This window comes from Arthrobacter sp. CAN_A214 (genome assembly GCF_015751955.1).
Taxonomy (GTDB): Bacteria; Actinomycetota; Actinomycetes; order Actinomycetales; family Micrococcaceae; genus Arthrobacter_D.
The window spans coordinates 1-57,671 of the sequence record NZ_JADOUU010000011.1; the positions used below are offsets into that span (position 1 = coordinate 1).

Annotated in this window: 49 protein-coding genes and 1 tRNA gene (1 of these 50 running past the window's edge); 22 read left to right on the forward strand and 28 right to left on the reverse strand. The window is 66.7% G+C overall.

Annotated elements, in window-relative coordinates:
* Positions 1-196 precede the first annotated feature (196 nt).
* Positions 197-490, forward strand: a complete 294-nt coding sequence (locus tag IWX65_RS10730) for a DUF503 domain-containing protein (protein ID WP_196882760.1) — start codon at positions 197-199, stop codon at positions 488-490.
* A 77-nt stretch (positions 491-567) separates the two neighbouring features.
* On the opposite strand, the gene IWX65_RS10735 is transcribed toward IWX65_RS10730, so the two are convergent.
* The 7 genes from IWX65_RS10735 to ssd all read right to left on the reverse strand — a co-directional run bounded on the left by IWX65_RS10735 (position 568) and on the right by ssd (position 5,597).
* A complete protein-coding gene (locus IWX65_RS10735) occupies positions 568-1,041 on the reverse strand; it encodes an Rv3654c family TadE-like protein (protein ID WP_196882761.1) in 474 nt (157 codons plus the stop codon).
* Positions 1,034-1,336, reverse strand: coding sequence for a TadE family type IV pilus minor pilin (locus IWX65_RS10740; RefSeq protein WP_334683810.1), 303 nt, complete (start codon positions 1,334-1,336; stop codon positions 1,034-1,036). Before IWX65_RS10740 ends, IWX65_RS10735 begins: the two co-directional genes overlap by 8 nt.
* A 71-nt stretch (positions 1,337-1,407) precedes the next feature.
* Positions 1,408-1,542 (reverse strand): DUF4244 domain-containing protein, encoded by a 135-nt coding sequence (locus IWX65_RS10745; RefSeq protein ID WP_081737729.1) that lies wholly within the window; start codon positions 1,540-1,542, stop codon positions 1,408-1,410.
* 303 nt (positions 1,543-1,845) lie between these two features.
* Positions 1,846-2,412: a type II secretion system F family protein gene (locus IWX65_RS10750; protein WP_196882763.1), complete on the reverse strand. Its 567-nt coding sequence runs from the start codon at positions 2,410-2,412 to the stop codon at positions 1,846-1,848.
* On the reverse strand, positions 2,412-3,206 hold the full coding sequence (locus tag IWX65_RS10755) for a type II secretion system F family protein (RefSeq protein WP_196882764.1): 795 nt from the start codon (positions 3,204-3,206) through the stop codon (positions 2,412-2,414). Before IWX65_RS10755 ends, IWX65_RS10750 begins: the two co-directional genes overlap by 1 nt.
* On the reverse strand, positions 3,203-4,360 hold the full coding sequence (locus IWX65_RS10760; protein ID WP_442859190.1) for a TadA family conjugal transfer-associated ATPase: 1,158 nt from the start codon (positions 4,358-4,360) through the stop codon (positions 3,203-3,205). The genes IWX65_RS10755 and IWX65_RS10760 overlap by 4 nt, the downstream gene beginning before the upstream one ends.
* Positions 4,361-4,505: 145 nt before the next feature.
* Positions 4,506-5,597: a septum site-determining protein Ssd gene (gene ssd, locus IWX65_RS10765; protein ID WP_196882765.1), complete on the reverse strand. Its 1,092-nt coding sequence runs from the start codon at positions 5,595-5,597 to the stop codon at positions 4,506-4,508.
* A gap of 108 nt (positions 5,598-5,705) precedes the next feature.
* Between ssd and IWX65_RS10770 the strand changes: the two genes are divergently transcribed.
* Complete coding sequence (locus tag IWX65_RS10770; RefSeq protein WP_196882766.1) at positions 5,706-7,409, forward strand: bifunctional 3'-5' exonuclease/DNA polymerase; 1,704 nt, start codon at positions 5,706-5,708, stop codon at positions 7,407-7,409.
* A gap of 13 nt (positions 7,410-7,422) precedes the next feature.
* Here the strand turns inward: IWX65_RS10770 and IWX65_RS10775 are convergent, their stop codons facing one another.
* The 3 genes from IWX65_RS10775 to IWX65_RS10785 are packed head-to-tail and all read right to left on the reverse strand — an operon-like array spanning position 7,423 to position 10,406.
* Positions 7,423-8,103 (reverse strand): NUDIX hydrolase, encoded by a 681-nt coding sequence (locus IWX65_RS10775; protein ID WP_442859191.1) that lies wholly within the window; start codon positions 8,101-8,103, stop codon positions 7,423-7,425.
* Positions 8,100-8,897: an endonuclease III gene (nth, locus tag IWX65_RS10780; protein WP_196882768.1), complete on the reverse strand. Its 798-nt coding sequence runs from the start codon at positions 8,895-8,897 to the stop codon at positions 8,100-8,102. Before nth ends, IWX65_RS10775 begins: the two co-directional genes overlap by 4 nt.
* 24 nt (positions 8,898-8,921) lie before the next feature.
* Positions 8,922-10,406 (reverse strand): hypothetical protein, encoded by a 1,485-nt coding sequence (locus IWX65_RS10785; protein ID WP_196882769.1) that lies wholly within the window; start codon positions 10,404-10,406, stop codon positions 8,922-8,924.
* A 305-nt stretch (positions 10,407-10,711) separates the two neighbouring features.
* On the opposite strand from IWX65_RS10785, the gene acs reads away from it, so the two are divergent.
* From acs to IWX65_RS10800, 3 genes are all read left to right on the forward strand, one after another.
* Positions 10,712-12,676, forward strand: a complete 1,965-nt coding sequence (gene acs / locus IWX65_RS10790; RefSeq protein ID WP_196882770.1) for an acetate--CoA ligase — start codon at positions 10,712-10,714, stop codon at positions 12,674-12,676.
* A 130-nt stretch (positions 12,677-12,806) separates the two neighbouring features.
* A complete protein-coding gene (gene aroQ, locus IWX65_RS10795) occupies positions 12,807-13,253 on the forward strand; it encodes a type II 3-dehydroquinate dehydratase (protein WP_196882771.1) in 447 nt (148 codons plus the stop codon).
* A 79-nt stretch (positions 13,254-13,332) separates the two neighbouring features.
* Positions 13,333-15,084 carry an ABC transporter ATP-binding protein gene (locus tag IWX65_RS10800; RefSeq protein ID WP_196882772.1) on the forward strand — a complete coding sequence of 584 codons (1,752 nt, stop codon included), beginning with the start codon at positions 13,333-13,335 and terminating at the stop codon, positions 15,082-15,084.
* 440 nt (positions 15,085-15,524) lie between these two features.
* Here the strand turns inward: IWX65_RS10800 and IWX65_RS10805 are convergent, their stop codons facing one another.
* The 4 genes from IWX65_RS10805 to IWX65_RS10820 all read right to left on the reverse strand — a co-directional run bounded on the left by IWX65_RS10805 (position 15,525) and on the right by IWX65_RS10820 (position 20,642).
* Complete coding sequence (locus IWX65_RS10805; RefSeq protein WP_196882773.1) at positions 15,525-16,466, reverse strand: ABC transporter permease; 942 nt, start codon at positions 16,464-16,466, stop codon at positions 15,525-15,527.
* On the reverse strand, positions 16,463-17,467 hold the full coding sequence (locus IWX65_RS10810; RefSeq protein ID WP_196882774.1) for an ABC transporter permease: 1,005 nt from the start codon (positions 17,465-17,467) through the stop codon (positions 16,463-16,465). Before IWX65_RS10810 ends, IWX65_RS10805 begins: the two co-directional genes overlap by 4 nt.
* A gap of 102 nt (positions 17,468-17,569) precedes the next feature.
* Positions 17,570-19,261, reverse strand: coding sequence for an ABC transporter substrate-binding protein (locus tag IWX65_RS10815; protein ID WP_196882775.1), 1,692 nt, complete (start codon positions 19,259-19,261; stop codon positions 17,570-17,572).
* 196 nt (positions 19,262-19,457) lie between these two features.
* Entirely contained in the window at positions 19,458-20,642 is a 1,185-nt protein-coding gene (locus IWX65_RS10820) for a MarP family serine protease (RefSeq protein ID WP_196882777.1), read from the reverse strand.
* A gap of 234 nt (positions 20,643-20,876) precedes the next feature.
* On the opposite strand from IWX65_RS10820, the gene IWX65_RS10825 reads away from it, so the two are divergent.
* Positions 20,877-21,554: a Crp/Fnr family transcriptional regulator gene (locus IWX65_RS10825; RefSeq protein ID WP_026532340.1), complete on the forward strand. Its 678-nt coding sequence runs from the start codon at positions 20,877-20,879 to the stop codon at positions 21,552-21,554.
* 115 nt (positions 21,555-21,669) lie between these two features.
* Here IWX65_RS10825 and IWX65_RS10830 read toward each other — a convergent pair whose 3' ends face one another.
* From IWX65_RS10830 to IWX65_RS10840, 3 genes are read right to left on the reverse strand one after another with little or no spacing between them, the layout of a single operon-like run.
* Complete coding sequence (locus IWX65_RS10830) at positions 21,670-22,584, reverse strand: NUDIX hydrolase (RefSeq protein WP_196882780.1); 915 nt, start codon at positions 22,582-22,584, stop codon at positions 21,670-21,672.
* 4 nt (positions 22,585-22,588) lie between these two features.
* Positions 22,589-23,071, reverse strand: coding sequence for a RidA family protein (locus tag IWX65_RS10835; RefSeq protein ID WP_196882782.1), 483 nt, complete (start codon positions 23,069-23,071; stop codon positions 22,589-22,591).
* A 2-nt stretch (positions 23,072-23,073) separates the two neighbouring features.
* Entirely contained in the window at positions 23,074-23,229 is a 156-nt protein-coding gene (locus IWX65_RS10840; RefSeq protein ID WP_148599555.1) for a DUF4177 domain-containing protein, read from the reverse strand.
* A gap of 37 nt (positions 23,230-23,266) precedes the next feature.
* On the opposite strand from IWX65_RS10840, the gene IWX65_RS10845 reads away from it, so the two are divergent.
* From IWX65_RS10845 to IWX65_RS10870, 6 genes are all read left to right on the forward strand, one after another.
* Positions 23,267-25,501 carry a transglycosylase domain-containing protein gene (locus IWX65_RS10845; RefSeq protein WP_196882784.1) on the forward strand — a complete coding sequence of 745 codons (2,235 nt, stop codon included), beginning with the start codon at positions 23,267-23,269 and terminating at the stop codon, positions 25,499-25,501.
* A gap of 2 nt (positions 25,502-25,503) precedes the next feature.
* Positions 25,504-26,445, forward strand: coding sequence for a metallophosphoesterase (locus IWX65_RS10850; RefSeq protein ID WP_196882786.1), 942 nt, complete (start codon positions 25,504-25,506; stop codon positions 26,443-26,445).
* Positions 26,446-26,558: 113 nt separating this feature from the next.
* The gene (locus IWX65_RS10855) at positions 26,559-28,430 is read left to right on the forward strand and encodes an ABC transporter ATP-binding protein (protein WP_196882788.1); all 1,872 of its coding nucleotides are present in this window, start codon (positions 26,559-26,561) and stop codon (positions 28,428-28,430) included.
* Positions 28,427-30,304, forward strand: coding sequence for an ABC transporter ATP-binding protein (locus IWX65_RS10860; protein ID WP_196882790.1), 1,878 nt, complete (start codon positions 28,427-28,429; stop codon positions 30,302-30,304). Before IWX65_RS10855 ends, IWX65_RS10860 begins: the two co-directional genes overlap by 4 nt.
* Before the next feature lie 104 nt (positions 30,305-30,408).
* A tRNA-Pro gene (locus tag IWX65_RS10865) sits at positions 30,409-30,485 on the forward strand.
* Between the two features lie 149 nt (positions 30,486-30,634).
* A complete protein-coding gene (locus IWX65_RS10870; protein ID WP_196882792.1) occupies positions 30,635-31,195 on the forward strand; it encodes a dihydrofolate reductase family protein in 561 nt (186 codons plus the stop codon).
* A 99-nt stretch (positions 31,196-31,294) separates the two neighbouring features.
* Here IWX65_RS10870 and IWX65_RS10875 read toward each other — a convergent pair whose 3' ends face one another.
* From IWX65_RS10875 to purD, 4 genes are all read right to left on the reverse strand, one after another.
* Complete coding sequence (locus IWX65_RS10875) at positions 31,295-31,471, reverse strand: YegP family protein (protein ID WP_196882794.1); 177 nt, start codon at positions 31,469-31,471, stop codon at positions 31,295-31,297.
* 347 nt (positions 31,472-31,818) lie between these two features.
* Complete coding sequence (locus tag IWX65_RS10880; RefSeq protein ID WP_196882796.1) at positions 31,819-32,193, reverse strand: hypothetical protein; 375 nt, start codon at positions 32,191-32,193, stop codon at positions 31,819-31,821.
* Positions 32,194-32,357: 164 nt separating this feature from the next.
* Positions 32,358-33,269: a phosphoribosylaminoimidazolesuccinocarboxamide synthase gene (locus tag IWX65_RS10885; protein ID WP_196882797.1), complete on the reverse strand. Its 912-nt coding sequence runs from the start codon at positions 33,267-33,269 to the stop codon at positions 32,358-32,360.
* Positions 33,266-34,585, reverse strand: coding sequence for a phosphoribosylamine--glycine ligase (purD, locus tag IWX65_RS10890; RefSeq protein WP_196882799.1), 1,320 nt, complete (start codon positions 34,583-34,585; stop codon positions 33,266-33,268). Before purD ends, IWX65_RS10885 begins: the two co-directional genes overlap by 4 nt.
* Positions 34,586-34,699: 114 nt before the next feature.
* Here purD and IWX65_RS10895 point away from each other — a divergent pair, with 114 nt between their 5' ends.
* The 5 genes from IWX65_RS10895 (at position 34,700) to IWX65_RS10915 (ending at position 39,754) form a co-directional block, all read left to right on the forward strand.
* Positions 34,700-36,382, forward strand: a complete 1,683-nt coding sequence (locus IWX65_RS10895) for a molybdopterin-dependent oxidoreductase (protein WP_196882801.1) — start codon at positions 34,700-34,702, stop codon at positions 36,380-36,382.
* A 130-nt stretch (positions 36,383-36,512) separates the two neighbouring features.
* Positions 36,513-37,514 carry an asparaginase gene (locus IWX65_RS10900; RefSeq protein ID WP_196882803.1) on the forward strand — a complete coding sequence of 334 codons (1,002 nt, stop codon included), beginning with the start codon at positions 36,513-36,515 and terminating at the stop codon, positions 37,512-37,514.
* A 25-nt stretch (positions 37,515-37,539) separates the two neighbouring features.
* Entirely contained in the window at positions 37,540-37,929 is a 390-nt protein-coding gene (locus IWX65_RS10905) for a sterol carrier family protein (protein ID WP_196882804.1), read from the forward strand.
* Positions 37,926-39,341 (forward strand): DUF2079 domain-containing protein, encoded by a 1,416-nt coding sequence (locus IWX65_RS10910; RefSeq protein WP_196882805.1) that lies wholly within the window; start codon positions 37,926-37,928, stop codon positions 39,339-39,341. Before IWX65_RS10905 ends, IWX65_RS10910 begins: the two co-directional genes overlap by 4 nt.
* Before the next feature lie 20 nt (positions 39,342-39,361).
* On the forward strand, positions 39,362-39,754 hold the full coding sequence (locus tag IWX65_RS10915) for a hypothetical protein (protein ID WP_334683811.1): 393 nt from the start codon (positions 39,362-39,364) through the stop codon (positions 39,752-39,754).
* A 42-nt stretch (positions 39,755-39,796) separates the two neighbouring features.
* Here the strand turns inward: IWX65_RS10915 and IWX65_RS10920 are convergent, their stop codons facing one another.
* On the reverse strand, positions 39,797-41,011 hold the full coding sequence (locus IWX65_RS10920; protein ID WP_196882806.1) for an FUSC family protein: 1,215 nt from the start codon (positions 41,009-41,011) through the stop codon (positions 39,797-39,799).
* A 90-nt stretch (positions 41,012-41,101) separates the two neighbouring features.
* Between IWX65_RS10920 and purF the strand changes: the two genes are divergently transcribed.
* On the forward strand, positions 41,102-42,661 hold the full coding sequence (gene purF / locus IWX65_RS10925) for an amidophosphoribosyltransferase (protein WP_196882807.1): 1,560 nt from the start codon (positions 41,102-41,104) through the stop codon (positions 42,659-42,661).
* Positions 42,658-43,773, forward strand: coding sequence for a phosphoribosylformylglycinamidine cyclo-ligase (purM, locus tag IWX65_RS10930; protein ID WP_196882808.1), 1,116 nt, complete (start codon positions 42,658-42,660; stop codon positions 43,771-43,773). The genes purF and purM overlap by 4 nt, the downstream gene beginning before the upstream one ends.
* A 144-nt stretch (positions 43,774-43,917) precedes the next feature.
* Here the strand turns inward: purM and IWX65_RS10935 are convergent, their stop codons facing one another.
* Together IWX65_RS10935 and IWX65_RS10940 are read right to left on the reverse strand one after the other, a co-directional pair.
* The gene (locus IWX65_RS10935) at positions 43,918-46,959 is read right to left on the reverse strand and encodes an endo-1,4-beta-xylanase (protein ID WP_196882809.1); all 3,042 of its coding nucleotides are present in this window, start codon (positions 46,957-46,959) and stop codon (positions 43,918-43,920) included.
* Positions 46,960-47,085: 126 nt separating this feature from the next.
* Positions 47,086-48,222: an endo-1,4-beta-xylanase gene (locus IWX65_RS10940; protein ID WP_196882811.1), complete on the reverse strand. Its 1,137-nt coding sequence runs from the start codon at positions 48,220-48,222 to the stop codon at positions 47,086-47,088.
* 193 nt (positions 48,223-48,415) lie between these two features.
* Here IWX65_RS10940 and IWX65_RS10945 point away from each other — a divergent pair, with 193 nt between their 5' ends.
* The 3 genes from IWX65_RS10945 to IWX65_RS10955 all read left to right on the forward strand — a co-directional run bounded on the left by IWX65_RS10945 (position 48,416) and on the right by IWX65_RS10955 (position 52,257).
* Positions 48,416-49,447 (forward strand): LacI family DNA-binding transcriptional regulator, encoded by a 1,032-nt coding sequence (locus tag IWX65_RS10945; RefSeq protein ID WP_196882813.1) that lies wholly within the window; start codon positions 48,416-48,418, stop codon positions 49,445-49,447.
* Between the two features lie 122 nt (positions 49,448-49,569).
* On the forward strand, positions 49,570-50,760 hold the full coding sequence (gene xylA / locus IWX65_RS10950) for a xylose isomerase (RefSeq protein ID WP_196882815.1): 1,191 nt from the start codon (positions 49,570-49,572) through the stop codon (positions 50,758-50,760).
* A gap of 3 nt (positions 50,761-50,763) precedes the next feature.
* Positions 50,764-52,257, forward strand: coding sequence for a xylulokinase (locus IWX65_RS10955; RefSeq protein ID WP_196882817.1), 1,494 nt, complete (start codon positions 50,764-50,766; stop codon positions 52,255-52,257).
* Positions 52,258-52,332: 75 nt separating this feature from the next.
* On the opposite strand, the gene IWX65_RS10960 is transcribed toward IWX65_RS10955, so the two are convergent.
* The 4 genes in view from IWX65_RS10960 to IWX65_RS10975 are tightly spaced (at most 10 nt apart) and all read right to left on the reverse strand, a layout consistent with a single transcriptional unit that may run on beyond the window.
* Positions 52,333-54,684: a glycoside hydrolase family 3 N-terminal domain-containing protein gene (locus IWX65_RS10960; RefSeq protein WP_196882819.1), complete on the reverse strand. Its 2,352-nt coding sequence runs from the start codon at positions 54,682-54,684 to the stop codon at positions 52,333-52,335.
* 2 nt (positions 54,685-54,686) lie between these two features.
* Positions 54,687-55,505, reverse strand: a complete 819-nt coding sequence (locus tag IWX65_RS10965; RefSeq protein WP_334683812.1) for a carbohydrate ABC transporter permease — start codon at positions 55,503-55,505, stop codon at positions 54,687-54,689.
* Positions 55,505-56,455 (reverse strand): carbohydrate ABC transporter permease, encoded by a 951-nt coding sequence (locus IWX65_RS10970; RefSeq protein WP_334683813.1) that lies wholly within the window; start codon positions 56,453-56,455, stop codon positions 55,505-55,507. Before IWX65_RS10970 ends, IWX65_RS10965 begins: the two co-directional genes overlap by 1 nt.
* Positions 56,456-56,465: 10 nt before the next feature.
* Positions 56,466-57,671 carry the 3' portion of an extracellular solute-binding protein gene (locus IWX65_RS10975; protein WP_196882820.1) on the reverse strand. Its footprint extends 99 nt past the window's final position, so only the last 1,206 of its 1,305 coding nucleotides appear in the window; the start codon falls outside the window, past its right edge; the stop codon is at positions 56,466-56,468.

The following is a 57,671-nucleotide window of genomic DNA, read 5'->3' on the forward strand; positions in this document are numbered from 1 at the left end:
GAGAACTTCCATCATCGGAAGGCCTCGACCTCTATCTCGTCACCGACGCGCCCGCCCCGGCTACACCCCGCCTGCACTCTCGTTTGCGATGAGCCGGTTTCGACTTCGAGGACGTCCTACTCGGCCCTCGCCGATGGACGGAAAATCGGCCGAAGTCCGGGCATCAGGAGGCTCCGAAGCGAAAAGGAGAACAGTCATGTGGATCGGCTTTATTGAGTTCGACATATTGCTCGGTGACGTTCATTCGTTGAAGGCTAAGCGGTCGGTGATACGTCCGCTGGTGTCGGATCTGCGCCGGAGATTCGAGGTCTCCGCAGCCGAAGTCGATAATCAGGATCTGCACCGTCGAGCCGTTGTTGGTGCAGGTTTGGTGGCAGCGGACCGGCAACACGTGGTGGATGTACTGGACCGCGTGGAGCGGTATGTTGCCGCGCGACCCGAGGTGGAACTGCTCAGTGCCCGGCCACGGATCCTCAGTAGCGAGGATTAGCTGGCAGTAGGTTTCGTCCCCCGGCATTCCGACCAGTTTCGATGTCCGGCGTAGCTGCTTGCAGTGCATCCCGAATCTCATGGTGGGGGACCCGCCCGCGCCGCTCCGGTGGCGGGCGGCAACAATCCTCCCGCCGTCACTGTCGTCGTGACCACATAGATGTCACCGGTGGAGCCCTCGGCCGCGCAGGTTTCTAGCCGCGCACCCTGCTTTTCCGCCACCTCAAGGGCCAGCACGCAAGGTTCTCCCTCGCGTAACCCCCGAGCGGCGTCAGCGGCGGCCAGAACGGACAGGTCCGCGGCAGTAGCGGCCCGAGAAGCGGACACGGCTCCCTGCATCAGAAGTACCACCCCGGCAACCAGGATCAGCAGGGCAAGCGCGAAGCCCACCATCAGTACGGTTCCTGCGCCACGTTCCTTGTCCTCCGGATGCCGCCCGGATACTCGAAGCGGTACACCCCGACGCTTGACACGCTGCGGGTTCACCCCTGATCGCTTCGCCGGAAGACCTTGGACCTCCAGGGGCCAGGCGAGGCCGCCGCCATCAGCCATGCTCTGATCTCCCGGAGGCGGTGGCCGAGAGTGTGAGTTCGAGGAAACCGATGACCGGCCCGCGGACAGGAGCGGTGACTTCGATCGACGTCCACCCCGCCTCCGAGCCCAGCCCCACGGTGGCGTCGGCACCGGCAAGTCGACGCACCGTTCCCTCAATGGACTGTTGCGTCTCGCCCCGCATGACTTCCCGCGCGCCGGCCCTCGCCGCTTCCTCGAGGCGCAGTTGGGTCATACCCGCGCCCGTTGCACCCACGAACAACCCGAAGACGAGCACCAGGGCGGGAAGTGCCACGGCGATTTCCGCGGTGACTGCGCCGCCTTCACCCGATCCGCAACGGTGGCCCCCACCCTGGCGCATCGAAATCAGCCGAAGCTCAGGGCGGACTGGATGAGGGACATCAGTAGTCCCCGCACCTCCCCGCTCGACAGCACCGCGACCAGAAGGGCCGCGAACCCGACGGCAGCAAGAGTGGCGATCGCGTATTCAGCCGTTGCCATTCCTGCCTCCTTCAACAAAGGGCCCCGGGCAGGTCGCGGCCTGGCGGGGTCGGGACGAAGCTCGATCACCCGCGCACGCGGTGAATCGACGCTGCAGGGCATGGCTCCTTCGGGGATGCTCGATTCGAAGACCCTGCTGGGAATCCTCACGCTGTGTGGCATGGCTTTCCTTCCTCTCGGTGATTCCGCCGACCTACCGGCGGACCAGTGATGATGCGACCGGCTTTCCGGTGCTGTCTCCACTCTTCCGCGGTGGGAGAACCACGAACCGGGGACGCATCCCTAAGTGGATAAGACTGTGAATCACAGGTACGGCACGAGTGCCCACACCACGGGAATCACCCCGAGGCACACGAATGCAGGAAGGGCGCAGACGCCGAGCGGAACCACGAGCCTCACCCCGAGCGCGGCTGCCCGCCTCTCGACTTCCCTATTGCGGCGTCGTCGCAATTGGGCTGCGCAAGCGTAAATGATGGAGGCTGAGGGTGCGCCGGTCCCTGCCGCGAACCGGAGGGTTTCCCGCAGTTCATCGACGCAATCGGTGCGCCCCCGCGCTGCTGGTCGGCCCGCAGTTCCCCAGGCGCTTTCCCACTCCGCACCGAGGTCAAGGGCGTCCTTCACCCTCCTGAGCCGGGCAGCCACCGAAGGATCGCAGGATGCCGCAAGGACGGCGAGCGCCCATCCAACCGGAGCACCTGCCGTCAGAATGGCACCGACGAGGTCGAGCATCAATGGAGCATCGGCGATCCCCGGCCGCGGATTGTCCCTTGGCGTCCGCTGCGGCAGGAGCGTTTCCGGTCCGCGCTGCGGGACTGCATAAAGCAGGCACGCGCCGGCGAGGGTAACCGTGACAAGGAGTCCGGCGCCCATCAGCGAGGATCCTCTGCCGCTGCGAGGAGACGCTGCGACCAGACCCTGGCGATGATCATCAGAAGAATGCCGAGAACCAGGACGCACATCCCGAGGGGTGAACCGAGGAGCGTTCCCAGAGGATCGACGCCAAGAAGATAACCAAGCCCAAGACCGAGAACCGGGAGCCAGGTCAGGAGGACTACGGTAGCCTTCGGACCCGCCAGCGCGGTTTCCCGCGCAGCTTCGGCATCGAGTTCGGAATCAAGCTGTATCGCGTACCGATCAAGGACGTGAGCGAGTGGTGCGCCGCTGCTGTCCGCCACGTCGAAACAGGCCGCGAGATCGATCCACAGTTTGCCGGCGGAGGGCCTATGCGGGTCGGTGGGGCGTCCTGCAGCGGTCGCACCGGTCCGTAGCGCGTCAGGCACGCTCAACCCCAGCTCCGCGCTCCTACGCGCCGTCTGAATGACGGGCATCGCACGCGCAGCGAAGCGTGATCCCGACCTTGCGGCCTCCTGGTACACCCGTTCGATGTCCTCCCACAGGTGCAGCGGTGATCTTCCCGCTCTGAGCAACCCCGTCAGTTGATGGACGAACAGCGGCAGCTCGTGCAGCTCGATGTTCCGCGTCCTGACCGGAAGCCGCTGAATAACCCACTGGAAGGGTGGGTTCGCCCCGCCTCCCCGGCCCACATGCCCCGCAGGAGGTGTTGTGCGGAGGGCGCCTCGTGCTCCAAGGCGATTGGCGCCCGGTGTATGGGCGAGCACTGCGACGGCGGCGGCCAGGAGAAGCGTCACCACAGCCCCGGTCATGGACGATTCCCGGGACCGGCGAGCCGCTGTTGCAGGGCTTCCCACGCCTCACCCTCGACACACCCGTCGGCGGTGCCACTCAAGGCCGGCCTCACCGTCAATCGCCCCTCGCTGTCCAGCCCCACCAGCGCGATCTGGTCGATCCGGCGTCCCGCCGGCACCCGGACGAGGTGGATGACGACGTCGAGCGCGGTCCCCGCCTGCAGTGCCAGCGACGCAGGGCTCAGCCCGGCCAGCGCTCCGAGGGCGGTGAGCCGCGCCGGAACAGCGGCCGCGGAATTCGCGTGGACCGTACCACCGGCGCCGTCATGCCCGGTATTCATTGCCATCAGCAGGTCACGGACCTCTCCGCCACGGCACTCGCCCACGATCAGGCGATCGGGCCGCATCCTCAGTGCATTCCTCACCAGTTCGGCGAGATCCACCCCTCCCGCTCCCTCAAGGTTCCCGTGGCGTGATTGCAGGCCGACGGTATGGGGATGCTGCGGGTTCAGCTCGGCGGCGTCCTCCACGAGAACGAGCCGCTCAGTGGAACCCGCCATGCCGAGCAGTGCCGAAAGGAGCGTGGTCTTCCCTGTTCCGGTGGCGCCGCTGATGAGGAAGTTCAGGCGCCCCTTCATGACGGCAGCCAGCGTCGCCGCCATACCCTGCGGGACGGTACCTGAGGCCACCAGCTCAGCGAGGGAGAACACCTTCGTGCGCCGGATGCGGATGGACAGCAGGGTGCCTCCGGTCGACAGGGGCGGGAGCACAGCGTGGATGCGGTACTCACCCAGCCGGACGTCCACACAGGGGCTGCTGTCGTCGAGTCGCCTCCCACCCGCGGCAATGAGCCGCACGGCGAGCGCGCGAATCTCGCTTTCACGCTCGAAAAGCCGTGGAACGCGCCTCAAGCCTCCGTCACCGTCGATCCAGGTGTCACCGGGTCCGTTCACCAGAATGTCGGTGATATCTTCATTCCCCAGCAGATGGTGCAATGGACCGAGTCCCTGAAGTTCGGCGCGGATGCGGTCGACTGCGTTGAGGGTGCCCTCCGAGCCGAGGAGGCGCCCGGAGGTCCGGACGGCGTCAGCGAGACCTGCTGCGGTGACTGCGGCGGTTCCGGCGAGGACCGAGGGACGGACCTCGCTGACCATCCTGAGTCCGGCGTTCACCACTGGCGCTTCCGTCGGCCTGGACGTGGATCCGGAGTGCAGGCCTTTACGGAGGCCATCGCGTGAACCGGCGTCTGAACCGGTGTCTGATGTCGCCTCAGGTCTCGGAATAATGCTGTCGCGCCGCCGCGGGCGCTGGAAGGGATCACTGGCCACGGATGCCGTCGATCCCCGGAATGGCGTCGAGGAGAGATCTGCACACGGCCCGCGGACGTCTCCGTCGTCCGATCTCCAGCACGCGCCCGGCTGCCTCGGCGGCGCCGACCCCGCGCATCCGCGGCAGCAGGTCCAGGTCACCACCTGCCCCCAGTGCGTCGGCGATGCTTTGGGTATCGAAGCCATAGGCCAGTGGTCCTCCCACCACCGGATGGACAGGGAGCGGCTCCAGCCGGCTCTGCGCAGCAAGCGCAGCCGACACGGCTCTCAGTCGAGCAGGAACCACGAGCACCACCCGATCGCAGAATCCCAGTAGCGAGTCATAGCCTGCGGCCCCGAGATCGATGAACACCACATTGAATATCTGGCGCGCTGCGTCGAGAACGGCGACTGTGGAGGAAGGGCTGGGAGTTCGAGCCGGCTCCGGGTGCGGTGGGCCGTGGGACAGGAATGGGAAGTGGCCGGCCGACGGCAGGGCAGATCCGAGTTGAGCCGGGTTGAGGCTGCCCTGGACCTCGGCCAGATCGGCCCATCGCACGCCGGGCGTGCGCTCTCCGCCGAAAGCCAGATCAAGGCCTCCTCCGGAAGGGTCCCCATCGACGAGGACCGCGGCGAGTCCGTCGGCACCCGCACAATCCGCCAGCCAGCAGCTGAGGGTGCTGGCACCGGCTCCGCCGACACTGCCCATTATCCCGACGATCGATCCGAGCCCGGCCGGATTCTGGAGCCGTCCGAGGTACTCTGCGAGCCAGCCTGCGCCCTGCGGCAGGATGGCGACCCTCCCCGCGTGGGACCGGGCGGCAGCAGACCACACGAGGTCCTCCTCGCCGGCTGCCCCGATGAGGATGACGCTGGTACCGGCAGGTACCCGCTCGTGCGCACTACCGGGCGTCACGAGAAGAACCGACGGTTGATGTTTCAGGGCCAACTGGACCGAATCGGTAGTGGTCATCGGAACCCCCGCGGCAGCGCAGACGCGGGCCGTCTCGTCGTGCAGCTCCTGGGACCCGCCGACGAGCACCACCACACCTCGACCAGTCCCATCCTCCGCACCCGGTGTCCAGAATCGTTCGTCCGCCATGCGTCAATGCTGGTGGTCGCCGGCACCCTGCGCCGTCGTCGTCGAGCATAAGTGGACAACCGTCCACGGAAAACCGACCCTCCCCGCGCCACAGGAGAGAATGGAGCCATGTATGTTGCTGTGGCCGCACCGGCCAGCGCCGGCGCGTCCCAGCACCGAGCCGCCGCGGTCTTCCAGCCGGTCGATGCAGCGGGCGCCCCCACCGGCCCCGCGGTCAGTGCAACCACGCAGGAGCTGACGGATGTCTTTGCGCGCTTCGAGGTGGACCGCCCACGCTGGGTATGGGACTCGACGCGGACCTGGTATCCCCTCCTGCTGGCCGGCGGGCTGCGGGTGGAGCGGTGCCATGACCTTGCCCTGGTGCGTGCCATCCTCACCCACTCGGGCTACTGCACCGATTCACCCTATGTGCAGGAACTGCGCCGTTCCTCCAGCGACGGTGACGAGCCGGTGCTTCCCCGCCAGGTTCCGGCCCAGCAGGTCGCACCCAACCAGGCGAGTCTTTTCGAGGAACCGCCGGCGGCCCAGGGGCCGGGCCTTGACGAAGTACTCGGAGAATTCCAGCGGCAGCAGCGGGCGGTTGCGGCTTCCAGCCAGGCTCGCCGCCTGGCGCTGCTGTTGGCGGCGGAATCGGCCGGGGCCCTGCTCGCCGCCGAGATGGAGTCCACGGGTCTCCCCTGGCGGCGGGACATCCATGAGCAGTTGCTTGAAACACACCTCGGTCCCAGGCCGCCCGAAGGCCGCCGGCCGGTCCGGCTTGAACAGTTCGCAGCAGAGTTGCGAACCGCTCTCGGCAGCCCCTCGCTCAACCCGGATTCGCCGCAGGAGCTCATGCGGGCCCTGCACCGGGCCGGCATCGAGGTATCCACGACGAGATCCTGGGAACTCGAGCGCCAGAATCATCCCGCCATCGGGCCGCTGCTGGCCTACAGAAAACTTTCGCGGTTGCTCACAGCCAACGGCTGGTCCTGGCTCGACACCTGGGTGCGGGACGGGCGGTTCCGGCCCGAATACGTGGTGGGCGGAGTGGTGTCAGGGCGCTGGGCTTCCCGCGGCGGTGGGGCGCTGCAGATTCCGAAGCAGGTGCGCGACGCCGTCAGGCCCGACCCCGGGCATCTCTTCGTCATCGCCGATGCGGCCCAGCTCGAGCCACGCGTCCTTGCGGCCCTCGGGCGGGATTCGGCGCTCGCGGCAGCCGCCCGGGGACGCGACCTGTACCAGGGCATTGCAGAGCAGGGGTTCGGCGGCGACAGGGCGAAGGCGAAGCTGGCCATGCTGGGAGCCATGTACGGAGCGACCAGCGGCGAATCGGGCCGCCTGATGCCGCAGCTGACGCGCGCCTATCCGCAGGCGATCGCCGTCGTCGAAGCCGCCGCCCGTACCGGGGAAACCGGCGGAGCCGTCACCAGCTACCTCGGGCGCGGGTGCCCTCCCGCGTCGGAACGTTGGCGCGCAGCACAGCAGAGCACGACGGCGGAGGAGCAGCGCCGGGCGGACAGCGCCGCCCGGGCTCGGGGCCGCTTCACGAGGAATTTCGTGGTGCAGTCCACCGCGGCGGAATGGGCGCTGTGCTGGCTCGCCGAGATCCGGCGGAGGCTGCGCACGGAGGCCGGTCCGGGATCCGGACGGAGCGAGGTGGTGTTTTTCCTCCATGATGAGGTGATGCTCCACGTGCCCGAGGAAGACGCCTCCGGGATGAGCCGGCTGGTCGAGGATGCTGCTGCCGCAGCAACCACGCTGATGTTCGGCAGGATCCCCATCGACTTCGCCGTCAGCACCGTAGTGGTGGCGTCCTACGCGGACGCCAAGTGACGCGGACGGCGGTTTACAGGGGCGCGGGAATCTCCAGGGAGGGATCCCACGGCTGGGTCCATTGCAGCCCCTCGAACAGGGAGTCCAACAGTATCGCGGTGAATCCCCACACTGTGGCGTTCGGGAGGACGAAGGCCGGGCTTCGGCTGGTCATTCCTCTTCTCCGCACGACGGCCGTCCGCCGGTTCGACGGATTCAGGAGGTCATCTACCGGAACCCGGAAAACCTGCGTCGATTCGGCTTCCGAAACCACGGCGACCGGTGTTTGACGGGCCCACCAGGCAAGGACCGGCGTCACGAGGAAATTGCTGACGGGCAGCCCGACCTCCGGCAGCACCCCCAGCACTTCCACTCCGAGCGGATCGAGTCCGGTCTCCTCCTCCGCTTCCCGGAGTGCCGCGGCACGCTCGTCGACGTCGCTGGGGTCGATGGCACCACCTGGAAACGAGACCTGCCCCGGATGATTATTGAGGGACCCCGCACGCTCCATCAGCAGGACGTCGAGATCAGCGGGTTGAAGCGCCGACGGGTCCGGGTGGGGTCCCGGCCGGAGCGCACCGAACAGCATGAGGACGGCCGCGCGGCGGGCGCTCTCGAGTCCCCTGGTACTCAAGTGCCAATTCGCTCGGGTGACGGGAGCGGCCGCATCCTCCAGCGAGGATGCGTAGACGCTCAGGGAGTCGTAGGCGTTCACGCTCCCAGCGCGTGTCCGGCTCGGCGGAGCTCCGCGCGTGTCTCGCCGTTCCGCATTCGTTCCAGGAGCTCCTCCCGTCCCGGCGCCAGTTCGTATTTCAGCAGCTTTGCCGCTTTTACGGGATCGACCTCACCCTCCCCGTAGGACGGGCACAGCGCGGCTACGGGACAGGCACCGCAGGCCGGTTTCTTTGCGTGGCACACCCGCCGGCCGTGGAAGATCACGTGGTGGGAGAGCAGAGTCCAGTCCTTCGGCTCGAACAGGGCACCGACCTCGGCCTCCACCCTGACGGGATCGTCGGCAGAGGTCCATCCGAAGCGGCGGGACAACCGCCCGAAGTGCGTGTCGACAGTGATTCCCGGCGTTCCAAAAGCGTTGCCGAGCACCACGTTGGCCGTTTTCCGCCCCACTCCCGGAAGCGTTACCAGGTCTTCGAGCCTCCCGGGCACCTCGCCGTCGTACTCATCGACGAGCCGGTTGGACAGCGCGAGGAGGCTGTTGGCTTTCGCGCGGAAGAATCCGGTGGGGCGGATGATCTCCTGGAGTTCCTCCACGCCGGCGTCCGCCAGGCTTCGCGCATCGGGAAACCGCGCGAACAGATCGGGGGTGGTCATGTTCACCCGCACGTCCGTTGTCTGCGCGGACAGCACGGTGGCAACCAGGAGCTCGAAGGAATTCCGGAAGTCGAGTTCTGCAACCGCGTAGGGGTATGCCTCCCCGAGGATTCGATTGATTTTTCGTGCCCTACGCTTGAGGGCGACGGGCGATTCTGCCTCTTTTGCCGACGCCTTCATCGCCTGTCTCCAGAATGCAGCATGCTAGTCCCTCGGAGCGCGTTCGATATTGCTGAGGTCACGCATGACTCCGACGTGTCCGGTGCGTTTGTCCTGCACCAGGAACTCGCTCCCGCGGTCCTCGATGCCTACTTCCCAATCGCCCGGCTCAAGTGTGAAGATCGCGCGGCCGGTGTGCTCGTCCACGACGACCTTCGGGGTGCCGACGGCGAACCAGAAGGCCTCGACCACCTGCTCCTCCTCGGGGTCGCGGGTAGCTGAGATGGGATCCTGCCGAACCGCGGGGCTGCTCTCCGCGATGACCGTGTGCGCCCGGGTCTCGGCGAGGGGCGTCCTGGTTTCGGTTACTGCCGCGTCGGGCAATGAATCGGCGCCGCCTGTTTCCTGCTCGGCGCTCCCGGGTTCGGTGCGGACGGGTTCTGACTCGGCGGCCTCCGGTGTAACTGTCCCGGAAACAGCGGTGTCCGACACCGGAGTGCCGGACTCGACAGGATCGGAGGACTCGGTACTGCGGGTGCTGGTGTCCGGCTTCGAACGAGCCGGCGTCGAGGATTTGGCACCAGCGGCAGGAACCGACGACCCATCAGTGGCAGACGGCGACGACGACGCACCAGCTGCGGTCGCACCGGCGGCAGTGGCACCGGCGGCGGTGGCGCCTGCTGCGGTGACACTCCGCTCCTTCTCCGGACGCGGGACAGTCCCCTGCTTCGATGACTGCTGGCCGGCACCTGGGCGGATCCTCCCCAGGAGCCCGGCGACCTTCTCCCCGTACTGCCTGGTCTGCTGGCCTTTGCCCGGCCCGGTGTCGGCCGGACGCACCGCGTCCGATCGGACAGTGCCGCCAGTGGGAACTTCGGTCCACTGCTCAACCTGCTCTGCGGGAACGGGCTTCGGCTCCTTCGGCTGCCTGGGCGGCTTCGGCCGCGCTGCCAGAACAGGGCGGGCAACGAGGTGCGCCTCGGAGGCGGGACGCTCCTTGAAATCCTTGTTCAGCGGAGGCAGGTGGGGTGCGAACACTGTCGCGACGAGCATGCCCAGCGCGCCGATCAGGGACACCAGCGCCCCGGCCTGGAAGAAGGTCACGGTCTCCAGGAAGAAGAAGACCGAGGCGAGCACAGCACTCACGGAGGCGAACTGGTCGACGGACAGCGACCCCACCCGCAGCGTGGCGGTTCCTAGCCTCCTCGATGCCAGAAGTGCCGCGGCAGCCACGGGGAGCAGGATGCCTAACCCTACATAGAACAGTGGAGAGATGGTCCAGAAGTTCTGGTACGAAATAGTGTCCCGGGCGAAAGGGATGAGTGTTCCGATGAAAACCAGCAGGACGGCGCCCCCGAAGACCGCCTCCCGCAGGGTGAAGGGACCCACGACGGCGTCCGAGGGTCCAAAGGGTCCGGAGGGCCGGTGCTCCTGCTTGGGGTGTTCCCCGCTGCCCGTCCGGGCGTCTGCCGGGTTCGCCGTCGAGCCACCCGTCCCGCCGGCGTCGTGCTCAACCTGCTGCTTGGTCATGGTGAATCTCCTGTTCATCGCGGCACCCGTAAGGCCCCTCGGAAAACACCGGTGAAGCACCGGCGTTCCATACCTGTTTCCACCCTAGCCATCCGCGGTGCCCTTCTCCAGCAACCGCCTCCCGCACACCTCCGATGCCGGACCACTCACCGCAGAATCCCGACCTCTCACCTAGGTACTGTGACCCCGGCCACAGATTGTCCTACTCGCGGGATAAGGTTCCACAAGAGCACTTTGCGGCGGCCGGCATCGCCCGTGCCGCGGCTACCCACGGAGTCAACGAGGAAGTAACAGAGGGGCAAGACATGTCTGATGGCGCGCAGAAGCAAGGCGATGCATTCGAGAACCTGCTGCACGAGGAACGCCGCTTCCCGCCTACCGACGAATTCGCGGCGAATGCCGTGGCACAGCCCTCCCTGTACGAGGAAGCAAACAGCCAGGGCTCCGAGTTCTGGGCCGTGCAGGCGCGCAACCTTCTGACCTGGGACACCGATTTCACCCAGACGCTCGACTGGACGGACGCTCCTTTCGCCAAATGGTTCGTGGGCGGCAAGGTCAACGCTGCCTACAACGCGCTGGATCGGCATGTCGAGGCCGGGCTCGGGGACCGGGTCGCCATCCACTTCGAGGGCGAGCCCGGTGACACCCGGACCATCACCTACGCGGAGCTGACCGAAGCGGTGAAGAAAGCATCGAACGCCTTCGAGAGCCTCGGTGTCGGGAAAGGCGACCGCGTCGCCGTGTACCTGCCCATGATCCCGGAAGCGGTCATCACCATGCTGGCCTGTGCCCGTATCGGCGCGGTCCACTCCGTGGTCTTCGGAGGCTTCTCCTCCGAGGCGCTGCGCAGCAGGATCGACGACGCCGAGGCGAAGCTGGTCGTCACCTCTGACGGCACGTACCGCCGGGGAAAGCCCAGTGCGCTCAAACCTGCCGTTGACGGCGCGCTCGAACGGGAGGGTCACGCCGTCTCCAGCGTCGTCGTGGTCAAGCGCAACGGCGAGCCCGTTGAATGGACGGAGGGCCGCGATCTCTGGTGGCACGACGTCGTCGACTCCGCCTCCCCCGAGCACACGGCCGTTGCCCATGACTCCGAGCACCCGCTGTTCATCCTGTATACCTCCGGCACCACGGGGAAACCGAAGGGCATCCTCCACACCACGGGTGGCTTCCTGACCCAGACGGCCTTCACGCACAAGAACACCTTCGATCTCCGCCCCGAAACGGATGTCTTCTGGTGCACCGCCGACATCGGCTGGGTGACCGGTCACAGCTACGTGACCTACGCGCCCCTGATCAACGGTGCCACGCAGCTCATGTACGAAGGCACCCCCGACACCCCCCATCAGGGACGCTGGTGGGAGCTGATCGAGAAGTACAGGGTGTCCATCCTGTACACCGCTCCCACCGCCATCCGCACCTTCATGAAGTGGGGCCGCGACATCCCCAAGAAGTTCGACCTTTCCTCGATCCGAGTACTCGGATCGGTCGGTGAGCCCATCAACCCGGAAGCATGGATGTGGTACCGCGAGGTGATCGGCGGAGGCAAGGCTCCCATCGTCGATACCTGGTGGCAGACCGAAACGGGTGCCCACATGATCGCGCCCATGCCCGGTGTCACTGCGACCAAGCCTGGCTCGGCCCAGGTGGCAGTGCCCGGGATCGCCGTCGACGTGGTCGACGAACTCGGGCAGTCGGTTCCCAACGGTGCGGGCGGTTATCTCGTGATCCGGGAGCCGTGGCCTGCCATGCTGCGGGGTATCTGGGGCGACCCCGAACGCTTCAAGCAGACCTACTGGTCCCGCTTCGACAACATGTACTTCGCCGGCGACGGGGCGAAAAAGGATGACGACGGCGACATCTGGCTTCTCGGCCGGGTTGACGACGTCATGAACATTTCGGGCCACCGGCTCTCCACCACCGAGATCGAGTCGGCGCTCGTCAGCCATCCGTCCGTTGCGGAGGCCGCAGTGGTCGGGGCTGCTGACGAGACCACGGGTGAGGCTGTGGTGGCGTTCGTGATCCTCCGGGGCTCCGCGAAGGACGACGACGACATCGTCACCACGCTGCGCAACCACGTGGCGAAGGAGATCGGGCCGATCGCGAAGCCTCGGAATATCCTCGTGGTTCCCGAGCTGCCGAAGACGCGCAGCGGCAAGATCATGCGCCGGCTCCTGAAGGACGTGGCCGAGGGCCGGGAGGTGGGCGATTCGACGACACTCGCCGACAATACGGTGATGCAGCAGATCGCAGCATCGCTGCGAAAGTAAGAGCATCGCTGCGAAAGTAAGAGCATCGCTAACGCGGGCCGGGCGCCGCTGGTGCCCGGACTGCAGGGTCCGGCACCAGCAGGCTCCGGCGCCTGCTGGTGCCGGGCGCCCGTTGGTGCATAGTTGAACCATGACTGCGGCCACCACCATCCTGCTTCTCAACGGACCGAACCTGAACCTCCTGGGCACACGCGAGCCGGACGTGTACGGGCACGAGACGCTCGACGACGTCGTACAGCTCGCGCGGGCCGCCGCCGAAGCGCGCGGCTGGTCGCTGGAGAGCCTGCAGTCGAACCACGAGGGCGTCCTGATCGATGCCATCCACGCCGCCGCCGGGACTGCTGCCGCCGTCGTCATCAACGCCGGAGCCTTCACCCACACATCGGTGGCGATCCGCGACGCACTGGCCGCTGTTGCGCTTCCTGTGGTGGAGGTCCACATCAGCAACGTGCACCGGCGTGAGGAGTTCCGCCACCACTCGTACATCTCCGGAGTTGCCGACGCCGTGATCGTCGGCGCCGGCGTGGACGGGTACCGCCTCGCTGTGGACCACCTGACCTCGAGGCTCGGCGGGTAAGCCCGAGAAGCCGGCGAAAAGTCCCGCGCATATGCCGGTCCCGGCGCCGAAATCGGCACGGGTAGTGCACCATGGTTGGATGAGTGATTTTTCCGACGTGCCCGAAGCAATTGACGTACGCGACACCACGGACGCGCCGTTGCTCGAGGTCAAGGACCTTGCGGTGAGCTTCCGGACCACGCACGGTGAGGTGCAGGCTGTGGAGAACGCAAGCTTCACACTGAGGAAGGGCAGCACCCTCGCCATCGTGGGTGAGTCCGGCTCGGGGAAGTCGACGACGGCGATGGCCTGCATCGGACTCCTTCCGGGCAATGGCCGTGTGAAATCCGGGAGTATCCTCTTCGAGGGCCGGGATCTGGTGGGACTCGTGGAGTCGAAGATGCGGTCCATCCGTGGGCGTGCTATCGGGCTGGTCCCCCAGGATCCGATGTCGAACCTGAATCCGGTGACCAAGATCGGTACCCAGGTGGCGGAAACGCTGCTGGTGCACGGAATGGCCACCAGGAAGAACGTCAAGCAGCGCGTCATCGAGGTGCTCACCGCGGCAGGGCTCCCCGACGCCGGCGAGCGTGCCAAGCAGTACCCCCACGAATTCTCCGGTGGAATGCGGCAGCGCGCCCTCATCGCCATCGGCCTCGCATGCCAGCCGCGGCTGCTGATCGCCGACGAGCCCACCAGTGCCCTCGATGTCACCGTCCAGCGCACCATCCTGGATCAGATCGGCACCATGACCGAGCAGCTCGGCACCTCGGTCCTGCTGATCACCCATGACCTCGGCCTGGCAGCCGAACGCGCATCGGACCTCGTGGTGATGCACCGTGGCCGCGTCGTCGAGACCGGACCGGCGGACCAGCTCCTCAACGACCCCCAGCACCCCTACACGCAGTCACTGGTCCGGGCGGCTCCGAGCGTGGCGGCTGTGCGGCTTCGGCCGGGCGCCTACAACGACGACGCCGCGAAGCGCGCCAAACTCGCCGAGGTCGTTTACGCCGAGCACGAGGCCGAGGTCGGTACGACACCCGCCTCAGCTCCGGAGAACATCGTGGAGATCCGCGATCTGACAAAGGTCTACAGGCGCCGCGGGAGTTCCGAGGACTTCTATGCGACGAAGAATGTGACCCTCGACGTCCCCCGGGGGCAGACGGTCGCCATCGTCGGAGAATCCGGTTCGGGAAAGACCACCACCGCGCGCATGCTCCTCAAGCTCATCGAACCGACGTCGGGCTCGATGACCTTCGACGGCATGGACGTCGCCACGCTGGACAAGGCTCAGCTCAACGACTTCCGCCAGCGGGTGCAACCCATCTTCCAAGACCCCTACTCCTCGCTGAATCCCATGTTCACCATCGAGCGCATCGTTGAAGAACCGCTCAACGCCTACAAGCGGGGAAGCAAGAAGGACCGGGCGGCACGAGTCCGTGAACTGATGGACCAGGTGTCGCTCCCCCAGAACGCACTCCGCCGCTACCCGTCCGAGCTGTCGGGTGGGCAACGCCAGCGTGTGGCGATCGCCCGCGCGCTCGCGCTCAAGCCGGAACTGCTGGTCTGCGATGAGCCTGTCTCGGCCCTGGACGTCCTGGTGCAGGCACAAATCCTGAAGCTCCTCGGCGATCTCCAGTCCGAGCTCGGCCTCAGCTACCTCTTCATCTCCCACGACCTCGCGGTGGTGCGGCTGATCTCCGACTACGTGTGCGTGATGAAGGACGGTGAACTGGTCGAGGCCGCAAGCTCCGAGGAAGTGTTCCAGAACCCGCGCCACCCCTATACGCGCAGGCTCCTGGCGTCGATCCCCGGCAATGAACTCAACATCGAGGGCGAACGCGCTTCCTGAGGTCCGATTACCGGTTACGTATCACCACCGGATTCGATCGACCTCCTTCCGCAGCCGCCGCCCCCGGGCGGGGTTCAGTGACTCGACCCAGAAGATGCGCCCCAGCAGGTGTGACCGGAAGTTCGGGTGCACCGGTCCGCGAGCGGCGTTCTGCGACGCCGGCCCGTCGGTGACGCAGTGAATCGGATCCGAGCAGCTGGTGCAGCACCTTCCGCTGGACAGCCTTCAGGCGCAGCCCGGGCACTTCAAGGAGGAGTGGGACGCGGCCCCTCCTGGTCCGCCAGGCATAGCGGGCCACGGGATGGGAACGCCTTTCCCCACCGCCCGTGCACCCGCTGCGCCGAAAGCGGAAGCCTGGGCAATGAATCGGGCGGGCTCCCGTAGCGCATCAGCGGTCGGTACGCCCGCTTTGGCGAACCACCGGCCGGGCCGGCGTCGTCCTACTTCCGTCGGGTCTTGGGATCCAGCGCCTCGCGCAGCGACTCACCGAGGAGGGTGAAACCGAGCGCCGTGATGGCGATGCACGCACCCGGCAGGAAGGCCAGCTGCGGTGCTACTGCCAACTCCACCTGGGCGTAGGTGAGCATGCGGCCCCACTCCGCGGTCTGGGGAAGCCCGCCGCCCAGCCCGAGGAAGGAAAGCGCTGCAGCGTCGATGACCGCGGTCGCGAGGGTCAGGGTCGCCTGGACGATGACGGGGCCCATGCTGTTGGGCAGCAAGTGGCTCATGGTGATGGTGGACCTGCTCAGCCCAAGGGTCTGGGCGGCCAGGATGTAGTCGGACCCGCGCTGCGACAGCATCGACGAGCGGAGCAAGCGGGCGAAGATCGGGATCTGGGAGACCCCGATGGCGATCATGATGGCATACGGGCTCTGCCCGAGAACCGCGGCGATACTGACGGCCAGCAGCAGGTTCGGCACGGAGAGCAGGATGTCCACGAAGCGCATGATGACGTTGTCCACCCACCCGCCGAGGCCACCGGCAAGGATGCCGAGCAGCATGCCTCCTGCAAGCCCGAGCGTGGTCGAGACGACGCCGATGAGCAGGGAGGCCTGCGCGCCCCAGATCAGTTTGCTGAGCACGTCCCCGCCGAAGCGGTCGAGCCCGAGCGGGAAGCCGTCGATTTCCCCCGGTCCAGGGATGGTGGTGGGGGTGATCGAGGTCCGTCCGGGAAGGTCATTTCCGCCGTAGGGGGCGAGGATCGGCGCGAGCGCCGCCACGAGAAGGAAGATTCCGATGATGACGGCGCCGGTGATCGCCTGCGGGTTGCGGCGCAGTCGGAGGAACGCGTCCTTCCAGAGGCCTGTGCCGCCACCGGTGTCGAGGGCGGGATCGGTGGGGCCCGCGGGACCGCCGGCGGCGGGAGGCAAGACTGTACTCACTGCACACGCACCCTTGGGTCGATGACGCTGTAGGAAAGATCCACGATCAGGTTGATGAGCGCGTAGAGAATGGCGATGAAGATGATGAATCCCTGCAGCACCGGATAGTCGAGGCCGAAGATCGCGTCCCGGAGGAAGCGCCCGATGCCATTGAAGGCGAAGACGGTTTCCGTGAGGACGGCACCCGAGATGAGCAGGCCGAGCTGCAGTCCGATGGTGGTGACCACGGGCAGCATTGCGTTGCGGAGCACGAAGCGCCCCCGGATGGTGCGTTCGAGCAAGCCCTTCGCCCGTGCCGTCCGGACGTAGTCGGCGTTCTGCACCTCGAGGACCGAGGCACGGGTGATGCGCACGATGATCGCCAGCGGGATGGTGCCGAGGGCGAGGCCAGGCAGGATGAGATGCAGGAAAGCGTCCCAGGCCGCATCCCATTCGCCGGTGAGCAGTCCGTCCAGCACGTAGAAGTCCGTCACATGGGTCGCGTCGATGCGCGGGTTCTGCCGTCCGTCAGGCGGCAGGATCGGCCACTGGATGGCGAAGAGGTATTTGAGGATGAACGCGAGGAAGAACACCGGAACCGTGATGCCGATGAGGCTGAGGACCACGGAGCTGTGATCGACGAAACGGCCGTAGTACCGGGCCGCGAAGTAACCGAGCGGGATACCCACCCCGATGGCGAAGATCAGGGCGATGACCGTGAGCTCGATGGTCGCTGGAAAGCGTGTCGCGAACTCTTCGAGCACCGGGCGCCCGGTATTGATCGATACTCCGAAGTCACCCTGGAGCAGCTTGCCGATGTAGGTGAAGTACTGCGTCAGGAGCGGCCGGTCGAACCCGTAGAGTTCATTGACCCTCGCCACGGCTTCCGGCGTCGCCTTCTCCCCGAGCAGCGCGGTGGCAGGACCACCCGGGAGACTGCGCACCCACAGGAACAGCAGGATGGACAACCCGAACAGGGTGGGAATAAGCAGGGCAATACGCTTGCCGATGACGCGTAGCACTCAGGTCCTCTCGGAGGTAAGCCGGACAAGGTAGATCAGTACAGTCTCGCTCAGCACAGTGGAGCCGGCCGCACGGCGACCGGCTCCACCAAGGTGCAGGTACTACTCGCTGAGCTCGATGTTGGTGAAGACCTCGTCATTGACGGGGCTCGCCGGGTAGGACGTCACGCGCGGGGCGAACGCCAACGACGGCGCAGGATGCGCCAGCGGGATGGCCGGGTTGAATTCGGCGATCTGCTCGTTGATCTCCTCGTAGGCCGCGGTCTGCGCCTCGCGATCGGTCATGCCGCGTGCCTCGGTGAGGGCGTCGAACAGCTCGGGGTTGTTGAATCCGAACTCGAGCTTCTCCTGTCCGAAGAACACACCGATGAAGTTGTCGGTGTCGTTGTAGTCACCCGTCCAGCCGAGCAGGTGCAGCCCGTGATCCGGGGTTCCCTGGACCTGGTTCAGGTAGTCGGGCGACCATGCAGCAGGTGCCGGGGTGACGGTGATTCCCACTTCACCCAGCTGTGCGGTGAGGTTGGTGAAGACCTGCTCTGGGGTGGGCATGTAGGGGCGTGAGACGTTCGTCGGGTAGTTGAACTGGACCTCGAAGCCGTCGGGGTAACCCGCCTCTGCCAGAAGCTCCTTCGCCCGCTCGGGATCGTACTCGTAGGTGGTGACCTCTTCGTTGAACCCGTCCACGACGTCCGGGATGAATTGCGTTGCAACCTCGGTGCCCTCGGGCAGGGTCTGGTCCACCAGCGCCTGCTTGTCGATGGCGTGGGCGATTGCCTGCCTCACCAGCGGGTTGGACAGCTCGGGCACTGCGTGGTTGATTCCGAGGTAGAGGATGGTGAAGGGGTCCCTGGGCACGATGTTGTAGCCGGCATCCGCGAGGGACGCGGTGTCAGCGGGCGCAACGAGGTCGTAGCCGTCGATCGTTCCCGCTTCGAGTGCCTGGCGCCGGGCCTGGGGATCATCGATGATGCGGAAGATCGTATTGGTGATCTGGCCCTTCTCACCCCAGTAGTCCTCGTAGATGGACAGCTCGAGTTGCTGGCCCACTTCCCACGAGTCGAATTTGAACGGACCGGTTCCCACGGGGTTGCCGAGGGCGTACTCGCTCAGGGTCGGTGATTCCTCGGAGCCGCCGATCTCGTCCGCCGAGAACTCCTCGAGCGCCGTCGGGCTCTGCATGGCGAACGCCGGAAGCGAAAGCGCGGGAACGAAGCCGGCGAACGGCTTCGCGAGGTTGATGGTGACCTCGGAGTCACCGTTTGCCTCACAGGACTCGTAGACGGCCTCTTCCGGGCTGTCGGCGAAGCCCCGGAACAGCGAACCGTAGTAGTAGGACACCGTCTGTGCCTGCTGGACGCCGGTCCAGTTGTACCAGCGGTCGAAGTTGAAGCACACCGCTTCGGCGTTGAAGTCGGTGCCGTCATGGAAGGTGACTCCTTCCTTCAGCGCGAACGTCGTGGAAAGGCCGTCCTCGGCCGTTTCCCACGACTCGGCGAGAAGGGGCGCCGGATCAGCGGTGCCCGGCTCCACGCCGACGAGTCCCTCGAAGATCTGGCGGCTGACGCGGAAGGATTCGCCGTCGCTGGCGAAGGCCGGGTCAAGCGACTTGGGGTCGGCGGAGGCCGCGAAGACGAAGGTGGAATCGACCGCGGACTCTCCTTCCGTGCCGGTGTTCTCTTCGCGCTGGCTCTGGACGCAGCCGGTCAGGAGAAGCGCGCTGATCGAAATTCCTGCTGTGAGCGCTGCCCGTTTTTTGGCGGGGCGAGGGCGCACAGGGGTGCCGCTATTAGACATATGTTGCTCCTGGTGAACGAGTGATTCTGGCCGGATACCCGGTATCCGCCCCGTGAGGGCGGCTAACGCTCTGTCCGTGGAATGAGCCTAACTTCTTGCGGAAGCTGTTTCAGTATTTCCGGCGGAGCGATGGTCACGATTTGGTGTCGTCGGGCATCGACCAGGTCAGCCGCGGCTTTCTACCGCTCGCCGCGCGCTACCTCCGGGTGCACTGCCCGGCGGAAACGCCTTCGTCCCTGGTCCCCGCCTCTTCGACGATGGGACGCAGTTCTTCAAGTGAAAGCGCATAACCCACCGGGGCATCGGCGGTGGACTTCGCGAAAACCAATCCGGCAACGCGCCCCTGGAGGTCAAGGAGCGGACCGCCGGAGTTTCCCTGCTGAACGTTCGCGGCGAGGCTGTACACCTGCAGGGGCGAGGGATCCGTGCCATAGATGTTCTGGACGAGCACCGGGGACAGACTCTGGATGCTCGCGGGCTCGATGCTGTACGGGCCGCCCGCAGGGTACCCGGCGAAAGCCGCCGTCGTTCCGTTGGCGAGTTCCTCACCAAGAGCCAGCGGCGCACGGTCAAGGCCGTCGACGGCGATGACCGCGACATCGAGTGCCGGGTCGAACAGGACGATCCTTCCCGGCATCGCTCCAGCCCCCGGAATCTCGACCACGGGCTCATCGACACCCGCCACCACGTGGGCGTTGGTGATGACCCTGCCCGGCGCCATCACGAACCCTGATCCTGTCTGGTTCTGGCCGCACTGGAACGCGGTGCCGGCGATGCGCACCACGGATGCGGCGGCGGCCGCCAGCTCCGGAGTGTCAACGGATTCGTCGGGGACCTGGGCGGGCGTGACCGGGCCGACGCTCTCAAGGATGGTGGGGATGCCGTCGTCCACCACTGTCGTACGCAGCTGGGCCATCCAGGTTCGCACCGGCGCCGGAGTGGTCGAATCGATGGTCTGGATGACCTGGGAGGAGGCAAGCTGCCGTGACAGGAACGGCACCCCAAGGGTCCCCGCGCTGAAGGCGAGCATCGAGAGCACCAGCGCGGCCACCACGATATTCGCCACGCCGCCCAGGAGCCGGTCCACGATCCGCAGCGGGGGGAAGTTGAGCCAACGCCGGATCGATGCACCGAAGGCAGCACCGATGGTCTGGCCCAGGATCACCAGCACGATGGCGGTGATGATGACGGCCGGCAGCCGCCACGCATTGTCGGGAACCCATGCGCTGACGAGGGGTATCGCGAAGAACGCGGCCACCGCTCCTGCAACGAAGCCAGCGATGCCGCCGAGTGTCACGACGAAGCCGTTACGGAGGCCGGTGACGAGGTACACCAGCAGCACGATCACCAAAACGATGTCCAAGACGGTGAAATCCGGCACGTAGTCTCTCCCCTAGCGGAAATTGGTCAGGAAGCGGCATACCTCCGTCAGTCAAGGCCCGATTCTAGCGGTCGGAGGTGGGAGGACCCTGAGCATCGATTGCCGAACCCCTCCCGTCGTGCTTGCTCCCGGTTGCGCCCCGCGTGTAGCGACTGTCACATCCGGCCGGTGTACGGCAAGATGGGAAGGTAGAAGGCCGCGCGGGAGTCCGCACCACCACGTCAAGGAGATTCAATGGATATCGAGGTACTGCGCCGGGCGCCGCTTTTTGCAACACTCGGGGACGACGTTTTTGCCGCGCTCACCGATGAGCTGACCGAGGTGGACCTCTCCCGTGGATCTTCGGTATTCCGCGAAGGCGACCAGGGTGACCAGCTGTACTTCATCGTCTCGGGCAAGATCAAGCTCGGCAGGACGGCGCAGGACGGCCGCGAGAACCTCCTTGCAATCCTCGGTCCGGGTGAGCTCTTCGGTGAGATGGCGCTGTTCGATCCGAGCCCGCGCACCGCCACGGCCACCGCCGTTTCGGAAACCCGCCTCGCCGCCCTGAAGAACGAGAACCTCCGCGCACTCCTGGAGACCCGCCCCGAGGTATCGGCCCAGCTCCTCCAGGCGCTTGCCCGCAGGCTGCGCCGCACGAACGAGTCCCTCGCCGACCTCGTTTTCTCGGACGTTCCGGGCCGCGTCGCGAAGGCACTGCTCGACCTCGCGGACCGCTTCGGACGCCCCGCAACCGACGGTATCCTCGTGGCCCATGAACTCACGCAGGAGGAACTGGCGCAGCTCGTGGGCGCCTCGCGCGAGACCGTCAATAAGGCGCTCGCCGAATTCGTCCAACGTGGCTGGCTCCGGCTCGAGGCCCGCGCCGTCGTCATCCTCGACATCCAGCGGCTTCGCCAGCGCAGCCGCTGAGGCGCGCGCACGCGCCTCTTCTTTTCACTGCTGCGCGCCGCCGGAATGGTGGTGCGCAGCGGCGGCGGGTGTACGACGCCGCCACTCACGCAGGACGTCCGCCACGAAGGCCCGCCTACCGGCCGCGCTGCGCCGATCCGCCCTCGGTGAGCTTCGGGCAGGCGACCTCGAGCATGAGTCCGCCGTTCTGTTCTGCGAGTTGCGGGTAATAGACCTTCACCGGACGCTTGTGGGACAGGTAGGCGATGCAGCCGCGCGATGAGCCGATCTTCTCGAGGATGATTTCCACCGCGGGCACGGCGAGATCGCTCAGGGTGCATCCGACGGTGTTCGGCTGACCCACCTCGTCACCCAGCTGGGTTGTGTTGCGCCGCTCGACCTCCTGGGCCGCCCAGCGCCATTCACCCCAGACGCCCTTGCTCGCAAGGATCGTCGGCTCCTGGTTCACCGGCTGCGCGGCCGCAAAGTAATGGGTGTCGAAGCGCCGATGCGCGAAATCGGGGCTCAGCCAGTGCGAGAGTGGCTTGATCAGGTCGGTGCGGACGCCAAGTCCGCGCCGTTGCAGGATCTCGGAGAAATTGCACTCGCCCTCATTGATAGCTTCGCGGGCCTTCATCCATTCACGGCCGTTGGTGCCCTCCACCAAGCTGGATGCGTCCGGTCCCGCCAGCAGGACACCGGTCTCCTCGAACAGCTCGCGGATAGCTGCGAGGACATGCCGGCGTGCCAGGTTATGGTCCTCGACTCCCAGGGCCTTCGCCCACGAAAGGGGCGTGGGTCCGAACCATTCCACGGCGTCGTCGTCCGATTCCTCGATGCTTCCGCCCGGGAATCCCACGACGCCGAGCGGCGACTGCCCGCGCCGGTACGAAAGGTATGTTTCGGTGCCTACCGCGCTGTCGCGGATCAGGACCACGGACGACGCCGACCGCGGCTTGAGCGGAGTGCGTTCCCCGTGGTCCACCCAACTCCTGGCAGCCGTGAGCTGGTCAGGATGAATAGGAAACAGACGGTTGCTTAGACGGTCCACGTGGCTAGATGAACTCCGCGATGATCTCGATTTCCACCGGCGCGTCGAGCGGAAGCACTGCGACGCCGACGGCGGAGCGGGCATGGGTGCCCGCCTCACCCAGTATTTTACCGAGAAGTTCCGAAGCACCGTTAATTACGGCAGGCTGCCCCGTGAAGGACGGGTCCGAGGCAACGAAACCGGTCACCTTGACGATGCGGGTGATGCGGTCGAGGTCGCCGATCTGCGCCTTGACGGCTGCCAGGGCGTTCACCGCGCAGGTCCCCGCGAGCCGCTGGGCGGTTTCCGGATCGACGTCGGCCCCCACCTTTCCCGAAGCTGGGAGTTTCCCATTAATCAGCGGAAGCTGCCCGGAGGTGTAGACATAGTTGCCTGAGATGACGGCCGGCACGTAGGAAGCCAGGGGCGGCACTACGGCCGGAAGCACTATTCCGAGCTCTTCGAGCCGGGCTTCGACGGCTGAAACAGCGCCGTCCGGAACAGTCACCGCTAGTTCTTTTCGCGCTTGAGGTAGGCTACCAAACCGTTCCCATCGGGACCGGGAACGACCTGCACGAGCTCCCAGCCGTCGTCGCCCCACTGGTCCAAAATCTGCTTCGTGGCGTGGATGATCAGCGGTATTGTGGAGTACTCCCATTTCGTCATGCCTTAAAGCGTAGCGCGTACCAGTAAACTGGAGCACATGGCTGCTCGTAAATCACCTTTGTTCGACACGGCGACCACCTTGGGGAAGATCATTGCATTTCTCGGAATCAGTGCGCTCAGTGGTGTCCTTGCCGCGGGATTGCTCGTACCTGTTGCTGCTGCAGCGGGCACCGGCGCTTCCGCATCGATAGAGTTCTTCGAGGAACTTCCGGCTGAGCTGGAGCGCGACGCGCTCGCCCAGCCGACGAACATCCTCGCAGCCGACGGCTCCCTGATTGCCACCCTGTACAAGGAGAACAGGCAGCCGGTCACCCTCGACCAGATCTCCCCGAATATGACCGACGCCCTGCTGGCCATCGAGGACGCGCGGTTCTACGAACACGGCGGTGTCGATATGCAGGGCATCATGGCTGCCCTGGCGAGCAACATCACCAGTGACAGCACCCGAGGCGCATCGACCATCACGCAGCAGTTCGTGAACAACGTCCTCATCGATTCCGCGCAGCAGCGTGGTGAGGAAGCCGTCTTCAGCGGCGGCAAGACCGTGGGCGACAAGCTGCGCGAGATGAAGCTCGCCATCGCCGTGGAGAAGGAGATGAGCAAGGATGAAATCATGGAGGGGTACCTCAACATCGTCCCCTTCAGCGGAACCACCTACGGCGTGCAGGCAGCGGCGAAGTACTTCTTCAACGTCGATGCTGAGAACCTCAACATCCAGCAGAGTGCCCTGCTGGCCGGCGTTGTGAACGGGCCGACGTTCTACAGCCCTGAACTCAACCCGGAGCGCGCGCTCGAGCGCCGCAACCTGGTGCTGGCATCGATGTTCAACGCGGGAAAGATCACCCAGGAAGAGTACGACGCCGCCGTCGTCACCGATCTTGGGCTGGTCATCACCCCCACCATGAACGGCTGCGTCGGCGCGGCCCAGGCCCCGTATTTCTGTGACTATGTCACGCACCTGATCCTCAATGATCCCGCGTACGGCGAATCGCTCGAGGACCGCGAGAAGGTGCTCTACCGGTCGGGCCTGACCATCAAGACCACCCTCGACGCACGGGTGCAGGCCGCCGCCCAGACCGCGGTGATCGAAACGGCAAATCCGGACACCACAGACAACGCGGTGGGCCACACGATGCTGAGCCTGGATCCGAACACGGGAGACATCCTCTCGATGGCCCAGAACACCCGGTACGACCCCTCAGCGGAAATCGGCAACTCGGTCCTGAACCTGAACGTCGACCAGTTCGAGGACGGCGACCCCTCGAAGAGCCTCGGCGGCTCCAGCGGATTCCAGCCCGGGTCCACCTACAAGCCCTTCACCGTTGCGGCGTGGCTCGCCGATGGACGGGCGCTGAACACCAGCGTCGACGGCAGGAAGCGCACCTATCCCGACGGTGACAAGTGGAGGGCGAGCTGCGAGCCGGGCGGGTCCTACGTCATCAACTCGGAAGACGGCGAGGGCTACACCCCGCAGAACTACGGCGACACGAACTACGACCCGAGCACGGTGCTCAACGGCCTGGCGCAGTCACTGAACACCATCACGATGACCACCGCGAAGCAGTTGGACCTGTGCAAGATCAGGGACATCGCCTTCGACATGGGCATTCACCTGGCGGCCAGCGACGAGGGTGAGGAGAAGCTGGGAATCAACCCGCCGGCCCTCATCGGTGGTGGCGGCGAGGTCTCGCCCATGTCAATGGTCACTGCTTTCGGTGGGTTCGCCAACGAGGGCAGCGTCTGTGAGCCACGAGCGCTCACCGAGGTAACGGCCGTTGACGGAACGAGCTACCCCGTACCGGAGGTCTCCTGCCAGCAGGTCATCTCCGAGGACGTGGCGCGCGGCGTGAACTGGGCCACGCAGGAAGTCATGAAGAAGGGATCAGGCAGCGCCCTCGAGTACGGCGAAATCCCGATGGCCGGCAAGACCGGCACCAATGACTGGCGGTCCCAGACCTGGTTCATGGGCTACAACCCCGGAATGGTCACCGCGAGCTGGGTCGGCAACCGTGAAAGCGGCGGCGAGAACAGTTCGCTGAGCGGGCTGCAGATCGGCGGCCGGGTGTACCCGGAGATCGACGGCGGGCTGATCGCCGGGCCGTCCTGGGCGAGCTTCATGCGCCAGATCCCGGGCCTCCACGTCGGCGATGCGTTCGCCAACCCGCCCGAGGAAATGCTTACCGGACGCAAGCCCACCCCTACGCCAACCCGCTCCGGCGCACCCTCGGCCCCGGCGAGCCCTGAAGCCGACGACGACGAAGGAAATGACTAGCGTTGAAAACGACTGACACACCCCGCACCGGGGCTGCTCTTGGCTGGACCGCTGCACTCACCGTCACCGCCGCAGCAGCAACCCTGGGGTATGCCTCGGTGGTGGAGCGGACACTGTTCCAGCTCCGCGAAGAAACGCTGCAGATCCTGCCTCCTGGGGCGAAGCCGCTGCGGATACTTCACCTCTCCGACATTCATATGACGCCGCACCAGAAATCGAAGGCGGACTGGCTGAAGGGCCTTGCGCGGCTCAACCCGGATTTCGTGGTCAACACCGGCGACAATCTGAGTCACCAGAAAGCGGTGGGGCCGCTCCTGGATGCCCTGGCGCCGCTTCTGAAATTTCCGGGAGTGTTCGTTCCCGGCTCCAACGACTACTACGCACCGACATTGAAGAATCCGTTCAGCTACTTCACCAAGGCGAAGTCTGCTGCGAAACCGCTCCGGGATTTGCCCTGGGCGGAGCTTTTCAGTGCCTTCGGCGCGGCAGGCTGGATCGACCTCACCAATCGGTCGCAGTCCGTCGGGTTCAACGGGCTCCGCGTGGACTTCACAGGCGTGGACGACCCGCACCTGGCCCGCGACAAGTACGCGCCGTACCCCAACGGGAGCAGCACGTCCGCCGAGGCTCCGCACCTTCGGGTAGCAGTGGCCCACGCGCCGTACCAGCGGGTCCTCGACTACTTCACCGAGGGCGGGGCGGAACTGATCCTCGCCGGCCATACCCACGGCGGCCAGGTCTGCGTCCCGGGCTACGGCGCCCTGGTGAGCAATTGCGACCTGCCCACCTGGCGTGCACGTGGCCTGACTCCGTGGGAACTCGGAGCACGCCAGGTCCCGCTGAACGTTTCGGCGGGCATCGGGACATCCCGCTTTGCGCCGGTCCGGTTCGCCTGCAAACCGGAGGCAGTGCTGCTCACTCTTACCCCGCGCACCCGCTTCTAGCGAGGGAAACCCTCGTTCGACGAGGGGCGCGGCGGCCGTCGGCGTCCACGCTCTCCTGCCCTAGAATGGTTGCTGAGGGACACCAATAACCATCGACCGCTTGAAGAGATGGCATGACGAAGCAAACTACGCTCCGGGAATCGCTCGGCCGCCTGTACCCGCATGTGAAGCCCATTCTCCCGAGGCTTCTACTCGGGCTCCTCTGTGCGCTCGGTGCGAGCCTCATGGCACTCGCAATTCCCCAGGTGTTCAGGGTCCTGATCAACGACGCCCTCACCGCCGGCGGGGCGGAATCCACCGTCTGGATCGCCTCGGGAGTGGTGCTCCTCCTTGGAATCCTCGAAGCCACCTTCGTGGCCCTGCGCCGTCATTTCGTCATCACGCCCGCAACCACGGTCGAGACGAACATGCGGACCTCGTTCTACCGGCACCTCCAGAACCTCACGCTCGAATTCCATGACCGCTGGGGAAGCGGTCAGCTGCTCTCACGGGCGATGACCGATCTCAACCTGATGCGGCGGTGGATGGCCTTCGGCCTCATCATGCTCGTGGTGACGTCATTGACGGTGGTGATCGGCGTCGTCGTGATGTTCCTGACCAGCTGGGCCCTCGCCCTCATCTTCCTCGGCGCTGCCCTGCCGCTCATGATCTACGGTTTCCGCTTCCGCACCTCGTACAGCCGGGTCTCACGGAAAAGCCAGGACCAGGCCGGCGACCTCGCCACCACGGTGGAGGAATCGGTCCACGGGATCCGCGTGCTCAAGGCGTTCGGGCGCAGCCGTGAGGCCCTGGACGACTTCGAGGAACAGGCCGAGGAACTGCGCCAGACGGAGATCCACAAGGCGAGATCGCTTGCGAACTTCTCCATGATCGTGACGCTGCTTCCGGAACTCGCACTGGGCGCGTCCCTCGTGGTGGGCGTGCTCCTCGCGGCCGGCGGCGACGTGAGCATCGGCGCTCTGGTCGCGTTCTTCGCGACCGCCGCCGTCGTTGCGGGCCCCGTCGAGTTCATCGGCCCACTGCTCGCCATGACCTTCGCCGCGAAGACCGCCATCGACCGCCACTACGAGGTCATGGAGGCCGAGAACACCATCACCAGCCCCGCCGAGCCGGTGCGGCTGGATCAGGCACGCGGCGAGGTGGTCCTCGACGATGTGCACTTCCGGTACCCGGATTCCCCGGAGGGCACCAGGGACGTGCTGGACGGGGTCGACCTGCGGCTTGAAGCGGGCGAAACGATGGCGCTCGTGGGCGTCACGGGCTGCGGCAAGAGCACCCTGCTGCAGCTCCTTCCGCGCCTGTACGACGTCACGGGCGGCAGCATCAGGATCGACGGCACCGACGTCCGGCTCGTCTCCCTCGATGACCTCCGCACGCATGTTGCCGTCGCCTTCGAGGACACCACCCTGTTCTCGAACTCGGTGCGCGAGAACGTCCTCATGGGTTCGAGGGCGGCTCCCGGAGCCGAAGCGGAGCGCGCCGTGGAGGAGGCGCTCGACGTCGCCCAGGCCCACTTCGCGTACTCCCTCCCGCAGGGCCTCGACACCCTGATCGGCGAGGAGGGGCTGAGTCTTTCGGGTGGCCAGCGGCAGCGGATCGCCCTGGCCCGCGCCATCGCGGCCAAGCCTCAGGTCCTCGTGCTCGACGATCCGCTCTCGGCCCTCGACGTCAACACCGAGGAACTGGTCGAGCAGCGCCTGCGTGAGGTACTGCACGGCACCACCACCCTGATCGTCGCGCACCGGCCCTCCACCGTGGCCCTCGCGGACCGCGTCGCGCTGATGCGGGACGGCCGCATCGCCGACGTCGGGACACACCCCGAGCTGCTCGCCCGGAGCAGTCACTACCGCTACGTCATTGCAAGCCTCGACGAACATCCTGTGGATCTCGACACGGTGCTCGAAGACACCGGCCCGGACGAAACAGGGCGGAATGAGTCCGTTCAAAGCGGATCCGCCCGGAACGATGAGGAGGCGCTGGCATGAGCCGGACGACGACGACGGGCAGGCCGCCCGAGGAGCCGGCCGGCGAACCGGCACCGGAACAGCACGGCGCAACTTCGGCCGGTGTGCACAATGAGGACGACGTCGTCCTCAGCAAGGCCCAGAGCAGGGCGGTGCGGTCGCGTTCATTCCGGCTGCTCGGCTCGCTGATCCGCCCCAACCGGCGCCAGTTCATCTGGACGGTGCTGCTCGTGGTGATCTCGCAGGCCGCCCGTGTTGCTGGCCCTGCCATCATCGCGTTCGGCATCGACAATGCTCTGCCCTCGCTCATCTCCGGTGACCCGTTCCAGCTGTGGATGGCCGGCGGGGCTTACCTCGTTGCGGCGATCCTGGCCTCGGTCCTGACGGCGGGCTACGTGCGGGCGACAGCCCAACTGAGCCAGGCCATGCTGCTGGATCTTCGCCTGCGGGTCTTCCGGCATACCCAGCGCCTCAGCCTCGAGTTCCACGAGAAGTACACCTCGGGCCGCATCATCGCGCGCCAGACCTCCGACCTCGAAGCACTCCGTGAACTGCTCGATTCGGGCATCAGCGCACTCGCGTCCGGTGCCATGTTCATGCTGTTCACCGCCGTCACGATCTTCGCGCTCGACTGGCGCACCGGCCTACTGATCCTGGCCGCCGCCGTGCCGATGTTCTTCCTCGCACGCTGGTACCAGCGGCACTCACAGCTTGCCTTCCGCGCGTCCCGGGTGGTCTCCGCCCGGCTGATCGTCCACTTCATCGAGACGATGACCGGCATCCGCGCCGTCAAGGCGTTCCGGCGCGAGGGAGTCAACGCCGAGCGGTATGACGAGCTTGCCGAGGATTACCGGAAGGTGACGGTTCGTTCGATCAACCTGAACGGCATCTTCCAGCCGGGGCTCGTGCTGATCGGCAACGTTACCGTCGCAGTCGTGCTGCTGGTAGGAGGCTTCCGCGTCCTGGGCGGCTCCCTGGAGGTGGGCGCACTCCTCGCGCTCCTGCTCTACAGCAAGCGGTTCTTCCAGCCCGTGGACCAGATGGCCATGTTCTACAACTCGTTCCAGTCAGCGTCGGCTGCACTGGAGAAGGTATCGGGCCTCCTCGAGGAGGTTCCTACCGTACGGCCTCCGAAGAATCCCGTGGCGCTGACCCATCCCCGCGGCGCCGTCGCCTTCTCCGACGTCGGTTTCCGCTACGGCAACGGACCACAGGTGATTCCGCCCCTGAGCCTCGACATTCCCGCCGGCCAGACAGTGGCGCTCGTAGGGCAGACGGGAGCGGGGAAGTCGACGATCGCCAAGCTCATCGCCCGTTTCTACGACGTGTCCGAGGGCCGCCTCACACTCGATGGCGTGGACCTCCGGGACCTCGACCAGAGGGACCTGCGGCGCGCCGTCGTCATGGTGACGCAGGAGGCATTCCTCTTCAGCGGATCGGTTGCCGACAACATCGCCCTGGGCAAGCCGGAAGCTACCCGGGACGAGATCGAGTCCGCCGCCCGTGCGGTGGGCGCCGAGGAGTTCATCCTCGAACTTCCGGAGGGCTACGACACCGACGTCAACAAGCGGGGCGGCCGGGTGTCTTCGGGGCAGCGCCAGCTCATCAGCTTCGCGCGCGCGTTCCTCGCCGATCCGGCCGTGTTGATCCTTGACGAAGCGACGTCGTCGCTCGATATCCCGAGCGAACGCCTCGTGCAGCAGGGACTGCAGAAGCTGCTTGGCGAGCGCACCGCCCTGATCATCGCGCACCGGCTGTCGACGGTCGCGATCGCCGACCGCGTGCTGGTGGTGCACGACGGGGAGGTGGTGGAGGACGGCACCCCGGAGGCCCTCATCGGCGGGACCGGCCGTTTCGCGACGCTGCATGCAGCGTGGAAGGATTCCCTCGTATAGGGGCCTGTCCGGTTCCACTGGCGGTTTCGCATGCACCCGTTGCCTCGGCTATCCTTGAGGGGTTGCCTCGAGTGTTGGTTTCGGCCGGCGTCGAGGCGGGCCATCGGGGTGTGGCGCAGCTTGGTAGCGCGCGTCGTTCGGGACGACGAGGTCGCAGGTTCAATTCCTGTCACCCCGACCATGCATGAAAAGAGGGCTTCTGCCGTTCGGCCGAAGCCCTCTTGCGTGCCCTCAGCCCACATCCGTTAGAGTGACCGAAGTAACATCTGTAACTACGGTAACTTCAGCAACCAGGCTGACGGGGGTACCAGTCGGCAGGGAAATGAATCAATGGCGAAGTTGATCAGCTCGGGAACGGTGTCCCTCGACGGCTTCATGGCCGACCCGGAGGGCAACTACGACTGGAGCATTCCGGGAGATGATGTCCTGGCGTATCTCACCTGGCGGGAACGGTCTGTCGGCACGCATCTCTACGGCAGGCGCATGTACGAGGAGATGATGGAGTGGGAGACAGCGGACCAGATTCCCGGCCAGGACCAGCTCATCATCGATTTCGCACGAACCTGGCAGGCAGCAGACAAGATCGTCTACTCGACCACCCTCGGTTCTGCTTCAACGGCTCGAACCGAGATCAAACCAACCTTCGACCTACGAGAAGTCCAGCAGATGAAAGCGACACTCGACCAGGACATCGTCATCTCGGGACCCTGCCTGGCTGAGCATGCCATCCGCGCCGGCCTCGTGGACGAATATCAACTCTACGTGAGCCCGGTCGCGGTGGGCGGCGGCCTGCGTTTCTTCCCCACCGGCACGCGCGTGCACCTCACTCTGATGGAACACCACCGCTTCGACGACGGCGTCGTGTTCCTCCGGTACGCCGCCGCCCCCTGACCACCGTTCCTGGTGGGCGGTCTCCGATTGTCGCCAGGTGTCCGCGCCCGCCCGTTGCCCGCATTGCCGGGAGGTCAGAACTTCCTGGAGCAGCTTGCGCTAGCTGAGATCCGCGATGAGCGCCGTCGACGCGCAGTCCCGGATCCCGTTGATCCCCGCGATAGCGGTTTCCTCGTCACCGTACGGCTCGCTGGTGACCAGGGTTGCGCCGTCGTCCCCGGTCAGCCGAAAAACGAACTGTCCGTCGTTCCGGTAGATCTCGAACCGTCCTGCCATCTCGAACTCTCCTTACCGTTTCCAGACCCGCGATCGGGATCCGCCGGTGCTATTCACTCATACTTGGAACTGCACTGGCTTTCACATCCCGCGCCGTGGCGATCATTTCGGCGCGGGTGATACCGTGATGCTCCCCCCAATAATCACAGATCCGCGCTTCGAGCTCAGAAGTGATCGAACCAAGATCTGCCCGATCCGCCAGGGGCGCCACCTCTCGGACAGCCCGCGCGACCGCTTCCAACAGACTGGCGCAGTGCGGTGGGGTCACCGGCATCCGCGCATCGCCCCGTGATCGGCGCGGCAACCGGTCGGGGTCGGTGGTGGACCCGCCGTGGTTTGCTTGCCGCCTACCCATCAGCTCCGCCGATGCGGGCGTTCGCCGCATGGCCGACGTCGAAGCGGCGCCGCTGCCGCGCGGCAACAGGATTACGTACCCGTGTTTTCGCGGTGGTTTTCCTGAATTCGAGTTCCTCGACGAGCACCTCGTACTGTTCCCTGGCCTCCAGCGGCGGATGATCACTGTTCAGGAGCCCGTAGATCCGGTTGCAGAGGACCCGAAGTCGGCGAGTGGAGACCTCGGAGAGGTCTGCCGGAAACGTCTTCACTCCCCGGCCCTCGAATTCGAAGCCGGATGCCTCCCACGGTGAGGGCGCCCACGACAACACGCTTTCAGCAACGGAATCTGGATTCGGGCGGTCGGAAACGAGGGAAGGGTTTTTCATGTCAGCTCCACAGATGGTGGTTGCGTGGCCTGCTGCTAGGCCGTCTGGAAAGCATAAATCACATGATCAGGAAAGGAAACTCAGCAATCCTATGATTGCTCCAAGGCTGGCAAGGGTGCTAAGCAGCCGACCAGGGGTTCGGCTTACCGCCCCGAACCCGCCGGCTAAGCGAACGTCCGGCCCGTCAGTCGCTCATACGCCTCGATATACCGGCCGCGGGTGCGGTCGACGACGTCGTCGGGCAGCGGCGGCGGCGGTGCCGAGCGATCCCACCCCGAGGCGTCAGAGGTCAGCCAGTCACGCACGAACTGCTTGTCGAAGGACGGCTGGGCCTGGCCCGGCGAGTAGAGGGAGGCATCCCAGAACCGCGACGAATCCGGCGTCAGTACCTCATCGCCCAGCGTGATGAGCCCGGTGAGCGGATCGAGTCCGAATTCAACCTTGGTGTCGGCGAGGATGATCCCCCGCTCCCGGGCAATGACCTCGGCCCGCGCATAGATATCGAGTGTCAGCGAGCGCAGCTGGTCCGCGGCGTCGTCGCCCACAGCCATGACGACGGCGTCGTAGCTGATGTTCTCGTCGTGCTCGCCCACCTCGGCCTTCGCGGACGGCGTGAACAGCGCCGGCTCGAGCCGCGAGCCGTCCACGAGTCCCTCGGGCAGCGGCAGGGAGCAGACGGTGCCCGACGCGCGGTACTCGAGAAGTCCGCTTCCGGTCAGGTAGCCGCGCGCGATGCACTCGATCGGATACATCTCCAGCTTGCGGCAGATCATGGCCCGGCCCGCCACAGCCTCCGGCACTCCCGCTGCGGCGTCGGAGCCCAGCACATGGTTCGGCACGCCTGCCAGCTGCTCGAACCACCACAGGCTCAACTGGGTGAGGACGCGCCCTTTGTCAGGGATTTCCGTGGCAAGCACGTGGTCGTAGGCGCTGATGCGGTCACTCGCCACCACCAGCACGACATCGGAATCGCCCCCGTCCGCCGGTTCGTAGAGGTCCCGGACCTTGCCCGAGTACACGTGGGTCCATCCCGGAAGCTCGGGATGCGCGGGGAGCCAGGGCGTACGCGTGCTCATGCCTCGGCGCCCTGCGGGAAAGCTGCAGCCGAAGCGGGAGGCGCGCCGGCAGCGCGAACCTCACCCCGCAAGGCCCTCAGTGCGATATCGGTGCGGAACTGCCCGCCCTCGAGTTCGATCAACGACATTCCCTCGTAGGCCTTCCTCCGAGCGCTTTCGAGATCATCCCCTAGCCCGACGACGGCGAGCACCCGACCACCGGCACTCACCACCTTGCCGTCCGCCACTGCGGTCCCGGCATGAAGCACCTGGACATCCTCCAGGCGGCCGGCCTTCTTGAGCCCGCGGATACGCCCACCGGTGACAGGTGCTTCAGGGTAATTCTCCGACGCCAGCACCACGGCCACCGCACTGCGCCTGGACCAGGTGAGGGATTGGATCTTCTCGAGTCCGCCCTGCGCGGCAGCCAGCAGCACCCCACCCAGCGGGGTGCGCAGCCGGGCGAGCACGGCCTGCGTCTCGGGGTCACCGAACCGCGCATTGAACTCGATGACACGCGTTCCGCGGGAGGTCAGGGCAAGCCCGCAGTACAGCACCCCGATGAACGGGGTCCCTCGGTGCGCCATTTCGTCGATGACAGGCTGGGCCACCCGGTCGATGACCTCGTCGACCAGCCCGGCGGGTGCCCAGTCGAGCGGCGAATACGCGCCCATTCCGCCGGTGTTGGGGCCGGTGTCGCCGTCGGAGATACGCTTGAAGTCCTGCGCGGGAGCGAGCGGCAGGACGTGCTGCCCGTCGGAGAGGACGAACAGTGAGACCTCGGGGCCGTCCAGGTATTCCTCGATGACCACGCTGCCGCCCACCGCGAAACAGGCCTCGGCATGGGCGAGGGCTTCGACGCGGTCCTCGGTGACCACCACGCCCTTGCCTGCTGCCAGTCCGTCATCCTTGACCACGTAGGGCGCCCCGAACGTGCGCAGCGCTTCCTCGGCCTGGCTGATGGTCGTGGCCACCATGGCCATCGCCGTCGGAACTCCCGCTGACGCCATGACCTGCTTGGCGAAGGCTTTCGACGCCTCGAGCTGGGCCGCTGCGCGGGAGGGCCCGAAGACCGGAATCCCGGCGTCACGGAGGGCGTCCGCCACCCCGGCCGCCAGCGGAGCCTCCGGCCCGATCACCACCAGGTCCGATCCGAGCCGCCGGGCAAGGGCCGTGACAACCAGGGGATCGTTGGCGTCGACGTCGTGCGTGGGCACGATCGCCGCCATTCCCGCGTTGCCGGGGGCGGCGTGGACTTCGCGGACGAAAGGGTCGGTCAGCAGCACACGGACAAGGGCGTGTTCACGGCCGCCGGGGCCTATCACAAGAACCTTCACAGTCGACCAGCGTACTGGGAGTGAACGCTCCCGGCGAAGCCCGCGGCCCCTGTTACGGGAGAGCGTCACCCAGCCGTTACCCATACCCGGGCAGCACCCCTCCGAATACCCACCATGAACACCATTCGGAAAATCTCCCGCGAAGCCACCGCGCTCGCCGCCCTTGCGGGAATCCTCGCCGCGGGCCTGGTCCTCGGGACTGCCGAACTGGTCGGTGCCTTCTACGCGGCCCGTGCCACTCCCCTGATCGCGCTCGGCTCGACCTTCATTGACTTCACGCCGGCCTGGTTGAAGGACTTCGCGATCGACACGTTCGGCACCGATGACAAGGTGGCCCTCTTCGTGGGCATGGCCGTGACCATCGTGGCTCTCGCCGCGATACTCGGCATCGTCGCCTTCCGGAGGTGGGCACTCGGTGCGGTCGGCGTCGTGCTGATGGGACTCGTGATGGTCGCGAGTGTCCTCTCGCGGGCCGGTGCCACGCTGCTCGATGCCGCCCCGTCGATCATCGGCACCGCCGCCGGCCTGCTGGCCCTCCGCTGGCTGATCGCCCGCCTCCACTCCGGCGCCGCAGGGCGAGCACAGCATGACGACGGCGTCGTCGTCGTCGATGCCGCACCTGCGGTTCCCGCCACGGGCCGGCGCAGTGCCGCCTCATCGGGCGCCGCTGCCTCAAGCGCAGCCGCGTCAACAACCACGGCTGACCGCGGCGATGGCGGCGCGATGTCGCCGTCGCGCCGCTCCTTCTTCGCCGCAGCCGGAGTGACCGCGATCGTGGCCGGCGCCGCGGCCACCGGAGGGCGCGTGCTCGGCAGCATCCGGAGCAATATGTCGGCGGCGCGCGACAGCCTCACCTTTCCGGTCCCCGCCAGCCCGGCCGAGCCGGTGCCCGCCGGGGTAGAGGTGGACGTGGAGGGGGTTACCTCCTGGCTGACTCCGAATCAGGATTTCTACCGCATCGATACTGCGCTCAGCGTGCCCCAACTCGATTCCGCAACCTGGGAACTGCGGGTGCACGGCATGGTCGAGGAGGAATTCACGATGTCTTTCCAGGACCTCCTCGACGCCGATCTCATCGAGCGCCATGTCACCCTCACCTGCGTCTCGAATCCGGTGGGAGGGGGCCTGGTTGGCAATGCGAAATGGCTCGGCTACCCGCTGCGCGAAGTCCTGAAGCGGGCGCGGCCCATGGAAGGCGCAGACATGGTGCTCTCGACGAGCTCCGATGGCTTCAGCGCTTCGACTCCCCTGCCTGTTCTCCAGGACGAACGCGATGCCATGCTGGCGGTCTCCATGAACGGCGAGCCGCTTCCCCTTGAACACGGTTTCCCGGTCCGCATGGTGGTTCCGGGCCTTTTCGGCTACGTCTCGGCCACCAAATGGGTGGTTGACCTCGAGGTCACACGGTTCGCCGACCAGACGGCGTACTGGACCGATCGCGGCTGGTCGGAGAAGGGACCGGTCAAGACGATGGCGCGCGTCGAGGTGCCGAGGGCGTTCGCGAAGGTCGCTCCAGGTCCGGTCAGGATCGGCGGCTCGGCCTGGTCGCAGCAACGCGGCATCGCGAAGGTCGAGGTATCGGTGGACGACGGCGAGTGGGAAGAGGTGATCCTCGCGGAGGAATACTCGGTGGACACCTGGCGCCAGTGGTCGCATGAGCTCACGCTCGACGCCGGAAGCCACACCGTCCGCGCCAGGGCCACCGACGCCGTCGACGGCCTGCAGACGGAGGAGCGTGCGGACACCGTGCCGAACGGCGCTTCAGGGTGGCAGTCCGTACAGTTCTCGGCCGGCTAGCCATCACGCGCGGTCCCCGGCGGAACCCGCGCACGTCAGGGGTGCCGGCTTCGCACACCCGCCGTTCCGGCCCTACTTCGAAGGTGCTCAGGCAGCACGAGCCTTCCACGCCATAGGCAATACTTGGTTCATGCCGACCTTCACCTCCGCCGATGCCGTTGACCTTGCCGTCCTGGAGCGCAACGGGTTCATCGAATCCCGCCATGTGGGCTCCGCCGTCGTTCTCGCGGCGGACGGCAGTGTGGTGACCTCGCTCGGGGACATCACCTCGCCGATCTACCCGCGCTCCAGCCTCAAGCCGTTCCAGGCCCTCGCCGCGATGAAGGCGGGAGTGCCGCTGAGGGGACCGCAGGTTGCCCTGGCGACGGCCAGCCATGTGGCAAGCGACGAACATATGGACGTGGTGCGGACCATGCTGAGCGCCGCCGGAGTCACTGAAGAACATCTCCAGTGCCCCGAGGACTGGCCGCAGGACGAGCAGGCGCGTATCAGCCTGGTGCTGGGCGACAAGGGGAAGCAACGGATAGCGTTCAATTGCTCCGGTAAGCACGCCGCATTCCTGTGGGCGTGCACCGAGAACTCGTGGAACCACGCGACATACCTTGATCCCGCCCACCCCCTCCAGCAGGGCATTGCGGACGTCATCGAGGAGTACACCGAGGAGACGCCCGGGCACTGGGGCGTGGACGGCTGCGGGGCTCCGGTGGCAACGGTGTCGCTGACAGGCCTCGCACGGGGGATCGGGAAGATCGCGAAGGCCCCCTCGGACAAGAACGCCGATGCCCGCGCCGCCACCATCGCGACGGCCATGATCGACTACCCCTGGGCCGTCCACGGTCGGGGGATGGAGAACACAGTGGTCATGGAGGAACTCGGAATCCTCGCCAAGAGCGGCGCCGAGGGGGTCCTTGTGCTCGGCGCGCCCAATGGGGCAGCGCTCGCGCTGAAGGTGCTCGACGGCAACAACCGGGCCGCCACACTGGTAGGACTCACCCTGTTCGCAGCTTCCGGAGCAATCGACCCTGACACGGTGGGCGCGGTACTCGAGAAGGTAGTACCACCCGTGCTGGGCGGCGGGCGCCCGGTCGGCAGCCTGCGCCTGGCCGCTCCCGTGATGGCTCTACTCGACTGAACGGGACAACCCGGAAGGACACGACATGGCTCGACGCCGCATCCCGTCGGAGGTGGGTTCCGCCGCCCTGCAGGAAGTGGCGGACGGGCGCGCGTCGCGGAACGAGCTCGCCGCGGCAGTGCGGTACTGCCTCGAGGAGCTGGCGGAGCGCGCCCCGGGCAACAGCGTGGAGGTAAGGGTTCCGCCCTTCGGTGTCACCCAGTGCGTCGCCGGCCCCCGCCACACGCGGGGAACGCCACCGAACGTGGTGGAGACCGACGCCGCCACCTGGCTCGCACTCGTCACCGGGGGGCTGACCTGGGCTGAAGCACAGGCCGCCGGGAAGGTGGCGGCGTCGGGCCAGCGAGCGGACCTTTCAGCCTGGCTCCCCCTGTTCAGCAGACACAGCGCTCCGGGCGCGGGAGGCCCGCGGTGAGCTCACCTGTCAGTCGGGTTCGCGCAGCGCCCCCCGCTACTTCCGGCCGCCAACCCGACAGCGCCTGGATCGTGGGCCTTGCCGTGACGTCCCTCTACATCGCGTACTCGACCACGCAATGGCACCAGCTCAGCTCGCCGTCGTGGGATCTGGGGATCTTCACCCAGCTGGCCAAGGCGTACGCCGCTCCCGGAGCCCCGATCGTCCCCATCAAGGGCCACGGCTTCAACCTCCTGGGGGACCACTTCCACCCGATCCTGGTGCTCCTCGGACCCATCTACGCGGTGTTTCCCTCAGGCTTCACCCTGCTCGTGGTGCAGAACCTGCTGTTCGGCCTTGCGGTTTTCGTCGTGACGCGCGCCGGCGTCCGGCATGCGGGCCGGTGGGCAGGCATCTGCATCGGCCTCGCGTTCGGCCTGTCCTGGGGGCTCCTGTCAGCCGTCGCGGCACAGTTCCACGAGATCGCCTTCGCTGTTCCTCTGCTCGCCCTGAGCCTCGAGGCGCTGATCGACAGGCGGCTCGTGCCCGCCGTCGCGTGGGGATCACTGCTGGTGTTCGTCAAGGAGGATCTCGGCGTGACCGTCCTTGTCCTCGGGCTCGTCATCGCCTGGCGGTTCCGCTCCCAGGCAGGCCTCTGGCTCGCGGCCTGGGGCGCGCTGTGGCTCGTGCTGTCGGTTCGCGTCATCCTCCCCGCGCTGAACACGGGCGGTGCCTACGACTACTCGGACCGCATCGACGTCGGTGGGATGATGGCGGACCCGGGCCTTGCCGTGGTGTCCCTGGTGAGCGGCGCGGCGAAATACGAAACCGTGGGCCTGCTCCTGCTCGCGGGCGGCGCACTGTTCGTGCGGTCGCCGCTTGCCCTGGTGCTGATTCCCACACTGCTCTGGCGATTCGCCTCGGAACAGGAGGGCTATTGGGGCCCCGACTGGCACTACAGCGCAGTGCTCATGCCGGTGGTCTTCCTTGCCTTGGTCGACGTACTCTCCCGGCTGCGGACGAGCGGCCGCCGATGGCTCCGCGTGGTCGGCGCAGTCGTGGCTCCGGCTGTCGCCGTCGTCGCGCTTGCCCTTCTGCCCGGGCAGGCGCTCGCCGCCCTCGCCGAACCGCAGACCTACCAGCAGTCTCCGCGGTGGGATGCTGCGCACCGCATGATGGACAGCATCCCGTCCGGAGCGTCGGTGGAAAGCGGAGTGGTGCTCATGGCCTACCTTGCGCCCGACGCCGAGGTGTACTGGCTTGGCAACGAGAATCCGGCGCCCGACTACCTCATCGTCGACGCCCAGGACTGGAGCTGGGGGCCTGTACGGCCCGCCGACGCCGTGGCCCACGCAGAAACTACGTATCCCGGCAATTCCTACGAACTCGTCTTTGACGAGGCGGGCTACCAGCTGGTGAAGATGATCCCGTGATCGCCGGTAGCCTTAAACCCATGAGCTCCGAGAAGCCGCTGCCCGAGAACTCCCCCGAGAACGCACCCGAGCACCGGGAGGTAACCGAACTGCAGGGAACCCCTGAACCCCTGGAAGGAACTGGGCGCCCCGAAGGAACAGCACGGCGTGAAGTAACCATCCGCAGGGCCCCCCGGTTCATTCCGTTCATGGCGCTCGGTGCTGTGCTCGGTTTCATCGCGGCCCTCGTCGTCGCCTACACGGGGCCGGTGGATCCCACCCTTACACGCGAGTCCGTGCTCGGCTTCTTCACCGTGGCCTTCGCAATTCCGGGCCTGATCCTGGGCGCCATCGTGGTGCTGATCCTGGACCGCCGAAGTGTCCGCCGCGCACAGCGCGCGCACGTCAGGCCCACCGACGACGACACCCGGTAATACCCGCACCGCACCGCCGTCATCCTGCCTGGCGTGGAACCATCAGTTCCGCTGCTCCGTCGGCGTTTCCGTCGGGGTTTCAGTCGGGGTTTCCGTCGGGGTTTCCGTATCGTGCCCGGTGGACGGATAGTGCCCCGGTAGTTCTGTTGACGGAGTAACAGCCGCCAGGATGCGGTGGAGACTCATGGCGATCGATGCCGCAGCACCGAACGGGGCTTCCTGGGCAGCGCTTTCATTGGCTTTGCCCGCCAGGTGAAGCATGGCTTTCTCGGCGTTGTCGAGCGTTTCGCCGGCTATCCCGTCCACGGTCCACTGTGTGAGGACATTGCTGACGGCGGTAAAAGCCTCCTGCAGCGGCGCTTTGAAATCCTCTGACAGGGCGGGCTCGCGGGAGGTGCCGTGGATGGAATCCTGCAGCATGTTGGTGATGTTCAGGGTATGGAAGGTGACCACTTCCAACACTTCGATGTGCTCGAAATCCTTCGCGAGGTCTCGGGGATGAAAGCGGCGGCGCACATTGCCCTTCCGGCTCTCCTGCGCATAATTCAGTGCCTCCCGCGCTCCTTCGGCCGTACGGGAGAGGTCCGCGCGCCGCCGGCCCCACCGCTGATCGTTCGACGACCAGTTCTCACGCAGGGCATCGCTGACGTCCCTCAGTTGCTGCGCGGCGGTCCTGCGCAGCAGGGCAAGTTTTGCCACTGCTGCATCAGAATGCAGCGGCGGTACCACCAGCGCGCTGACCGTGAGGCCGACGAGAACCCCCACGACCATCTGGATCAGGTACCCGATCGAGTATCCCAGGTCGTTGTTTCCGATGATCAGCACGAACAGTCCCGCCGACGCGATTCCTGTTCCGCCCCCGGCTGTGCGCTTGAGCCAGCCGGCCAGGAGAACTCCAGTGCCCACCACGAAAGCAATGGTGAGTGCGTTCGGATCGCCGATCCATGCTGCGAAGAAGGCGAGCAGAATCCCGATGGTCAGGCCTGCCATGGTCTGCAGCCCCAGCTTCACCGTTCCCGAGACGGTCGGATAAATCGCGAGCAAAGCGCCCAGCGGCGCGTAGTACGGATACTCCGCCGCCACTCCCTGCATGGAGACGGCAATGACCCAGGCGATCCCGGCCGCCAGCGCTGCTTTGAACGACAACAGGAGATGGGGGTGGCGAAGATACTGCCGCACCGCGGGAAGCGGGGACCGCCGGGCAGGCCGCTCCGTCGCCGAACTGCCGAAAGGACCGGATGAATCATCGACCGCCATGGCCCCATTCTTCCACCCGCACTCGACCGGCTGTCAGCCAGGGGCGCTCGGCAAAGGCACAGCGCCGACTTGGCGTGAGAGAATGGGCCTATGGTGCGCGGTGACGGACAACTTTCCCATGATCTTCTTCCCGGCGAAAAAGGACCCCAGGATGCCTGTGGTGTGTTCGGCGTGTGGGCGCCCGGGGAAGAGGTAGCCAAGCTCACCTACTACGGTCTCTACGCGCTGCAGCACCGCGGCCAGGAATCGGCGGGCATTGCGACCAGCGACGGGCAGCGCATCAATGTCTACAAGGACATGGGGCTGGTGTCGCAGGTCTTCGACGAGACAACGCTGAATACGCTCACCGGTCATATCGCGGTGGGTCATTGCCGGTACTCCACAACGGGATCCTCCCTCTGGGCCAACGCGCAGCCCACCCTCGGTGCAACCGCCGCAGGAACGGTGGCCCTGGCCCACAACGGAAACCTCACCAACTCGGCGGAGCTGTACCGGATGGTGCTCGAGCGCCACGGGAAGCCCCGCTCCGGAGAGATGGCGCAGGGCAACACGACCGACACGGCGCTCGTGACTGCCCTCCTGGCCGGGGATGACGGTCGGTCCCTCGAAGAGACCGCCCTTGAACTGCTGCCCAGCATCCGTGGAGCCTTCTGCTTCGTCTTCATGGACGAAGGAACCCTCTACGCGGCGCGGGATGCCTACGGTGTCCGCCCGCTCGTACTCGGCAGGCTCGAGCGCGGCTGGGTGGTGGCCTCCGAGCAGTCGGCGCTTGCCACCGTCGGTGCCAGCTTCATCCGGGAGATCGAGCCGGGCGAGTTCATCGCCATTGATGAACAAGGCGTCCGGTCGAGCCGTTTCGCCACCCCGACGGCGGCGGGTTGCGTCTTCGAATATGTCTACCTCGCCCGCCCCGATGCCGCGATCGCCGGCAGGTCGGTGTACGAGTCCAGGGTCGAGATGGGCCGCCAGTTGGCCCGCGAGAATTCCGCGGAGGGCGACATCGTCATCCCTGTGCCGGAATCGGGGACCCCGGCCGCCGTGGGCTTCGCCGAGGAATCCGGAATCCACTTCGCGCATGGTTTCGTGAAGAATGCCTACGTGGGCCGGACCTTCATCCAACCCAGCCAGACCCTCCGGCAACTCGGCATCCGCCTCAAACTCAATGCCCTGGAGTCGGTGATCCGGGGCAAGCGCATCATCGTGGTGGACGATTCGATCGTCCGAGGCAATACCCAGCGCGCGGTAGTGCGGATGCTCCGCGAAGCCGGTGCCGCCGAGGTCCACGTCAAAATCTCCTCTCCCCCGGTCCGCTGGCCATGCTTCTACGGCATCGACTTCGCATCCCGTGCAGAACTGATCGCCAACGGCGCCGCAGTAGCCGAGATCAGCAAGTCGATCGGCGCCGACAGCCTCGCCTATATCTCCGAAGACGGCATGATCGCCGCGACGCAGCAGCCCCGCGAGCGCCTCTGCACCGCCTGCTTCACCGGGAACTACCCCATCGAACTCCCGGTCGACGACCACCTGGGCAAGAACCTGCTGGAACACCTCAACCCGGCGGACAAGACCGGGGCCAACGGATGCGATCCCGGACCCGACAGTGAATTCGAAGCCGTACTGACCGACGCAGACAAGAAAGAGCGGGTATGAGCGCGCCTTCCAATCCCATCACCTACGCGAGCGCCGGAGTGGATGTCGAGGCGGGAGACCGCGCCGTCGAGCTCATGAAGGACGCGGTCAAGGCCACTCATGGCAGTCAGGTGGTCGGTGGTGTCGGTGGTTTCGCGGGCCTCTACGATGTCTCGAAGCTGCTCACCTACCGGCGCCCGCTGCTGGCCACCTCCACCGACGGTGTGGGGACCAAGGTCGCCATCGCGCAGGCCATGGACATTCATGACACCATCGGATTCGACCTCGTGGGCATGGTGGTCGACGACATCGTGGTGGTGGGTGCCGAACCGCTGTTCATGACCGACTACATCGCGTGCGGCAAGGTAGTGCCGGAGCGCATCGCCGACATCGTGCGTGGCATCGCTGCAGCCTGTACGGTGGCGGGGACCGCGCTGGTGGGCGGCGAGACCGCCGAGCACCCGGGCCTGCTGGGTGAGCATGAGTACGACGTCGCCGGCGCCGCGACCGGCGTCGTCGAGGCTGATCGCGTTCTCGGCCCGGAGCGGGTCCGCGACGGCGATATCGTGATTGCGATGGCGTCCTCCGGCCTGCACTCGAACGGGTATTCGCTGGTTCGACGCGTCATCAACCAGGCAGGGTGGACGCTCGACCGGCAGGTTTCCGAGCTGGGCCGCACGCTCGGTGAGGAACTCCTCGAGCCCACGCGCGTCTACGCCGCAGACTGCCTCGCTCTAGCTCGCGACGACGCTGCCCAGGTGCACGGCTTCAGCCACGTCACCGGTGGCGGGCTCGCGGCGAACCTCGCGCGCGTGCTTCCGCGGGGCATGGAGGCCAGCATCGACCGCTCCACCTGGGAGCTCCCACCCATCTTCACCCTTGTCTCACAGCTCGGCTCCGTGCCGCTGCCGGACCTCGAGCGCACGCTCAACCTCGGTGTGGGCATGGTGGCGATCGTCGGGGCCGCCGGCGCCGATGCGGCCCTTGCCCACTTGAACGCCGCCGGCGTGCCGTCCTGGGTGATGGGCAGCGTGAAGGCGGCAAGCAATGCCGGCACGGACGGCCCGGACTACGTGCAGGGCGCCAAGGGAGTCGACGGCGGCTCCGTGCGGCTGCTCGGCGCCTACGCCTGAACCGGCCCGTCGCCGGGCCCCGGATCTGACAAAGCCCCCGCCACGTGGCAGACCTTTGGACACGGCTGAGCTGGACATAGCAGAGCCCCCTCCCTCCCGGAAGGAGGGCGGGGGCTCCGCTGCGTTCGGCTCAGCCTGCGGTAGTCAGGACTTGCCGGCCTGCTTGCGCGTCACAACGACGTCGAACGAACTGGTCCGGGTGTTGCCCGCCTCGTCCGTGGCCGTGCAGGTGACGGTCGTGACGGCGACCGGGAAACGGCTGCGCGTCCCGGGCGTGCAGTCCACGGGCACTTCGCCGTCGAGCGTGTCGATCGCCGAGGGCCGCACATAGTCCAGCTTGACGCCGCTGGCGCCGGGCGAAACCGCCGGAATATCGGCTTGGTCGACGATCCGCGGCGGCAGCACGTCAGCCGGGCGGGCAGGCAACCGAGTCGGGTCGACAATACCCCAGTAGGCCGGCGTGACCTGCAGGTCGTCGTCGAAGGGCAGCGGCTGCTCCCACGGCCGGGCCATCGGCCAGGTCCGCAGCCAGGTGCGGGCGTTGCTGATGCCCCAGAACGTCACCGAATCAATCGACTCGTTGTGCTCGCCGAGCATGGCGAACAGGTCGCGATAGTAGTAGCCCACCTCGGCCGCGGCATCCTCGTCGTTCTCGAAGGCGGGGCTGTAGGGATCCGTCTGGCCGCCACTGACATCCGCACCCTGGTTCTCGGTGGACGCGTTGACGTCGAGCTCCGTGATCGCCTGGAGCAGGTTGGGGTTGACGGCCTCCACCGCCGTGATCGAGTCCTCGAGCCACTCCACCGGGCGGGCGACGTCGACGTGGGCTTGGTGCCCCACGCCGTCGATCGGCACCCCGCGGGCCTCGAGGGCGCGAATCAGGTCGAGGTAATCGGCCCTCTTCTCCGGCATCTCGGTGTTGTAGTCGTTGATGAACAGCTTCGCCTCCGGGAAGTACCGGTCGGCGAGGTGGAAGGCCTCGTCGACGAAGCCCTCGCCGAGGACCTGGAACCAGCGGCTGTCCCGCATATCGTGCGGGTTGGCCGTCTCGCCGTCCGCAATGGTCTCGTTGACGACATCCCAGGCCCAGACAGGGCTGTTCCCCTCCGGGTAACGGGCGTCGATGTGGTCCGCGATGCCCTTGAGATGGGCTTCCATACGCGCCTTGAGCAGTGCCTGGTCCGCCGCACTGTTGGTCAGGTCCCGGGTGCCGTCCTGAAAGAACCACGCCGGAGTCTGCGAGTGCCAGGCGAGGACATGGCCGTAGACCTTCACATCATTGGCGTCCGCGAAGTCCAGCAGCTGGTCCAGCTGGGTGAACGCGAACCGACCCTCGACGGGCTGCACGCTCTCGGGCTTGCCCGCGTTCTCCGGGGTGAACGCGTTGAAGTGCTTGCGCACGAGGTCCGCCGCACTTCCGACGGTTTCCCGGGCGTCGATCGCCACACCGACGTGTTCGATCCCCCGGTCTCCCAGGACGTCCTTCAGCCCGGGCACGTCGGCCTGGATGGGTGTCTCGGCGAACGGCGCGAGGCGGAAGTCATCCAGCAGGAAGTCGACACCGACGGGCCCCTCGACGTACACCTGCACCTTGTCCGCCACCGCCCCGAGGGTGTAAGTGCCCTCAAGTCGGGTCCAGCCGTCGGCAGTAACTGAAGCGGCGGCACCCGCAACGCCGTCGTACGCACTGCCCCCGCCGTTGTCGCGCTGCACCGACACCTTCAGCGATGCCGGCGCCCGGCCCGGAGCGAGCTTCGCCCAGACCGACACCTCCACGGCTGTTCCGACGGGCAGTCCCGCGGTCACGTCGAGTGCGGCGCCGTGCCAGGGCTCCGTCCGGTTGGTCACGAGCAGGCTGCCCGACCCTGTGCGGGCATCCCCGCTGGGAGCGACCTGGACGCCGTCTCCGCGCGCCGTCCACCTGTCGGTGCCGGTCTCGAAACCGGAGGCGACGCCGGCGGGCCCCTCGGCGGCAGCACCGCCGCGCGGCAGGGTGAACGACCAGCCCTCCGCGAGCTTCTCCGTCACAACCGTCGTGACGGCACGCACCGTGTTGGCGCGGTCGCCGCCGCCGTCGTGGACGAGGACGACGGCTCCGGGCGTGAACGCCGCACGGAGGTTGGCCGTCAGGGTCTCCTCGCTGAGATCATTGCCGTCCCAGTCGAAAATGACGTTGCCGAGGCCCAACGGCTGCATGCCGAGCGCTGCCGCCACCTCGCCGGTGGCTCCCCAGCTGCCGTTCGGTGCCCGGAAGTACGGGACCTGCAGGGCAGGATCACCGGCCGCGTCGCGGATGATGCGGAGGTTCTCCTTGAGGTCCGCCTCGATCTGCGCCTGCGTCCAGGACCCCATGTCGGCGAAGGACGTGCCGTGGTTGCAGAGGGTATGGCCCTCGGCGACGATCCGGCGCAGCAGTTCCGCGCCCCCCGGCGCCTGCACGTTCTGCCCGATGATGCAGAAGGTCGCGGAGATGTCCTGGTCCCGCAGGAGATCCAGGACAGCGGTGGTCTCACCGGGGTTCGGTCCGTCGTCGAAGGTGAGGGCGACGGCGTTGCCGGTGCCGCGCGCCGATGCGAGGGGCGTCGTCGTGGGATTCTCGGCACCGCCGGGACGGAACGCCGGGTCGGGAGTGGGTTGCCAGGTGCCACCGTCCGCCGGTGCGGCCGTGCCGGTGATCACGACGTCGTCCACGAGGTAGTCGTAGGGCGCACCCAGGTCTCCTGTTCCGAGATAGGCCCGCAGAGTGGCCGGGTCGGCGCCGGCGGGGGCGTTGAACGTGCCGCTCATTGGGGTCCAGGCATCCGCTGAGATCGTCGTGTTACCCACCCAGCTGTAGGTGGGTTCGACGACGAAGCGCGCCGACGTCGTCGTTCCCGCCGCGGCTGCCAGCTTGACCGAGGCCGAGAACGTGTAGGTCCCGCCGGGCTGCAGCAGGTTCGCCGGGGTCTTCACGCCGTCGTAGTCGTTGGCCCTGCCCTGCACCAGCAGGGCCTTGTCCCCGTCGGCGTCGACGACCGACAGTGCCGCCTCACCGTTCCGGGTCAACGGACCGAAGGCGCCGTCCTCGAAATCCTCGCTCAACAGGATCGACGGTTCGTCGGCGGAGGCAGCCGGCAGCGCCAGGGCTCCGGCCCCAGCCATCAGGCCGAACGCCGTCGCGCCGGCAATCAGACATCGTTGTCTCATGGTTCTCCTTGTCGTGGTGGCCCGGCCCGCTGGGCAGGGGCCGCAGCAGCGGACAGCCCGCATGCTGCATGGAACTTCTGGAACTTCTGGGACTTCTGGTGGACCGTCCGGGCGAAGCCCGAGCACCTACCGGTTTCCGCGGCCGGGTGACGCGGACTCGAGCGTGTCCTGCAGGGCGTAGTAGGCGGGCTTCCGTGTGAAGTCCTCCTCCATGACGGTCGCTTCGCCCTCTCCGGCGAAGAAGACGGGCACCCACGAGTACTTGTCCGTGAAGCCCCAGATGGTGAAGGAATTGCACTCGTCGACCGTGATGCATGCCTCGAGGGCACGCTGGTAGTAGCCGGCCTGCTGCTTCAGCTGCGCCGCCGTCGGCTCGGTGCCGACCGGGACGTCCATGCGGACATCGATCTCGGTGATGGCCGTTTCCAGCCCGAGGTCGTCGAAACGCTGCAGGTTGGCCTGGAGGTCGCCCGGGAAGCCGTAGCGGGTGCTCAGGTGGCCCTGGATGGCGAAGCCGTCGACCTGCACGCCCTGCGCCTGGAGCCGCGGAATGAGCTCGAGGTAGGCATTGCTCTTCGCGTTGATGCCCTCCACCCCGTAGTCGTTGAAGAAGAGCTTGGCCTCGGGGTCCGCCTCGTGTGCCCAGCGGAACGCGTCGGCGATGATCTCGGGGCCCAGTTCGCGGATCCAGATGTTGTCCGTGGTGCGGAGGGTGCCGTTGTCGTTGAAGATCTCGTTGGCGACATCCCACTGCTGGATCTTGCCGGCGTACCTGCCCACCACGGTCTGGATGTGATCCTTGAGAATCGCCCGGAGCTCGTCCTTGGAGAAGTTGCCCTGCTCGAGCCATGCGGGGTTCTGGCTGTGCCAGAACAGGGTGTGCCCGCGGACCACCTGCTTGTTCTCCTGGGCGAACTGGACGATCGCATCCATTTCGGCGAAGCGGTAGACGCCCTGCTCCGGGTGGACGAACTCCCACTTCAGCTGGTTCTCCGGGGAGATCGAGTTGAACTCTGCGGCAAGACGCTGGCGGTATTCCTGGTCGAAAGTGAACGGATCGGGGTAGCCCTGGGTCTCGTGATGGCCACCACCGGCGACGGCTGTGCCGATCTTCACGTCCTTCGGCGCGACCCAGCGCAGGGTGTCCTGCTTGGCGAGCCCTGGGGGCTGGTGGCCCTCCGGCAGTCCGGCGAGCGCCGGAGTGGCCGGCAGGAGGATTGTCGAAGCCAGAACGGCTGCAGCGAGGACATGCGGAACCTTCATGAGAGCTCTCCCTTGAGTACAGATGGTTGGTCATTACGGGGGTGACAAAAGTTTGCGGTAGTTTCCGGAAGTTTCCGGAAATACCGTTGCTGTAGGTTAGGAACATTCCATGGCCGAGGTCAAGGGTGCGCAGAATATTGACTTGCGCGCCGACTTTGTCCCAACAGGTCTTCGTCTCCCGCAGGAGGATTTCGTGCAGGACAAACTCCAGCCCGTGGTGACCATCTCCGCAGTCGCCGCGGCAGCCGGCGTATCCGTTCCCACGGTTTCGCGGGTGCTCAACGGCCGCTCGGATGTAGCCCCTGCGACGCGGGAGCGCATCGAGATGCTTCTTCGTGAGCACGGCTACCGGCGGAGGGGCTCGGTGTCCCCTGCGAGAGCCGGACTGATCGACCTGGTCTTCAACGACCTCGACAGCCCCTGGGCGGTGGAGATCATCCGGGGAGTCGAGGAAGCAATGAATGCGGAGCGCATCTCCGTCGTGGTGTCCGCCGTCCACCGGCGGGGCGGCGCCGACTCCACGCGCAGGTGGCTCGAAACCCTGGAAGCACGGCCGAGCGACGGAGCCGTACTTGTCACCACGGACCTCGATTCCTTCCTGCACGCCGAACTCCAACGCCTCCACCTGCCGGTGGTGGTCGTCGATCCGGCCGGCGTGCCCGACCTCGAGGTTCCGACGATCGGTGCCACCAACTGGACGGGAGCAGTGACCGCTACGGAGCACCTGCTCCGGCTGAACCACCGCCGGATCGGCTTCGTGGCCGGCCGGCCGGGTCTCTGGTGCAGCCGCGCTCGCCTTGACGGCTACCGGGCGGGGCTTGACGCAGCCGGCATTCCGTTCGACCCCGCGCTGGTGCGGGAGGGGAATTTCGACTACGGGTCCGGATTCCAGGCCGGCTCCCAGCTCCTGGCTCTCGCCGAGCCTCCCACTGCCATCTTTGCGGCGAGCGACCAGATGGCACTCGGCGTCTACGAGGCGGCGCGCCAGCGTGGGCTCCGCGTGCCCGATGACCTCAGCGTCGTCGGCTTCGACGACCTCCCCGAGGCCGGCTGGGCGGCACCACCCCTCACGACCGTCCGGCAGCCCCTCGCCGAGATGGGCGTGCTCGCGGCACGCACCCTGACCCGACTCATCAACGGCGAGACCATCGAGAGCCCGCGCATCGAGCTGTCGACGAAGCTCATTCTCCGCGAGAGCGTCCGAGCCCTCGCTCCACCCCGCTAGTACCACCGCTCCACCGCGCCGTCCCGAGACGCTGCACTTCCAGGAAAAGTTTGACTCTGGCGTCAAACCGAATATGTTTGTAACGGCAACATATCAGTCACACCACACCCCTGGAGCACTCAATGGCGATCGAGCCCACACGCGACGACAAATTTTCCTTCGGCCTCTGGACGGTGGGCTGGGAAGCCCAGGACCAGTTCGGCTCAGCGACCCGCGCCCCCCTGGACGTCGTCGAGGCCGTCAACCGGCTCAGCGACCTCGGCGCCTACGGCATCACGTTCCATGACAACGACCTGTTCCCCTTCGGGTGCTCGGCAGCCGACCGCCAGCGTGAGATCGACCGCCTGACCGGCGTCCTGAAGTCCACCGGCCTGGTCGTGCCGATGGTCACCACCAACCTGTTCAGCCACCCCGTCTTCAAGGACGGCGGCTTCACCAGCAATGACCGCGGCGTGCGGCGCTTCGCCCTGCGCAAGGTCCTCGACAACATCGACCTCGCAGCCGAACTCGGCGCACAGACCTTCGTCATGTGGGGCGGCCGTGAAGGCAGCGAATACGACTCCGCCAAGGACATCCGCGGTGCCCTCGAGCGTTACCGCGAGGCGGTCAACCTGCTCGGCGACTACGTGACGGACAAGGGCTACGACATCCGCTTCGCCATCGAGCCGAAGCCGAACGAACCCCGCGGCGACATCCTCCTGCCCACCCTCGGCCATGCCATGGCCTTCATCGAGACGCTCGAGCGCCCCGAGCTCGTGGGCATCAACCCCGAAACAGGCCACGAGCAGATGGCGGGTCTGAACTTCACCCACGGCATCGCGCAGGCGTTGTACCAGGGCAAGCTGTTCCACATCGACCTCAACGGCCAGCGGAGCATCAAGTTCGACCAGGACCTCGTGTTCGGTCATGGCGACCTCCAGAACGCCTTCTCGCTGGTGGACCTGCTCGAATTCGGTGGTCCTGCCGGTGGACCCACCTACGACGGCCCCCGGCACTTCGACTACAAGCCGAGCCGCACCGAGGACATGGACGGCGTCTGGGATTCCGCAGCGGCGAACATGCAGACGTACCTCCTGCTCAAGGAGCGCGCCGCAGCCTTCCGCGCCGACCCCGAGGTCCAGGCAGCCCTGGCCGCCTCACGCGTCTCGGAGATCAACGAGCCCACGCTCAACGCCGGCGAGAGCTACGACGCCCTGCGTGCCGACCGCGCCTCCTACGAGGACTTCGACACCGACGCCTACTTCAACGGCAAGGGCTTCGGCTTCGTCAAGCTCCAGCAGCTGTTCATCGAGCACCTGCTCGGCGCCCGCTGATCCATGGCACTCGTCGCGGGAGTGGACTCGTCCACCCAGAGCTGCAAGATCGTCATCGTCGACGCGGGAACCGGCGCTGAGGTCCGACGCGGCCGCGCCTCCCACCCGGAGGGAACGGAAGTAGATCCGTCCGCCTGGTGGGACGCGCTCCTGGCCGCGATCGAGGATGGCGGCGGCCTGCACGACGTCGACGGCGTCTCCATCGCTGCGCAGCAGCACGGCATGGTGCTGCTGGGCGTCGATGGGCAGGTGCTCCGCCCGGCGCTCCTGTGGAACGACACGCGGTCCGCCGGTGCGGCCTCGGACCTGATCGACGAGCTCGGTTCGGAGCAGATCGTCCGGCGGACCGGGTCCGCCCCCGTGGCTTCCTTCACCGTCACCAAGGTGCGGTGGGTGCGGGACGCGGAGCCCGACGTCGTTCCGCGGATCGCCGCCGTCGCGCTTCCCCACGACTGGCTGACCTGGCGCCTGCGCGGTTTCGGGCCGGAGGGCGAGTCGCCGCTGGGCCCTGTTCTGGAGGAACTCACCACCGACCGGTCCGATGCCAGCGGTACCGGCTACTGGAATCCCGCCACCGGCGATTACGACCTCGACCTCTTCGAACTGGCCCTCGGCCGGCCCGCCCGGGAGGCCGGTTCGCCGGTCGACGCGGCTCCGAGTGCGGGTGCGGGGGCGCGTGCCGTGATCCTGCCCCGGATCCTTTCCGCCGGGGCATCGGCCGGAATCGTTCACGCCTCGCTGGCGGGGCCGTCCGGCCACCGGATCGTTCTCGGCCCCGGGGCCGGTGACAATGCGGGAGCGGCACTCGGCCTGGGCGCCCGGAAGGGTGACGTCGTCGTGTCACTGGGCACCAGCGGCACGGTGTTCGCCGTAGCAGCCGACCCCGTGCTGGACGGCTCGGGCGTCGTCGCCGGCTTCGCCGACGCCAGCGGGCTGTTCCTGCCCCTCGTTGCGACCCTCAACGCTGCGCGGGCGCTGTCATCGGTGGCAGGCCTGCTGGGCGTTGACCACGACGGTTTCTCGGCGCTGGCCCACGAGGCCGACGCCGGGTCCGGGGGTGTAGTGCTCATTCCCTACTTCGAGGGTGAGCGTACCCCCAACCTGCCGACCGCGAACGCGAGCTTCCACAACCTGACCATCGCCTCGACCACCCGGGAGAACCTCGCCAGGGCGGCCGTGGAGGGCATGCTGTGCGGGCTCGCGGACGCGCTGGACGCCGTGCGGGCAGCAGGGGTCGTCCCCCGTAACATCCTGCTGATCGGTGGTGCCGCCTCCAACGCCGCCGTGCAGGCCGTGGCCGCCCAGGTCTTCGACCTCCCGGTGCGGGTTCCCGCGCCGGGTGAGTACGTGGCACGCGGTGCGGCCGTCCAGGCGGCCTGGGTGCTGAACGGCTTCCGGCCGGACTGGGCCCTGGATTCCCTCAGCGATACGCCCTCCGATCACCGGCCGCTCATCCGCGACCAGTACCGGGCGGCAGGAGCGGCCGTCCGTTACTGACGGTCGTCCTCCCAGCAACGAAACAGCCCGCCCCCTCGATCCGAGGGGGCGGGCTGTTCGGTTTGCAGTACGGGCCTACCCGGCCCCCTGGACTTCGCAGTGGAGGCGACGGGTGTGGTCGACCCTCCGCGTCTCCCCCTGCAGTGTCACGCCGGCCTGCAAGCGGATATCCCCGCTCGACGCACCGAAGCGCAGCTCGAGGTCACCGGGTTCGACGATCCGGTGTCCGTTCCGGCCGGTGAAAGCCGTGACGTCCGCGGGCACCGTGAAGCTGACGCGGGCCGAAGCGCCCGCCTCGAGGGGCACCCGGGCATAGCCGATCAGCTTCTGCACCGGACGCACCACGGACGCGACCGGGTCGTGGAGGTAGAGCTGCACCAGCTCGACGCCTGCGTGGTTCCCCGCGTTCGTGATCGTCAGGCGTGCCGTGACCTCTCCCCCGACCGGGACCGTTCCCGCGTCGACGTCGAGGTCCGTCCAGTCGAACCGGGTGTAGCTGAGCCCGTGGCCGAAAGGAAAGGCAGCCGTCGGATCGATGTTGGACACACCGTTCGCCTGGGCGAGCGGCGCCGCCAGGTAGGTGGACGGCTGTGCGCCGGGATTCGCGGGGATGCTGACGGGCAGTCGCCCTCCCGGATTGATCCGGCCGCTGAGCACGCCGGCGACCGCCGATGCACCCTCTTCTCCGGGGAAGAATCCCTGCACGATGGCGGCGGATTCGGTGGCTGCGGACCCGAGTGCGTACGGGCGCCCGGTCAGGAGCACGACGACGACCGGCTTGCCCGTGGCCAGCAGCTCTTCGAGCAGTTCCTGCTGCACACCGGGAAGTACCAGTGACTCCGCGTCGCAGCCCTCACCGCTGGTCCCGCGCCCGAAGAGCCCGGCGCGGTCGCCGAGGACGGCAACGACGACATCTGCCCCCCGGGCCACGGCCAGTGCTTCGTCGAAGCCGGTGGTCGAGGTGCCGTCGATGGTGCAGCCTGCCGCCACCGTGATGTCGACGTCCGGCAGTTCGACGGACAGCGCCTCGGTGATCGTGGGGATGACCAGGCCGATCGGCATGTCCGGATGCTGCTCTCCCACATGGGCGGGGAAGGAGTAGCATCCCAGGAACGCGCGGTGGGTATCCGCGTTCGGTCCGATCAGGGCGATCCGGAGTGTCGGATCCAGCGGGAGGACGCCGGCGTTGCGCACCAAGACGATGGACTGCTCGGCCAGTTCGGCCGCGATCCGTCGATTGGCCGGGGGATCGAGGTCGATGACGGCGGCACTCCCGCCGGTTCCGGACCGGTCGACGCCGAGGGCCGAGGGTACCGGGGACCAGTCCGGGTCCAGGAGTCCCAGTTCGAGCTTCTGCAGGAGGACCCGGCGCAGCGCCCGATCCACGAAGTCTTCAGCCAGCCGTCCCGCTTCGATCTCCTCGATGAGGTGGACCCCGAAGGTATGGACGGTGGGCAGTTCGACGTCGACTCCAGCGGTCAGTGCCGCGGCTGCGGCGTCACCGAGCGTCGCGGCGACCCGGTGCAGTTCCTTGAGGAAGGCGATGCCGAAGTAGTCGGCAACCACGGTTCCTGCGAACCCCCAGGTGTCCCGAAGCAGGGAGGTCAGCAGTGAACCGTCGGCCGCGGTCGGCACGCCGTCGATGTCGGTGTAGGCGTGCATGACGGACCGCACGCCCGACTCGCGGATGGCCATCTCGAAGGGTGGCAGCAGCACGTCCGCACGTTCCCGCTCCCCCACGGACACGGGCGCCAGGTTCCGCCCCGCCTTCGAGGCGGAGTAGCCGACGAAGTGCTTGAGGGTGGCCACGATGCCGGCCTCCTCGAGCCCCTGCACGTAGGCAGTGGCGATGGTGCCGATCAGGTACGGATCCTCCCCGATCGTCTCCTCGACGCGCCCCCACCGTGCGTCCCGGACCACGTCGAGCACCGGGGCGAGGCCCTGGTGGACGCCCACGGAGCGCAGGTCGCGGCCGATGGCTCCGGCCATGGTGCGCACCAGCGTCGGGTTGAAGGTGGCACCCCAGGCGAGGGGCACCGGGTACGCCGTGGCCTTCCATGCGGCGAATCCCGCGAGGCATTCCTCGTGGACCAGGGCCGGGATTCCGAAGCGGTTGGCCGCGGCGATCCGCTCCTGCGTCCGCATCAGCGACAACGCCCCGAGGCCGGGCTCGACGGGTGCCGTTCCGAAGGGCCGGGTCAGCTGACCGAGGCCGTGCGGCAGGATCTCGTCGAGGTCCACCGCTTCGTTCATCTCATGCTGGTGGGGGGCGACCTCACCGCCGTCGGTGTTCGCGCCGACCCAGACGCCGAAGAGCTGTGCCACCTTCTCCCGCAGCGTCATGGCTCCGACGAGGGCTTCGACGCGATCGGCCGGGGTTTCGGCGGGGTCCCGCCAGGGGGCGTCGTTGAGTGTTGTTTCAGTCATGGCTACTTTCCGCCAGCGCCCATGAGGCCCTGGACTAGCGCGCGGCGCGCAAACAGATAGACGAGCAGTACGGGCACCATGGACAGGGTCACGGCGGCCAGCAGTCCCGGAATGTTGATCCCGTACTGGGTCTGGAAGTTGAACAGGCCCAGGGTGACCACCCGCGTGTCCTCCGACTGCGTGAGGATCAGCGGGAAGAGGAATCCGTTCCAGGCCTGCAGTGCCGAGAAGACGGCGATGGTGGAGAGGCCGCCCTTGGACAGGGGCAGCACGAGCCGGAAGAAGGCCTTGGCCGGACTCGCGCCGTCCATCGCCATGGCCTCGAACAGTTCCCCGGTGATGTCACGCATGGTTCCGCTGAGGATGAGGGTGCAGATCGGCAGGGCGAAAGCCGCCGTCGGCAGGATCACCCCGAGCAGGTTGTCGTAGAGGCCCACCGTGCTGATGAGGTAGAACACCGGGACGATCACGGCCTGCGCAGGGATGGCCAGGCCCAGCAGGAAGAACCGGAAGACGAAGGTCGCCGCCCTGCTCTGGCTGCGGACGATCGCGTAGCTGAGCGGCGGCACCAGGAGCAGGACGATCGCGACGACGCCGACGGTCACCAGGACCGTGTTGAGGAAGTACCGGCCGAAGCCGCTCGTGATCGCATCGGCGTAGTTCTGGAGCGTGAAGCTCGTGGGGAAGGAGAGAGGACCGTTGTCCCCGAATTCCGCACGGGTCTGGAAGGTTCCGGAGATCATCACGTACAGGGGAATCGCGACGATCAGGAGCCAGAGGAAGGAACCTGCTCCGGCGAAATAATTGGGACGGGGTTTCATCACAGGCCTTCCAGGGAGCTGTTCATCTTGTCGTAGCCGGAGACCTTCACGACGACGAGGGAGATGGCCGTCGCGACGACCACGAGCACCAGGGCGATGGCACTGCCGACTCCGAAGTCGAAGCTCTGAAAGGCTTCCTGGTACATGTAGAAGGCGGTGATGGTGGTGTCGGTGCCGGGGCCGCCGTTGGTGAGGATCAGGACCGTCTCGAAGGTGGTCAGCCCGCCCACGACCATCAGGATGATCGAGGTGATGGCCGTGTTCTTCAGCTGCGGAAGCGTGATGGCGAAGAACTGGCGGACGGTGCCCGCGCCGTCGATCTCCGCGGCCTGGTAGAGCACCTTCGGAATGCCGCGTGCGGCTCCCTGATAGATCAGGGTGTGGAACGGCGTGAACTGCCACATACCGACGAAGATCAGCACTCCGATGGCTCCCGCCTGGTTGCCCAGCAGGTTGCCGTCACCGAAGAGCCAGGGCAGTTGCCCGGGAATGCCGAAGTTCGGGTCGAGGAGCGCGCGCCACAGAACGGAGATCGCGGCCGAGGAGAGCAGCAGGGGAATGAAGTAGATGGCGCTGAGCACCGCCCGGTTCTTCTGGTTGCCTGCGGCCCAGACTCCCAGCAGGATACTGAGCGGCGTCTGGGTGACGACGCCCAGGACGATGAACAGGAGGCTGAGCCAGAGGCTCTTGAGCATGACGGGATCGGCGATGAGCGTCTCCCAGTTCGCGAGGCCGACGAACTTCGGGTCACCGAGGCCGCTCCACGAGGTGAAGGAGAGCACGGCGACGGCGGCGAGGGGAACCAGCGCGAAGAGTGCGAAGAAGATGGTGGCAGGAAGGGCCCAGGCAAAGCCGGGGCGACCCACGGTGGAGCCGCCCCGGCGTGCCGGGCGGGTTTTCGCGGGACCGCCCGGCATTTCAGGCCGCCTGCGGGTGGCAAGCGTTGTCATCGTCGTTTTCCTAGAGGCCCTGCATGGCCTGGATGAAGCCGTCTTCATCGATCTGGCCGCTGAAGAACTGCGAGATGGCGGTGTGGATGGTGACGGTCGCCTCGGGTGGGTACGCCTGGTCCCAGGAGAGCTGGAAGTTCGGTGCGTCCTGCACGAGGTCGAACTGGTACTTGGCGTACTCGGGATCCGCGGCCTGATCGAGGAACTGCTCCGTGTTGGTGGTGGTCGGAAGGTTTCCGATCGCCACCTGCTGCTGGACGAATTCGTCCGAGTACATCAGCTTCAGGAACTCGGCGGCCGCCTCGGGGTACCGGGTGTCCTTGTGGACCGAGTAGAAGTTGTTCGTGTTGCCGGCCAGGTTGTCGGGATCGCCCTTGCCGCCCTCGACTGCCGGGAACTCGCTGTAGCCGAGCACTTCCTCGGCGAACACGGGATCGGAGTCCTGCTGGGTGGCGTACTCCCAGGAGCCCATGAGCTCGAAGCCTGCACGGCCGCTCGCCAGCAGGGCCGGGGAGCCGCCGTCGGTGAACTTCACGGAATCGAAGTTCGTGCCGAAGGCTCCGGCGTCCACCAGTTCGCGCAGCATGCCGAGCGCCTCGCGGCTCTCCTCGGATTCCCATACGCTGGTGTCGCCGTCGAGCGCTGCCTGGAACAGTTCGGGTCCCGCAACGCGGTCGAACACGTACTGGAACCACATCTGCGTCGGCCACTGGTCGGCGCCGCCCAGGGCGATCGGCGTCACGCCGGCCGCCTTGAGGATTTCTACGTCCTCGAGCAGTTCGTCCCAGGTTTCAGGCGGGCTGTCGATGCCGGCCTGCGCCAGGACCTCGGAGTTGTTGAAGAGCATCACGGGCTGCGTTCCCCGCATGGGCACGCCGTATGCCTTGTCATCGATGACGGCGGTCTCGAAGACGGCCGGCAGGAACGCCTCCTTGAGCTGCGGGTCCTCCTCGATGAAGTCGTCCAGCGGAAGCAGAAGCCCGGCATCGACGAAGTTGGTGATGCTGCCACCGCCCCAGTTGAAGAAGATGTCCGGGGCGGAATCGGTGTCGATGATGGTCTGGAGCTTGGTCTGGTAGTCGGCGCCCGGGATGGTGTCGAGCACCATCTTGACCTCCGAGGTCTCGTTGAACTTGTCGACCATCGCCTGCTCGACGGTGTTGCCGGCATCGCCGTAGACGGCGAGGTGCAGTTCATTCTCGGGCCGCTCGGACGC

Bases quoted from the DNA above. Each gene is read 5' to 3' on its own strand.
- IWX65_RS10940 (WP_196882811.1), bottom strand. From the start codon at position 48,222: ATGAAGGTTCCGCATGTCCTCGCTGCAGCCGTTCTGGCTTCGACAATC.
- IWX65_RS10970 (WP_334683813.1), bottom strand. From the start codon at position 56,455: ATGACAACGCTTGCCACCCGCAGGCGGCCTGAAATGCCGGGCGGTCCC.
- purM (WP_196882808.1), top strand. From the start codon at position 42,658: ATGAGCGCGCCTTCCAATCCCATCACCTACGCGAGCGCCGGAGTGGAT.
- purF (WP_196882807.1), top strand. From the start codon at position 41,102: ATGGTGCGCGGTGACGGACAACTTTCCCATGATCTTCTTCCCGGCGAA.
- ssd (WP_196882765.1), bottom strand. From the start codon at position 5,597: ATGGCGGACGAACGATTCTGGACACCGGGTGCGGAGGATGGGACTGGT.
- nth (WP_196882768.1), bottom strand. From the start codon at position 8,897: ATGAAGGCGTCGGCAAAAGAGGCAGAATCGCCCGTCGCCCTCAAGCGT.
- IWX65_RS10960 (WP_196882819.1), bottom strand. From the start codon at position 54,684: ATGACTGAAACAACACTCAACGACGCCCCCTGGCGGGACCCCGCCGAA.
- IWX65_RS10900 (WP_196882803.1), top strand. From the start codon at position 36,513: ATGCCGACCTTCACCTCCGCCGATGCCGTTGACCTTGCCGTCCTGGAG.
- IWX65_RS10920 (WP_196882806.1), bottom strand. From the start codon at position 41,011: ATGGCGGTCGATGATTCATCCGGTCCTTTCGGCAGTTCGGCGACGGAG.
- IWX65_RS10815 (WP_196882775.1), bottom strand. From the start codon at position 19,261: ATGTCTAATAGCGGCACCCCTGTGCGCCCTCGCCCCGCCAAAAAACGG.
- IWX65_RS10800 (WP_196882772.1), top strand. From the start codon at position 13,333: ATGAGTGATTTTTCCGACGTGCCCGAAGCAATTGACGTACGCGACACC.
- IWX65_RS10770 (WP_196882766.1), top strand. From the start codon at position 5,706: ATGTATGTTGCTGTGGCCGCACCGGCCAGCGCCGGCGCGTCCCAGCAC.
- IWX65_RS10730 (WP_196882760.1), top strand. From the start codon at position 197: ATGTGGATCGGCTTTATTGAGTTCGACATATTGCTCGGTGACGTTCAT.
- IWX65_RS10895 (WP_196882801.1), top strand. From the start codon at position 34,700: ATGAACACCATTCGGAAAATCTCCCGCGAAGCCACCGCGCTCGCCGCC.
- IWX65_RS10825 (WP_026532340.1), top strand. From the start codon at position 20,877: ATGGATATCGAGGTACTGCGCCGGGCGCCGCTTTTTGCAACACTCGGG.
- IWX65_RS10840 (WP_148599555.1), bottom strand. From the start codon at position 23,229: ATGACGAAATGGGAGTACTCCACAATACCGCTGATCATCCACGCCACG.
- IWX65_RS10885 (WP_196882797.1), bottom strand. From the start codon at position 33,269: ATGAGCACGCGTACGCCCTGGCTCCCCGCGCATCCCGAGCTTCCGGGA.
- IWX65_RS10750 (WP_196882763.1), bottom strand. From the start codon at position 2,412: ATGGGCGCCGGACTCCTTGTCACGGTTACCCTCGCCGGCGCGTGCCTG.
- IWX65_RS10845 (WP_196882784.1), top strand. From the start codon at position 23,267: ATGGCTGCTCGTAAATCACCTTTGTTCGACACGGCGACCACCTTGGGG.
- IWX65_RS10905 (WP_196882804.1), top strand. From the start codon at position 37,540: ATGGCTCGACGCCGCATCCCGTCGGAGGTGGGTTCCGCCGCCCTGCAG.
- IWX65_RS10785 (WP_196882769.1), bottom strand. From the start codon at position 10,406: ATGACCAAGCAGCAGGTTGAGCACGACGCCGGCGGGACGGGTGGCTCG.
- acs (WP_196882770.1), top strand. From the start codon at position 10,712: ATGTCTGATGGCGCGCAGAAGCAAGGCGATGCATTCGAGAACCTGCTG.
- IWX65_RS10860 (WP_196882790.1), top strand. From the start codon at position 28,427: ATGAGCCGGACGACGACGACGGGCAGGCCGCCCGAGGAGCCGGCCGGC.
- IWX65_RS10880 (WP_196882796.1), bottom strand. From the start codon at position 32,193: ATGAAAAACCCTTCCCTCGTTTCCGACCGCCCGAATCCAGATTCCGTT.
- IWX65_RS10870 (WP_196882792.1), top strand. From the start codon at position 30,635: ATGGCGAAGTTGATCAGCTCGGGAACGGTGTCCCTCGACGGCTTCATG.
- IWX65_RS10755 (WP_196882764.1), bottom strand. From the start codon at position 3,206: ATGACCGGGGCTGTGGTGACGCTTCTCCTGGCCGCCGCCGTCGCAGTG.
- IWX65_RS10965 (WP_334683812.1), bottom strand. From the start codon at position 55,505: ATGAAACCCCGTCCCAATTATTTCGCCGGAGCAGGTTCCTTCCTCTGG.
- IWX65_RS10915 (WP_334683811.1), top strand. From the start codon at position 39,362: ATGAGCTCCGAGAAGCCGCTGCCCGAGAACTCCCCCGAGAACGCACCC.
- IWX65_RS10875 (WP_196882794.1), bottom strand. From the start codon at position 31,471: ATGGCAGGACGGTTCGAGATCTACCGGAACGACGGACAGTTCGTTTTT.
- IWX65_RS10735 (WP_196882761.1), bottom strand. From the start codon at position 1,041: ATGGCTGATGGCGGCGGCCTCGCCTGGCCCCTGGAGGTCCAAGGTCTT.
- IWX65_RS10745 (WP_081737729.1), bottom strand. From the start codon at position 1,542: ATGGCAACGGCTGAATACGCGATCGCCACTCTTGCTGCCGTCGGGTTC.
- xylA (WP_196882815.1), top strand. From the start codon at position 49,570: ATGGCGATCGAGCCCACACGCGACGACAAATTTTCCTTCGGCCTCTGG.
- IWX65_RS10955 (WP_196882817.1), top strand. From the start codon at position 50,764: ATGGCACTCGTCGCGGGAGTGGACTCGTCCACCCAGAGCTGCAAGATC.
- IWX65_RS10935 (WP_196882809.1), bottom strand. From the start codon at position 46,959: ATGAGACAACGATGTCTGATTGCCGGCGCGACGGCGTTCGGCCTGATG.
- IWX65_RS10855 (WP_196882788.1), top strand. From the start codon at position 26,559: ATGACGAAGCAAACTACGCTCCGGGAATCGCTCGGCCGCCTGTACCCG.
- aroQ (WP_196882771.1), top strand. From the start codon at position 12,807: ATGACTGCGGCCACCACCATCCTGCTTCTCAACGGACCGAACCTGAAC.